Origin of the sequence: Pseudomonas anatoliensis (genome assembly GCF_017976235.1) — a bacterium.
In the GTDB taxonomy this organism is placed as follows: Bacteria; Pseudomonadota; Gammaproteobacteria; order Pseudomonadales; family Pseudomonadaceae; genus Aquipseudomonas; species Aquipseudomonas anatoliensis.
On the sequence record NZ_JACVHC010000002.1, the window covers coordinates 112,966 to 170,636 of the forward strand.

General features: G+C 58.7%; 39 protein-coding genes and 1 pseudogene (1 of these 40 running past the window's edge). 20 read left to right on the top strand and 20 right to left on the bottom strand.

What is annotated here, in order from left to right; genetic code table 11:
• From ICA16_RS06050 to ICA16_RS06060, 3 genes are all read right to left on the bottom strand, one after another.
• Nucleotides 1–55, bottom strand: the beginning of a protein-coding gene (locus ICA16_RS06050) for a M23 family metallopeptidase (protein ID WP_150601796.1). Its footprint begins 767 nt before the window's first position; only the first 55 of its 822 coding nucleotides appear in the window; the start codon lies at nt 53–55; its stop codon lies off the left edge, out of view.
• Between the two features lie 3 nt (nt 56–58).
• Nucleotides 59–1,438, bottom strand: coding sequence for an exodeoxyribonuclease VII large subunit (gene xseA, locus ICA16_RS06055; protein ID WP_047302997.1), 1,380 nt, complete (start codon nt 1,436–1,438; stop codon nt 59–61).
• 141 nt (nt 1,439–1,579) lie between these two features.
• A complete protein-coding gene (locus tag ICA16_RS06060; RefSeq protein WP_210700218.1) occupies nt 1,580–2,476 on the bottom strand; it encodes a LysR family transcriptional regulator in 897 nt (298 codons plus the stop codon).
• A 100-nt stretch (nt 2,477–2,576) separates the two neighbouring features.
• Here ICA16_RS06060 and ICA16_RS06065 point away from each other — a divergent pair, with 100 nt between their 5' ends.
• The 4 genes from ICA16_RS06065 (at nt 2,577) to guaA (ending at nt 7,432) form a co-directional block, all read left to right on the top strand.
• Nucleotides 2,577–3,344, top strand: coding sequence for a sulfite exporter TauE/SafE family protein (locus ICA16_RS06065; protein WP_210700219.1), 768 nt, complete (start codon nt 2,577–2,579; stop codon nt 3,342–3,344).
• 184 nt (nt 3,345–3,528) lie between these two features.
• Nucleotides 3,529–4,077, top strand: a complete 549-nt coding sequence (locus tag ICA16_RS06070) for a sugar ABC transporter ATPase (protein ID WP_210700220.1) — start codon at nt 3,529–3,531, stop codon at nt 4,075–4,077.
• 208 nt (nt 4,078–4,285) lie between these two features.
• Nucleotides 4,286–5,755, top strand: coding sequence for an IMP dehydrogenase (gene guaB / locus ICA16_RS06075; protein ID WP_115147749.1), 1,470 nt, complete (start codon nt 4,286–4,288; stop codon nt 5,753–5,755).
• Between the two features lie 99 nt (nt 5,756–5,854).
• Complete coding sequence (gene guaA, locus ICA16_RS06080; RefSeq protein WP_042560909.1) at nt 5,855–7,432, top strand: glutamine-hydrolyzing GMP synthase; 1,578 nt, start codon at nt 5,855–5,857, stop codon at nt 7,430–7,432.
• A gap of 86 nt (nt 7,433–7,518) precedes the next feature.
• Here the strand turns inward: guaA and ICA16_RS06085 are convergent, their stop codons facing one another.
• The 3 genes from ICA16_RS06085 to treR all read right to left on the bottom strand — a co-directional run bounded on the left by ICA16_RS06085 (nt 7,519) and on the right by treR (nt 14,642).
• Nucleotides 7,519–10,641, bottom strand: a complete 3,123-nt coding sequence (locus ICA16_RS06085) for a membrane-targeted effector domain-containing toxin (protein ID WP_210700221.1) — start codon at nt 10,639–10,641, stop codon at nt 7,519–7,521.
• 78 nt (nt 10,642–10,719) lie between these two features.
• Nucleotides 10,720–13,836: a membrane-targeted effector domain-containing toxin gene (locus tag ICA16_RS06090; protein ID WP_210700222.1), complete on the bottom strand. Its 3,117-nt coding sequence runs from the start codon at nt 13,834–13,836 to the stop codon at nt 10,720–10,722.
• A 101-nt stretch (nt 13,837–13,937) separates the two neighbouring features.
• Nucleotides 13,938–14,642, bottom strand: a complete 705-nt coding sequence (gene treR / locus ICA16_RS06095) for a trehalose operon repressor (RefSeq protein ID WP_210700223.1) — start codon at nt 14,640–14,642, stop codon at nt 13,938–13,940.
• Nucleotides 14,643–14,877: 235 nt separating this feature from the next.
• On the opposite strand from treR, the pseudogene treP reads away from it, so the two are divergent.
• The 7 genes and pseudogenes from treP (at nt 14,878) to tadA (ending at nt 24,318) form a co-directional block, all read left to right on the top strand.
• Nucleotides 14,878–16,320: pseudogene (gene treP / locus ICA16_RS06100) on the top strand (PTS system trehalose-specific EIIBC component).
• Between the two features lie 142 nt (nt 16,321–16,462).
• Nucleotides 16,463–18,109 (top strand): alpha,alpha-phosphotrehalase, encoded by a 1,647-nt coding sequence (treC, locus tag ICA16_RS06105; protein ID WP_210700224.1) that lies wholly within the window; start codon nt 16,463–16,465, stop codon nt 18,107–18,109.
• A gap of 105 nt (nt 18,110–18,214) precedes the next feature.
• Complete coding sequence (locus tag ICA16_RS06110) at nt 18,215–19,438, top strand: maltoporin (protein WP_210700225.1); 1,224 nt, start codon at nt 18,215–18,217, stop codon at nt 19,436–19,438.
• A 62-nt stretch (nt 19,439–19,500) separates the two neighbouring features.
• Nucleotides 19,501–22,038, top strand: a complete 2,538-nt coding sequence (gene ptsP / locus ICA16_RS06115; protein ID WP_210700226.1) for a phosphoenolpyruvate--protein phosphotransferase — start codon at nt 19,501–19,503, stop codon at nt 22,036–22,038.
• Between the two features lies 1 nt (nt 22,039).
• Nucleotides 22,040–22,330 carry a PTS sugar transporter subunit IIB gene (locus ICA16_RS06120; protein ID WP_210700227.1) on the top strand — a complete coding sequence of 97 codons (291 nt, stop codon included), beginning with the start codon at nt 22,040–22,042 and terminating at the stop codon, nt 22,328–22,330.
• 117 nt (nt 22,331–22,447) lie between these two features.
• The gene (locus tag ICA16_RS06125; protein ID WP_150601784.1) at nt 22,448–23,824 is read left to right on the top strand and encodes a multicopper oxidase family protein; all 1,377 of its coding nucleotides are present in this window, start codon (nt 22,448–22,450) and stop codon (nt 23,822–23,824) included.
• Nucleotides 23,824–24,318: a tRNA adenosine(34) deaminase TadA gene (tadA, locus tag ICA16_RS06130; protein ID WP_210700228.1), complete on the top strand. Its 495-nt coding sequence runs from the start codon at nt 23,824–23,826 to the stop codon at nt 24,316–24,318. The genes ICA16_RS06125 and tadA overlap by 1 nt, the downstream gene beginning before the upstream one ends.
• 80 nt (nt 24,319–24,398) lie before the next feature.
• Here tadA and cmoB read toward each other — a convergent pair whose 3' ends face one another.
• From cmoB to ICA16_RS06175, 9 genes are all read right to left on the bottom strand, one after another.
• The gene (gene cmoB / locus ICA16_RS06135) at nt 24,399–25,355 is read right to left on the bottom strand and encodes a tRNA 5-methoxyuridine(34)/uridine 5-oxyacetic acid(34) synthase CmoB (RefSeq protein WP_210700229.1); all 957 of its coding nucleotides are present in this window, start codon (nt 25,353–25,355) and stop codon (nt 24,399–24,401) included.
• Complete coding sequence (cmoA, locus tag ICA16_RS06140) at nt 25,352–26,095, bottom strand: carboxy-S-adenosyl-L-methionine synthase CmoA (protein WP_150601781.1); 744 nt, start codon at nt 26,093–26,095, stop codon at nt 25,352–25,354. The genes cmoB and cmoA overlap by 4 nt, the downstream gene beginning before the upstream one ends.
• A gap of 191 nt (nt 26,096–26,286) precedes the next feature.
• A complete protein-coding gene (locus ICA16_RS06145; RefSeq protein ID WP_210700230.1) occupies nt 26,287–26,763 on the bottom strand; it encodes a hypothetical protein in 477 nt (158 codons plus the stop codon).
• 135 nt (nt 26,764–26,898) lie between these two features.
• A complete protein-coding gene (locus ICA16_RS06150) occupies nt 26,899–27,546 on the bottom strand; it encodes a lysoplasmalogenase (protein ID WP_191627664.1) in 648 nt (215 codons plus the stop codon).
• Between the two features lie 2 nt (nt 27,547–27,548).
• Nucleotides 27,549–27,941 (bottom strand): protease inhibitor I42 family protein, encoded by a 393-nt coding sequence (locus ICA16_RS06155; protein ID WP_150601779.1) that lies wholly within the window; start codon nt 27,939–27,941, stop codon nt 27,549–27,551.
• 215 nt (nt 27,942–28,156) lie between these two features.
• Nucleotides 28,157–30,580 (bottom strand): endopeptidase La, encoded by a 2,424-nt coding sequence (gene lon / locus ICA16_RS06160; protein WP_150616259.1) that lies wholly within the window; start codon nt 30,578–30,580, stop codon nt 28,157–28,159.
• Between the two features lie 674 nt (nt 30,581–31,254).
• The gene (locus tag ICA16_RS06165) at nt 31,255–31,629 is read right to left on the bottom strand and encodes a DUF6124 family protein (RefSeq protein ID WP_150616258.1); all 375 of its coding nucleotides are present in this window, start codon (nt 31,627–31,629) and stop codon (nt 31,255–31,257) included.
• 501 nt (nt 31,630–32,130) lie between these two features.
• Nucleotides 32,131–34,539: a glucose/quinate/shikimate family membrane-bound PQQ-dependent dehydrogenase gene (locus ICA16_RS06170; protein WP_150601774.1), complete on the bottom strand. Its 2,409-nt coding sequence runs from the start codon at nt 34,537–34,539 to the stop codon at nt 32,131–32,133.
• 216 nt (nt 34,540–34,755) lie between these two features.
• Nucleotides 34,756–36,117 carry a carbohydrate porin gene (locus ICA16_RS06175; RefSeq protein WP_210700231.1) on the bottom strand — a complete coding sequence of 454 codons (1,362 nt, stop codon included), beginning with the start codon at nt 36,115–36,117 and terminating at the stop codon, nt 34,756–34,758.
• A gap of 301 nt (nt 36,118–36,418) precedes the next feature.
• On the opposite strand from ICA16_RS06175, the gene ICA16_RS06180 reads away from it, so the two are divergent.
• Nucleotides 36,419–36,649, top strand: coding sequence for a VF530 family protein (locus ICA16_RS06180; RefSeq protein WP_042560787.1), 231 nt, complete (start codon nt 36,419–36,421; stop codon nt 36,647–36,649).
• A gap of 1 nt (nt 36,650) precedes the next feature.
• Nucleotides 36,651–37,301: a Pr6Pr family membrane protein gene (locus tag ICA16_RS06185; protein WP_210700232.1), complete on the top strand. Its 651-nt coding sequence runs from the start codon at nt 36,651–36,653 to the stop codon at nt 37,299–37,301.
• Between the two features lie 87 nt (nt 37,302–37,388).
• Here ICA16_RS06185 and ICA16_RS06190 read toward each other — a convergent pair whose 3' ends face one another.
• Both ICA16_RS06190 and ICA16_RS06195 read right to left on the bottom strand, forming a co-directional pair.
• On the bottom strand, nt 37,389–38,171 hold the full coding sequence (locus tag ICA16_RS06190) for a siderophore-interacting protein (RefSeq protein ID WP_210700233.1): 783 nt from the start codon (nt 38,169–38,171) through the stop codon (nt 37,389–37,391).
• Nucleotides 38,168–38,743: a PadR family transcriptional regulator gene (locus ICA16_RS06195; RefSeq protein WP_210700234.1), complete on the bottom strand. Its 576-nt coding sequence runs from the start codon at nt 38,741–38,743 to the stop codon at nt 38,168–38,170. Before ICA16_RS06195 ends, ICA16_RS06190 begins: the two co-directional genes overlap by 4 nt.
• A 472-nt stretch (nt 38,744–39,215) precedes the next feature.
• On the opposite strand from ICA16_RS06195, the gene ICA16_RS06200 reads away from it, so the two are divergent.
• The 6 genes from ICA16_RS06200 (at nt 39,216) to ICA16_RS06225 (ending at nt 46,272) form a co-directional block, all read left to right on the top strand.
• A complete protein-coding gene (locus tag ICA16_RS06200) occupies nt 39,216–39,701 on the top strand; it encodes a CS1 type fimbrial major subunit (protein ID WP_210700235.1) in 486 nt (161 codons plus the stop codon).
• Between the two features lie 106 nt (nt 39,702–39,807).
• Nucleotides 39,808–42,330, top strand: a complete 2,523-nt coding sequence (locus tag ICA16_RS06205) for a TcfC E-set like domain-containing protein (RefSeq protein ID WP_210555002.1) — start codon at nt 39,808–39,810, stop codon at nt 42,328–42,330.
• Nucleotides 42,331–42,348: 18 nt separating this feature from the next.
• Nucleotides 42,349–43,605 carry a hypothetical protein gene (locus ICA16_RS06210; RefSeq protein WP_228734149.1) on the top strand — a complete coding sequence of 419 codons (1,257 nt, stop codon included), beginning with the start codon at nt 42,349–42,351 and terminating at the stop codon, nt 43,603–43,605.
• 51 nt (nt 43,606–43,656) lie between these two features.
• Complete coding sequence (locus tag ICA16_RS06215; RefSeq protein ID WP_210555003.1) at nt 43,657–44,397, top strand: molecular chaperone; 741 nt, start codon at nt 43,657–43,659, stop codon at nt 44,395–44,397.
• A 25-nt stretch (nt 44,398–44,422) separates the two neighbouring features.
• The gene (locus ICA16_RS06220) at nt 44,423–44,911 is read left to right on the top strand and encodes a CS1 type fimbrial major subunit (RefSeq protein WP_210700236.1); all 489 of its coding nucleotides are present in this window, start codon (nt 44,423–44,425) and stop codon (nt 44,909–44,911) included.
• A 113-nt stretch (nt 44,912–45,024) separates the two neighbouring features.
• Nucleotides 45,025–46,272 carry a hypothetical protein gene (locus ICA16_RS06225; RefSeq protein WP_210700237.1) on the top strand — a complete coding sequence of 416 codons (1,248 nt, stop codon included), beginning with the start codon at nt 45,025–45,027 and terminating at the stop codon, nt 46,270–46,272.
• 92 nt (nt 46,273–46,364) lie between these two features.
• Here ICA16_RS06225 and ICA16_RS06230 read toward each other — a convergent pair whose 3' ends face one another.
• From ICA16_RS06230 to ICA16_RS06240, 3 genes are all read right to left on the bottom strand, one after another.
• Entirely contained in the window at nt 46,365–51,425 is a 5,061-nt protein-coding gene (locus ICA16_RS06230) for an NEL-type E3 ubiquitin ligase domain-containing protein (RefSeq protein ID WP_210700238.1), read from the bottom strand.
• A gap of 154 nt (nt 51,426–51,579) precedes the next feature.
• Complete coding sequence (locus tag ICA16_RS06235) at nt 51,580–54,711, bottom strand: transglycosylase domain-containing protein (protein ID WP_210700239.1); 3,132 nt, start codon at nt 54,709–54,711, stop codon at nt 51,580–51,582.
• Between the two features lie 312 nt (nt 54,712–55,023).
• On the bottom strand, nt 55,024–55,482 hold the full coding sequence (locus tag ICA16_RS06240) for an REP-associated tyrosine transposase (protein ID WP_210700240.1): 459 nt from the start codon (nt 55,480–55,482) through the stop codon (nt 55,024–55,026).
• 679 nt (nt 55,483–56,161) lie between these two features.
• Here ICA16_RS06240 and ICA16_RS06245 point away from each other — a divergent pair.
• Nucleotides 56,162–57,583 carry an amino acid permease gene (locus ICA16_RS06245; RefSeq protein WP_150601760.1) on the top strand — a complete coding sequence of 474 codons (1,422 nt, stop codon included), beginning with the start codon at nt 56,162–56,164 and terminating at the stop codon, nt 57,581–57,583.
• The last annotated feature ends 88 nt before the right edge of the window (nt 57,584–57,671 follow it).

The following is a 57,671-nucleotide window of genomic DNA, read 5'->3' on the forward strand; positions in this document are numbered from 1 at the left end:
CGTGGGCATTGAAGGTCAGGCACAGCAAAAACAATGGAGCCAGAAAACGCGGCATGGATCAGTCCAGTAAAGAAAGGGTGACGGGCGTCAGGTGATTGTCCTCGACGCGCACTTGCAGTTCGCCTTCGCCGAGTTTGGCTTTCAGGCGCTGGCCGGTGTGGGTCTGCGCGGCATTGCGAATCGCGTTGCCGCGTTCGTCGAGCAAAATGCTGTAACCACGGCCGAGGGTCGCCAGCGGGCTGACCACATGCAGCGTCTGCATCTGACTTTGCAATTGCAGTCGACGGTTTTTCAGACCTTCGCGCATGGCCCGGGGCAGCCGTTCGGCGAGGCTGTCGAGGCGCTGGCGCAACATCGCCAGTTGGCGTCCCGGATGTTGTCCGGCGAGGCGGGTTTCCAGACGGATCAGACGTTCGCGGCGGGTATTGAGCTGGCGCTCGAAAGCCCGGCGCATGCGCATATCCAGATCATCCAGGCGCTGAGCCTGCTGGCGCAGACGCTCGCCGGGATGACGCAAACGACGAGCCATGCCTTCCAGGCGCAAGCGATCGCGCATCAAGCGGTCACGCATACGCATCACCAAACGACGATGCAGGCTTTCGACCTGACGGATCAGATGACTGGAGTCGGGGGCGAGCAACTCGGCGGCAGCGGAAGGTGTTGGTGCGCGCACGTCGGCGACAAAGTCGCTGATCGACACATCGGTTTCATGGCCGACGGCGCTGACGATTGGCGTCACACAGGCATCGACCGCACGCGCCACGGCTTCTTCGTTGAAGCACCAGAGGTCTTCGAGCGAGCCGCCACCACGGGCAAGGATCAGCGCATCGAAGCCGCGCGCGTCCGCCAGTTTCAAGGCGCGGACGATTTGCGCGGTGGCTTCGCGGCCCTGTACGGCGGTGGGGATCAAGGTCAACTGCACCTGCGGCGCACGGCGGCGGAACACGCTGATGATGTCGCGGATCACCGCACCGGTTGGCGAGCTGATGATGCCGATGCGCTGCGGATGCGCCGGCAGCGGCACTTTGCGTTCGGCACTGAACAGGCCTTCGGCGCTGAGCTTTTCCTTCAGCGCGTCGAAGGCCAGGCGCAACGCACCGTCACCGGCCGGTTCCACGGTGTCGAGTATCAATTGATAGTCGCCACGGCCCTCGAACAGCGAGACCTTGCCACGCACCTTGACCGCCAAGCCATCCTTCAGCGCCTGACGCACTCGAGCAGCGTTCTGCCGGAACAGTGCGCAGCGCACCTGAGCGCCGCTGTCCTTGAGGGTGAAATAGATGTGGCCGGACGCCGGACGGGCGAGGTTGGAGATTTCGCCCTCGACCCAGATGTTGCTGAACACGTCTTCAAGCAACACCCGCGCGCGGCCGTTGAGCTGGCTGACGGTCAGGACTTCACGGTCCAGGCCAAGTCTTGCAAAGGGATCTTTAATCATGGGGCGCAGTTTAAAGGCATTCCCCCAATCAATGCACGATCCCTGTAGGAGCTGCCGAAGGCTGCGATCTTTTGATTTTAAAAGCAGGATCAAAAGATCGCAGCCTGCGGCAGCTCCTACAGGGATTTGAGTAAGTCGGGATTAGGGGAGGGTTTGGGGATTTGTGAAAGTCTGGATGAACTGGTGAATCAGCGGTGTGGGATTCTGGCGGTAGGCGAGGGCGACGGTGCTTTGGCAATCGGGATCGGCCAGCGGCAAAAATCGTACACCGGTGGGGGCGATGTCCTGCATAGACTCCGGAAGCAGGGCGATACCGAATCCTGCCTGAATCAACTGCAACTGCGTGGTTTTGCGCGACATCACCCGCGCAGGTTGTGGGAAGAAACCCTGGCGCATGCACAGATCGGCGCATAAATAGCTCAGACCGCCGCGTTGCGGATGCGGGATCGAAATGAACGCTTCGTCCTTTAGTTGTGCCAGTTCCACAACATTGCAGGCTGCCAATCGATGATCTGCCGGCACGGCCAGCAACAATTTTTCAGTAAACAGCGGCACCGCCTGAATGCCTTCACGCTGACGCAGAACCGGCAGGCGTAACAGACCAATATCGAGCCTTCCCTCAGCGAGCTCTTCAAGCTGCGCTTCGGAGGACAGCTTGCCAATGTCCAGAGAAACGCCGGGTTGCTGATCGAGGTACGCACTGATGTCGCGCAGCAGTCGTCCACTGATTGGCACAGTGCTGGAATGACTTAAACGCAACGTGCCGAGTTGACCCTTGCCGACTTCGGTGGCCATGGCGCTGGCCTTGTTCAGCTCGGTGAGCAGATTGCGCGCTCGCGGCAAAAACGCTTCGCCCGCAGCGGTGAGGCGCGGCTGCCGTGCGGTGCGTTCGAACAGTGGGGTTTGCAGGCGGTTTTCCATGTCCTTGATCTGCCGGCTCAGGGCTGATTGCGCGACAAACAAACGTTCAGCCGCCGCGCTGAAGCTGCCGCATTCGGTGATTTCTACGAAGTAACGCAGTTGACGGGTGGAAAGCACGAGTCATGCCTTTTCGAGATGAGTAGTGGGCTTTGAAGATATTAGTCGCAACACACTGCAATGGCTAAAGTCATCACAGGCTTAAAAAGGAAGCAGGTCGATGAGCGTGGCTGGATTGTTGAGTGAGTGGTCGTGGGGGCTGCAAGGCTGGGTGGTCATCGGGCTGAGTATTGTGCTGGCCTATATCGTGTTCGGCATCGCCGGATTCGGGACGGCACTGGTGGCGGGGCCGATTCTGATTCTGTTCATGCCGCTGTCGAAGATCTTGCCGTTGCTGGTCCTGCTGGATTTTGTTGCAGCGTTTGGCAATCTGCTGCCGTCGCGCCGGGATGTGGCAAAAACCGAGTTGCTGCGGCTGCTGCCGTGCATGGCGGTGGGCTGTACGCTGGGGGTGATATTTCTGCTCAACCTCAAATCGGATCTGTTGTTGCTGTTGATGGGGCTGTTTATCACGGCCTATGCCGTTTACAGCTTGTGGGTCAGAACGCGGCCCACGCAGTTGTCCGCCGCGTGGGCGCTGCCGATGGGCACGGTGGGTGGATTGTTCGGGGCGCTGTTTGGCAGTGGCGGCTTTCTATATGCGATCTATCTCAATAGTCGTCTGCCGAAAGAGGCCGCGCGGGCGACGCAAAGTGCACTCATCAGTTGCAGCACGGTGGTGCGTTTGAGCCTGTTCGCCATCGCAGGTGTGTATGCCGAGCTACCCTTGTTGATGCTGGCGCTGTGTTTGTTGCCGGCCATGGCATTGGGCTTGTGGGCTGGTCGGCGGTTGACGATGCGGTTGTCCCGCGAGGCGTTTGTGCGACTGGTGATGTGGCTGGTGCTGGCGAGCGGGATTGCGTTGATCGTGCGCTACTTCAGCACTTGACCGGATTTCGTCAGGGATTAAGCTGCCGGCCGCACTGACGCCATCGCGGGCAAGCCCGCTCCCACAGTAATTTGAGTCGATCACAATGTTTGTATTCGCCTCAGACCCTGTGGGAGCGGGCTTGCCCGCGATGACGGCAGAGTGAGCACCGCAGAACTTCCATTTGACGTCGCAGGCTGCACCCATGAATTCGCAAAGCATCATCGTCCCGAAAATCTCCACCCTGCCGGTGCACGAGCCCCGGGCGCGGGCGATTGTGCGCTGGCTGGTGCGCAAGAATATCGTCAAGGAAGAGCTGAGCACCTGCGGGCGCACCGGCAACCGCATGGCCTACGCGATCGCTGATGGCGCCCGCGCGGTGGTGCTGCACCCCGAGGCGCTGCCATTCGGCGAGCCGGTCAATGGCCTGGAAATCGTCACCAAGCGTTGCATCTTCACCCCGGCCAAGGGCTTCCTCGAAGAAGCCGGGTGCGCCGAATGTCGCCGGGAAATCGGCGAGGCGCTGTTCGAAAGCCTCGAAGAATGGATGCCGGGGCGCACCGATAACTTCACCTGCCCGGAATGCGGGCATGAAGACGACATCAACGGCTTTCTGTTCTTGCAGGAATGCGCGTTCTCCAACCTTGGGTTCATCTTCAACAACTGGCTGGAGGCGGGCTTCAAACAGAGCTTTATCGACGAATTTGCCGATTGGCTCGATCAACCTGTGAGCTGGGTAAAAGTCGAACTCTGAGGCACACCTGCGCCCATGTAGGAGCTGCCGAAGGCTGCGATCTTTTGACGTTGTTCCTCAAAAGCAAAATCAAAAGATCGCAGCCTTCGGCAACTCCTACAAAGAGCAGGGTTTTCCGTATATCAATTAGGCTGAGTTTTACATTGAACAGCAGGGGGTGTCTGACTATAATGGCGCGCTTCCATTTTCCCGCTCGGGAGCCCCCGCGATGCTGCGTATCAGCCAAGAAGCTCTGACCTTCGACGACATTCTTTTAGTGCCTGGTTATTCCGAGGTGCTACCTAACGAAGTCAGTCTCAAGACCCGTCTTACCCGTGGCATCGAACTGAACATTCCTCTGGTTTCTGCCGCCATGGACACCGTTACTGAAGCCCGTCTGGCAATTGCCATGGCTCAGGAAGGTGGCATCGGCATTATCCACAAGAACATGACCATCGAGCAGCAAGCTGCCGAAGTGCGCAAGGTCAAGAAGTTCGAAGCCGGTGTGGTCAAGGATCCGATTACCATCGAGGCTGACGCCACGGTACGTGATCTGTTCGAACTGACCCGCATGCACAATATTTCCGGCGTTCCGGTGCTGCACGATGGCGACCTGGTCGGCATCGTCACCTCCCGCGACGTGCGTTTCGAAAGCCGTCTGGAAGCGACTGTCCGTGAAGTGATGACGCCCAAAGAGCGTCTGGTCACGATCAAGGAAGGCGCCAGCAAGGACGAAGCACGCGAACTGCTGCACAAGCACCGCATCGAGCGCGTGCTGATCGTCGACGACAAATTCGCCCTCAAAGGCATGATGACCGTCAACGACATCGAAAAAGCCAAAGCCTACCCGCTGGCCAGCAAGGACGACCAAGGTCGTCTGCGCGTGGGTGCTGCGGTCGGTACCGGTAAAGACACAGGTGACCGCGTCGCGGCTCTGGTCAATGCCGGCGTAGACGTGGTGGTGGTCGACACCGCTCACGGTCACTCCAAAGGCGTGATCGACCGCGTTCGCTGGGTCAAACAGAACTTCCCTGACGTGCAGGTGATCGGCGGCAACATCGCCACCGGCGCTGCCGCCAAGGCCCTGGCCGAAGCTGGCGCCGATGCGGTCAAGGTCGGTATCGGCCCTGGCTCGATCTGCACTACCCGCATCGTCGCCGGTGTCGGCGTTCCGCAAATCAGTGCCATCGCCAACGTCGCCGCTGCCCTTGAAGGCACAGGCGTGCCGTTGATCGCCGACGGCGGCATCCGTTTCTCCGGTGACCTGTCCAAGGCCATCGTTGCCGGTGCTTCCTGCGTGATGATGGGCTCGATGTTCGCCGGTACTGAAGAAGCACCGGGCGAGATCGAACTGTTCCAGGGCCGTTCGTACAAGGCTTATCGCGGCATGGGTTCGCTGGGCGCCATGTCCCAGGCTCAAGGTTCCTCCGACCGTTACTTCCAGGACTCCTCGGCAGGCGCCGAGAAACTCGTTCCGGAAGGCATCGAAGGCCGTGTGCCGTACAAAGGCACCCTGAGCGCGATCATTCACCAGTTGATGGGCGGTCTGCGTTCCTCGATGGGTTACACCGGCAGCGCCGACATCGAAGAAATGCGCACCAAGCCTGAGTTCGTGCGGATCACCGGCGCCGGCATGGCCGAATCCCACGTCCACGACGTGCAGATCACCAAAGAAGCGCCAAACTACCGCGTAGGTTGAGCCTTCAAGCAAATCGTTAAGCAACCGGGGCTGTGTTATTCAGCCCCGAGTTGTTTCTGAATCACGACTGTTTCTGAATTACTTAGACGAGACTGAATCATGGCCCTCGACATTCACGCTCACCGCATCCTGATCCTCGACTTCGGTTCGCAATACACCCAGCTGATCGCCCGCCGCGTGCGCGAGATCGGCGTGTACTGCGAACTGCACCCGTTCGACATGGACGAAGATGCGATCCGCGAATTCGCACCTAAAGGCGTCATCCTCGCCGGCGGCCCAGAGTCCGTGCACGAAGCCAACAGCCCGCGCTGCCCGCAAGCCGTGTTTGACCTGGGCGTACCGGTCTTCGGTATCTGCTACGGCATGCAGACCATGGCCGAGCAACTGGGCGGCAAGGTTGAAGGTTCCGAGCTGCGTGAGTTCGGTTACGCCCGCGTTGACGTGGTCGGCAAGAGCCGTCTGCTCGACGGCATCGAAGACCACATCGACGCCGACGGCCTGTTCGGCCTCGACGTGTGGATGAGCCACGGTGACAAGGTCACCAAGATGCCGGAAGACTTCCACATCCTGGCCAGCACCCCAAGCTGCCCGATCGCCGGCATGTTCAACGACGACCGTGGCTACTACGGCGTGCAGTTCCACCCGGAAGTGACCCACACCAAACAGGGCGGCCGCATCCTGTCGCGCTTCATTCTCGACATCTGTGGCTGCGAAGCCCTGTGGACACCGTCGAAGATCGCTGAAGACGCCATTGCCAACATCCGCGCACAGGTCGGTACCGACAACGTGTTGCTGGGTCTGTCCGGCGGCGTTGACTCCTCGGTGGTTGCCGCGCTGCTGCACAAAGCCATCGGCGACCAGCTGACCTGCGTCTTCGTCGACAACGGTCTGCTGCGTCTGCACGAAGGCGAGCAAGTGATGGCCATGTTCGCCGAGAACATGGGCGTCAAGGTGATCCGCGCCAACGCTGAAGAGCAGTTCCTGAACAATCTGGCCGGCGAAGCCGACCCAGAGAAGAAGCGCAAGATCATCGGTCGCACCTTCATCGACGTCTTTGATGCCCAGTCGAACAAACTGGACAACATCAAGTACCTCGCTCAGGGCACCATCTACCCGGACGTGATCGAGTCGGCTGGCGCCAAAAGCGGCAAGGCTCACGTGATCAAGTCGCACCACAACGTGGGCGGCCTGCCGGAAGAGATGAACCTGAAACTGGTCGAGCCACTGCGCGAGCTGTTCAAGGACGAAGTCCGTCGTCTGGGCCTGGAACTGGGCCTGCCGTACGACATGGTTTACCGTCACCCGTTCCCGGGCCCGGGCCTTGGCGTGCGCATCCTCGGTGAAGTGAAAAAGGAATACGCCGACCTGCTGCGTCGTGCCGACCACATCTTCATCGAAGAACTGCGCAAGGCCGACTGGTACCACAAAGTCAGCCAGGCGTTCGTAGTGTTCCAGCCAGTGAAATCGGTTGGCGTTGTAGGCGATGGCCGTCGTTACGCCTGGGTCGTTGCCCTGCGTGCCGTGGAAACCATCGACTTCATGACCGCACGTTGGGCGCACCTGCCTTACGAACTGCTGGAAACTGTCAGCGGCCGCATCATCAATGAAATCGAAGGCATTTCGCGCGTTACTTACGACGTGTCGAGCAAGCCGCCGGCGACCATTGAGTGGGAATGATCCCGCTGCGCTTCACTGCCCGCATTGAGTGACTGAAAACCCCTGGCCCAGGCGAGGGGTTTTTTGTTTCTTGTGCCTGAAAACTGTCAGACGGGCAGTCGGCTCTGCAGTTTCATTCCTATTTCTGTCAGGCGCTGGGATAACGCTGCGATATCAGGAAACAATACGCCAGTGATCCGAGGCAGGGTGTGGCTCCAGACATACACCTGGCCGTCCGCTGTCTGATTCACCGGTGTTCGGACGATGTTGCCTGAACTGTTGCGGCGTATGAGTGTGTAATTGTTGTGCGACTTATCAAGCACGTACATGCCGTTGCGGTGCAGCAGCCGATCCAGTGTTTGCTCCGTCCAGGTGACTGGCGGTGCTTCGATTTGCAGGCGCAGGTCAGCTAGCAGGTAGTCGAATGAGTCGCGGGTGCTCGCGCCATTGTCAAAGGGGCCGCGAGCGATCTCGACGCCCGGGTCGATGCCCACGCCAGCCCCTTCTGAGGGGAAGGTTTCTTCTATCCGTAAACCGATGCCGCCTGTGAGCTCGCTGATGCCTGGCAGGTTTCTGAAGTTATTGGTGTTCTGGGCATCGATCAGCGCGATCCATTTACCCGGCCCGTTAGCAGCATTGTCACCCCCAATGATCAGCGACATCAGGTTCGTGTGCATCATTTGCTCCTCAATCGAGGTCAGCGATACCTTCGCTTTGTAAGTTGCCGCGCAATCGAGGCTTTGAATCCGGATGCCATTGGCCTGGGCAGCCTTGACCAGTTCCAGCATGTTGAACGCCTCGTTCGGGTCGGTTCCAAGGCTGGTCAGGTAAATGCGTAAATCTGCGGACATTTGTCCGGTGGTGTGAAATTTGTTCAGATCAACCTGCGCGAAATCATTGAGCAGGCCACGCACGTAGAGGGTCTTGGCATGGCGTGCGAACGTGGGCATGTTTTCGATCATGAAGCGCATGCTGGTGATGCGATCAAGCGTTTCGCCGACTGCCAGACCGTCGGTTTGTTCAAAGATGCGATCAATGAGTACGTCGGTCTGCATTGAGGGGGTGACCTCGGACACGGTCGAACGTACAGGCAGGTTGCTCCAGTCCAGCTCCGCGTATAACGACCGGGCCTCATTCAGAAGTAGTGTGCGTCTGTGGGCGAATTGGGTCTCATACACGTTGTCGACCGTTCCACTGCTTCCAGCCTCGGCAGCTACGCCGGCGGCATCGTCAGGCAAGTTCATCGCCCACTTTCTAAGGTTGGTCACGTCCGCACCGTACGCGTCGTAGTTCGTAAGCACACGGCGCAGAGGGCGGGGAGACGGCGCGGGCGGCGGCGGCAACAACGCGTCTGGCGATGGTTCTGGCGCGGGGGCCGATGAGGGCGCATGCGGCTTACAGGTGCCGACGCATTGACCGCCTCCTTTGAGTCGCAGCGCAGGCATGCGCTCCCACTTGCCGCTGGCACTGAAGCGAACCGGCAAGGAGAATGCGAACTGGCTGGGCCGCTCTGGATCGACGATTGCCCAATTGCCACTGTCCTCGGAGGCATTGAAATAGCGCACGTAGTACGGGTTGCCATCGAGATTGATGGCATAGCCTGGCTCCGTATTGAGGCGGTAAATGCCCTGGAACTTCCCCGGTGCGGTCTCGGCACGAAGGTTTTCGAGCACCGCGTCGCATTGATATCTGGCAGGAACCTTCAGTGCAGAGGGCTGTGGCGTGGCGGGGGCGGGGAGCACTTCGAGATTGGGGGAAACGGGTGTGGCCTCAGCAGATGTTCCGCTTGCCGTCTCGCCGGCCCCGGTTTCAGTCACCAACACCTGCGGCTTATCAAGCGGTGGCAGGAAGGGCTCGTTCGCCGCGGTAAGCTCGATCAACCCGGCCATCTCTTCAGCCTCCAAAAACTCTACCTGCGGGCCCACTTCAAGTAGCTCGCCGGAGCCGATCAGGAACGGCACATTGAACACCGCCTCGATGCCGTTGAGCACCGCCCCGAGGGTGCCGACCCTGCGCTCGGCGGCAGTCCTGCCGTTGACTGCCAGATCGATGTTCAGGCCCATATTGACGATCCCGGCGCCAATCACTGGCAATGCCAGCGGCCAGCCCACGGTCGCCATCGGCCCGAATACCTTGAGGCCGGCGCTCAAGTAGCCCATCCAGAGTTTTTTGCGCAGGTCACTGTTGGAGATGAGCGCCAGATTGGCTTCGGCAAACATGGCGTTGCGGGTCGAATTGCATAGCCAGGTGAGCGCGTCACCGCTGATCGCGACGTTGCTATGGTTGATTATCCGATGATCACTGTGTCCCCAGCCGCTCACCAGACGATTCATCAGGTCGGTCAATTTTTCGGTCATGCTGTTGCGGTCGGCCAGCGGGAAACGGCTCAGGAAAATCTTGCGCTTGCCCTCGGAGTTCATCTGATCAAGCACCCACCAGTGCAGATCCGCTTCATTCGCCATCACCCGAAAAGCCTGGGCTTCGCCCGGTAAATAGAGGATTTGCCGGCCACTGTCCTCAACCAGACGCAGCACATGGATGGCTACATGACCATCGAGATTCAATGCGCGGACGTTGCTGCTGGCCGGGTGCGTCGCTTGCAGCGTTTGCAGGGTGACCGGCCAGGTGATGGTGCCTATCACCGAGTCGACGACGCGTTGAAAATCATTGCTGTTCAGGTGCCCCTGTTTCAGTGCTTGCACCGCCAGTTCGAGAAAACTGCACCGCGCCAGCGTGCGGAAATTATCCGCCGAAGATTGCCAGAACGTTGTCAGTTGACGGGTGTAGCGCGTGCTGAAATCGATGCTCCAGAACTCATTCAGAACATCACTGCCCCGCAGGCGTACTTCGTTGCGCTGATCGAAGCTTTCGGCGTCCGGGCCATCCGAGTAGAAACCGCAGTAGAGCGCCAGCAGATCCGCATTGTCCTGATCTGTTGCGCGAAAACGATGGATCACCAGTTGAGTGAGGGTCAACGATTCGTAGGGCTTTTCCTTCTGGTGTTCCCAGCCGGTAAAGGTTAAAGCGCTGCTTTGCGCTGTCCTGAAGCGGTGGAAATAAACCCGGTCCGGATCGGTGCCCGAGAGTCCTTTATCGGTCAGCAGTTGACTGGCAGTCTCTCGGGCCGCCTCCTGCAGGCCGGGACAAACCAGAACGAGTGTTGTAGCGATTGCCTTGAGGCTGGCCTTGTCTGCTGCGTTTGGCAGCAGGCGGCGTTCGGGGGCGTTCATGTACTTCTCCATCCATGGGGAAAACAGTGACGCAAACCCCGGGCTCAAGCCTGGGGTTTGCGGTGTCTGGCATCGGTGTCAGTCGGGTAGGCGGCTCTGCAGCGTCAGACCCATTGCGGTCAGGCGTTGCGACAGTTCCTTGATGTTGGCGAATCGGACGTCGTTGACCTTTGGCCATCCAGGGCGATGCAGGGAAACGCCATCATCAGCCAGTTGCGTCACGCGTGTGCGCACGAGCACCCCTTGCTTGCTGCGGTGCAGCAAAGTGCAGGTGTCCTCGATCTTTATGAACATGAACATGCCACGTCGGTGTAGCAGATTCTCCAGCGTGTCGTTATTCCAGATCACGGGCTCTGCCGGCATTCGCAGGCGCAGATCGGCGCGAAGTACGTCGTTATTGACAGGTGCTGCAGCGTCATCGGAAAACGCCCCCTGACGCACTTCCACGCCCGGATCGACATCGACCACCATGGGCGTTCCCGTCCCCGTTTCCTCGATGCGCAAACCGATGCCGCCCTTGATTTCGCTGAGACCGTCCAGCCCCCTGAACGTGTTGGTATTCTGCGCGCCGGTCAGCACTATCCATTTTCCAGGGCTGTTGATGTAGGCGTCACTCCTCATGACGTTATTGGCCAGAAACGTACCAATCATTTGCTCGTCGTAGGGCGAAGAAGGCGACTTCATCTTGTAGCTCGCCGCGCAATCGATGCCCTGTACCCGCACGCCGTTTTCCCTGGCCACCCTGACCAGTTCCAGAGCGTTGAAACGTCCCGTCGAATCAGTGCCCAGACTTGTCAGGTAGGTTCGCAGATCCGCCGACAGGGTCCCGCTGTTGAAGTAACGGTTCAGGTCCACTTGCGCGAAGTCACTGAGTACGCCGCGCATATAAAGGGTGTTGGCATGGCGGGCAAGTGCCGGCATGTTTTCGATCATGAAACGCATGCTGGTGATACGGTCGAGGGTTTCGCCCACCACCAGGCCGTGTGCCGATTCAAAGATACGGTCGACCAGTTCGGCGATCGACATTTGTGCATTTAAGGTGATTGCCGGGCGCGCAGGCGAGGTGATCCACGGAAGTTCGTTGAAGAATTGTCTGGCAGCGACCTGCAGCGATTCAAGCCTGCCTGCTGCATATCGCTCGAAAGGATCCTCCATGCCAAAAGCACCGTCGGCGGTGGGTGTCAGTTCTGCGTGGGTTTCATTCAGGTTCAGTGCCCAGGCTTTTATCGAGCGGCGCACTGTCGGGTCGATATCGTAGGCAGAGGGCACAATCTGCAACCGGCGTGCTCGCGGACTTTGTGCTTCGACTTGTGGTTGCGGCGCGGCGGTTTCGGTGGCTTCGGTGGTCACGGTGGTTTCGGTGGTCTCGACGCTTTCGAGCTCGATATCGGGGGCGCATGGTTTGCCCATGCATTGGCCACCGCCCCTCAGGCGCAGCGCTGGCATGCGCTCCCACGCGCCTTCGGCGTTCAAGCGAACCGGTAGGGAATGGACAAACTGGTTGGGCCGCTCCGGGTCAACGATAGCCCAGTAACCTCCCTCGTTCGGATCGCCGAAATAGCGCACGTAGTAGGGGTTGTCATTCATCAGGATGGCGAAAGGCGGATCGCTGTCGAGTCGAAAAATATTCTTGAATTGTCCCGCCGAATTGTCTGCGTCCAGTCCGTCGAGCAGCTCATTGCACATGTATTTGTCAGGAATCGGCGGCGGTGCTGCATGCTCTGCAGGCGTCAATCTTGGGGTTTCCAGCGCTGGCTCGATGACGTCTGGCTCTTCGACAACGCTACTCTGCGTCGGCTCGATGAGCGGGTCCGACGGCTCAAGTGCCAAATCGTCGCCGCCAAGCTCGGCCATTTCCGCGGCCTCGGAGGACTCCACCTGAACGCCAACTTCCAGCATCGAGCCAGAGCCCTTCAGAAAGGGGATATTCAACAGCGCGTCGATGCCGCTCATTACCGCACCGAGTACCCCGGCCTTGCGATCACTGGCGGTTTTGCCATTGACCGCCTGATCGATATTCAGACCCATGCTGGCGATGCTGGCGCCAATCACGGGCAGAGCAACCGGCCAGCCTACAGCGGCCATCGGGCCAAATACCTTGAGGCCGGCGCTCAGGTAGCCGATCCAGAGTTTTTTGCGCAAGTCACGGTTGGACGTCAGGGACAGGCTGGCTTCGGCAAACATTGCGGTGCGAGTCGACTCGCCTAGCCAGCGAAATGCATCACCGCTGATCTCGCGGTCCTGCTGATTGATCAGGTGATGATCGGCGCGGCCCCAGGTGCCGACCAGTTGGTTCATCAAGTGGGTAAGACCCTCGGTCATCTGCTGACGATCTGCCAGTGCGAAGTGGCTGAGCAGCGCTTCTCGCCGGGTTGCCTCGTTCATCTGCTCGAGCACCCACCAGTGCATGACAGCCGGGGTTTGCATAACGACAAACGCTGGCGCCGCGCCCGGCAGATAAATGATCTGCCGCCCGTCAGAAGCGACGATGCGCAGGAGATTGCTGGCGACATGCCCGGCGATATCGAAAGCGCGCACATCACTGCTCGCGTCGTGGGGCGATTGCAGCATGGCCAGTGTCACCGGCCAGGTGACAGGTCCGATGACCGCGCCGACGATCCACTGAAAATCGCTTCCGCTCAGCTGCTTGAGCTCAAGTGCCTGCACCGCAAGGCTGAGAAAGTTGCACTTGGCCAACGTGCGAAAATCATCCGCGTGTGTGCTCCAGAAGGCGGTCAGCTTATTGTCGTAGTGCGAGCTGAAATCAATATCCCAGAAGTCTTTGAGCACCTCGTTGCCATGCAGGCGCACTTCATTGCGGTGGTCGAAATATTCCGCCTCGGGCCCGCCGGTATAGAAACCGTCATAGAGGTCTAGAAGGTCGGCATTGTCCTGATCAGTTGCGCGAAAGCGATGAATCACCAATTGGGTCAGCGTCAGCGATTCGTAGGGCTTTTCGCCGGCATGCTCCCAGCCAGTAAACGACTGGCTACTGCTCTGCGCAGTTTTGAAGCGGTGAAAATAAACCCGATCCGGGTCGACGCCTGGAATGCCCTTGCGCACCAGCAATTCGCTGGCGACTTGATGCGCCGTGTCGTACAGGCCCGGACACGTTTGCACGACGGCCGCGGCAATGATTTTGAGAGTGGCTTTGTCTGCCGCGTTCGGCAGTGGACGTGGTTCAACAGCGTTCATGCGTTCACCTTCCTTGAGAAACGAACGCCGAGCATGGGCGATTCGCTCAAGAGGGGTGCACTACCTGTATACCGCACATCGCTGTGCGTAACGTGTGCCGGTCAGCGCCGTGCCACGTCGGAGAAGTAAAACTTGTCCAGGGTGTGCCGTGATTCGGTGTACTCGAACTGACGGCCGTCCTGAAGGAAAGTCTGGTTGCTGACGACGATCACATGGCTCTGGCCGTCGAGGTCCAGGTGCAATTGGTCATCCTTGCTGCGCGGTACCGCTTCGATGGTGCGTTGGGCGTAGGCGATCTGGAGCTGCAGGGTCTGTTCGATGTAGGCGTAGATCGACTGCTCGGCGATGTCCAGGGACAGGCCGGGAATGACCGCGCTGACGAAATGGTTGATGTCGAGAATCACCCGTTTACCGTCGATTCGCCGCACGCGCATGACTCGCGTGATGGACGTGCCGGGTTCGGCATTGATGTGCTCGAGCAGCGCACCTTCGAGCGGTATTTGCGTCAGTTCGACCACCTCGGTGCTGACGTCGTTGCCCAGTCGCGGGTAGGTTTCCTGGAAACTGACGATGCCCCCCAGTTGAAACTCGATCGGATTGGTCGACAGTACGAACGTGCCTTTGCCATGGATTTTCTGCGCAAAACCGCGCTCCTGAAGCTGTTCGATGGCCTTGCGCACAGTGCCGCGGCTGGCCTGATAGCTGTCCATCAGCTCAGTCTCTGAAGGCAGACGGGCGCCGCGTTCGAGGCGTTCGGTCGTGATGCTGGCCAGCAGATCGCTATAGATCTGGTTGTATTTGCTCATGGTTAGGCTCTGTGCCGGCTCTGCTCAAAGCTTCGAACCTTAAGGGCAGGGTAGGGCTTTGTCCATGTAGGGAATGGAAATCGCCCAAGGATAAGGTAGGAAAATTCTTCAACGGTCTGGCGGGACTATACAAAAACAAACTCGTCTGTACGAGTTGTTGCAATAACTCGTACAGACGAGTACTTTTCGCTTCGACGTGCTGCCAATAACAAAAATCCACAGCGGAAGACTTAGCATGAGCCACGATTACCCGAAGATCGCCAGCGAGCTACTGAAATGCCTTGGCGGTAACGACAATCTCGAGCAGGCCGCACATTGCGTCACGCGTTTGCGCCTGGCCTTGAAGAATCCCGGCCTGGTCGACAATGCCGCGCTGAACCAGATCGATCTGGTCAAAGGCTCGTTCTTCACCGGCGGTCTTTATCAGGTGGTGATCGGTCCGGGCGAAGTGGAAAAGGTCTACGCCCAATTGCGCCGCCAGACCGGCCTCGCCGCATCGACCATCGCCGACGTCAAACAGAAAAGCGCCGAGAAGATCAACGCCATGCAGCGTCTGGTGCGGGTGTTTTCCGACGTGTTCATGCCGATTCTGCCGGCGCTGATCGTTGCCGGTTTGCTGATGGGTATCAACAACCTGATCGGCGCCAAAGGCATGTTTATCGAAGGTCAGACTCTGCTGGATGCCTATCCCAAACTCGAGGGGCTGTGGAGCCTGATCAACCTGATGGCCAACACCGCGTTCGTGTTCTTGCCGGCGTTGGTGGGATGGTCGGCGGCCAAGCGTTTTGGCGGCAGTGAGATTCTCGGCATCGTACTCGGCCTGATGCTGGTTCACCCGGATCTGCTCAACGCCTAGAACTATGGCAAGGCCGTGGCCGGTCTGGACGGTCAGCAGATGCCGTACTTCGACATCCTCGGACTGTTCCAGGTAGAGAAAGTCGGTTATCAGGGACAGATCCTGCCGATATTACTGGCCGCTTACGTGATGAGCGTCATCGAAAAATGGTTGCGGGCGCGCGTGCCCAACGCAGTGCAATTGCTGGTGGTGCCGATCACCACGATTGTCGTCACGGGCGTTCTGGCGCTGGCGGTAATCGGACCTGTAACCCGCCATATCGGCATCTACATCACCGAGGGCGTGGTCATGCTGTTCGATCTGGCACCGATGGTCGGCGGGGCGATTTTCGGACTGCTGTATGCGCCACTGGTGATCACTGGAATGCACCACATGTTTCTCGCAGTCGATCTGCAACTGATCTCGACTCAGGGCGGCACCTTCATCTGGCCGATGATCGTCATGTCCAACCTCGCTCAAGGCAGCGCTGCGTTGGCGGTGTTCTATATGACGCGCAATGCGCGCGACAAAAGCATGGCTTCGACCTCAGCGATTTCCGCGTATTTCGGTATCACCGAACCCGCCATGTTCGGGGTCAATCTGCGTTACAAATTTCCGTTCTACGCCGCGCTGACCGGTTCGGCGCTGGGCTGCATCTTCCTGTCGCTGAACAAGATTCAGGCTTCGGCCATTGGCGTCGGCGGCTTGCCCGGGTTTATCTCGATCATTCCGCAGTTCATTCCGATGTTCGTGATCGGGATGATCATCGCCATGGTGGTGCCGTTTGTTCTGACCTGTGCGCTGAGCATGAAAATTGTCCGCCCCGGCTATCGGGTCGCCTGATATCGACCTGTAGGCGCTGCCGCAGGCTGCGATCTTTTGATGTTGTTTTTTTGAAAGCCAAAGTCAACAGATCGCAGCCTTCGGCAGCTCCTACAGGGGGCGCAGGGTTTGGCGGTTTATAAAATCAAGAGGGAAATGCGCCATGCAAGACTGGCAACGTTCGGTGATCTACCAGATCTACCCGAAGAGTTTTCACAGCCACGCCGGTAACCCGACAGGTGATTTGCTCGGCGTCGTGGCCAAGCTCGATTACCTGCAATGGCTGGGTGTTGATTGCTTGTGGATCACGCCTTTCCTGCGCTCGCCGCAACGTGACAACGGCTATGACATCAGCGACTACTACGCGGTTGATCCCAGCTACGGCAGCATGGCCGACTGCGAGTTGCTGATCGCCGAGGCGGGCAAGCGCGGGATCAAGCTGATGCTCGACATCGTGGTCAATCACACCTCGATCGAACACGTCTGGTTTCAGCAGGCGCGCAGCAGCCTTGATAACCCCTACCGCGACTTCTATATCTGGCGCGACCAGCCGAACAACTGGCAGTCCAAGTTCGGCGGTTCGGCCTGGGAGTACGAGGCCCAGACCGGTCAGTACTACCTGCATCTGTTCGACCATACCCAGGCTGACCTGAATTGGGACAACCCCAAGGTACGCGCCGAAGTCTTCAAAATGATGCGCTTCTGGCGGGACAAGGGCGTGGGTGGTTTCAGGCTGGACGTGATCAATCTGATTTCCAAGCCTGCGGACTTTGCCGAGGACGACAGCGACGGCCGACGCTTTTACACCGACGGGCCGAACGTCCATGAGTACTTGCAGCAGATGCACCGTGAGGTTTTCGCAGGACACGACCTGATCAACGTCGGCGAGATGTCATCCACCAGCCTCGAACACTGCATTCGTTACTCCAATCCGCAGTCGCAAGAACTGTCGATGACCTTCAACTTTCATCACCTGAAAGTCGATTATCCAAACCTGGAAAAGTGGGTTCGCGCCGATTTCGATTTCCTCCAGCTCAAGCAGATTCTGTCCGACTGGCAGACCGGCATGCAGGCCGGTGGTGGCTGGAATGCGCTGTTCTGGTGTAACCACGATCAACCTCGGGTGGTCTCGCGGTTCGGCCATGACGGTGAGTATCGGGAGCTCTCGGCGAAAATGCTCGGTACCGCGCTGCACTTTCTGCAGGGCACGCCGTTCGTGTATCAGGGCGAAGAGCTGGGCATGACCAATCCGGGTTTCGAGCGTATCGATCAGTACCGCGATGTCGAAACGCTGAACATCTTTCGGCTCAAACGTGAAGCAGGCACCAGCGACATCGACAACATGGCAGCGATCATGCAGAAGTCCCGTGACAACGGTCGTACGCCGATGCATTGGGACGCGGAACAGCATGCTGGTTTCAGCCGCGTCGAACCGTGGATCGGGGTGCCGGCCAATGCCGCCCGGATCAACGTCGCCCACCAGCTCGATGACCCGGAGTCCGTGCTGCATCACTACCGTCGACTGATCGCGTTGCGGCGCACAGAGGCATTGATTACGGACGGCGTCTATCGACAGCTGTTGCCCGAGCACCAACAAGTCTGGGTTTACCTGCGTGAAGGCGTGGGCGAACGTCTGCTGATCGTGAACAACTTCTACGCGACACCGTGTGAAATCGAACTGCCGATAGAGATCGATGAGACGCAGAACCAGCGACTACTGATCAGTAATTACCCGGACTGTCCGCCACGCAATCGACAGGTGAGTTTGCGACCTTATGAATCGTTCGTTCTGCACCTGATCGATCCCTGATCCCTAACTAAAAAACCGACGTTTGAAAAAACACGCAGAGCACTGCGCGGGGAGTTTTGCGCGCCGAATTCATGGAAACACACAATAAAAATAATGGGGTGGCTTATGAAAATAACAATAAATCGCAGCCTGGCAGTCGCAGGTTTATGCCTTGCGTTACCACAGACATCACAGGCGCTGGAGTTCGGCGGTTACTTGCGCAGTGGCATTGGCAACGCGACCAAGGGCGGTAGCCAATCGTGTTTCCAGTTGCCGGGGGCGCAGACCAAATACCGCTTGGGCAACGAATGCGAGCAGTACGGCGAGCTTGAGTTGCGCCAGGATTTGTACACCCTCGACGATGGCTCGGTATTCAGCGTCGATGGCATGGTCTCGCTGTACAACCGCTACAACCACAGCCTCACGTTCAATGAAGACAACGGCTCGGTGCGTCTGCCGCAGGCCTATGCACAGTGGTCGAACATGCCCGCGCTCAATGGCGGTTCGCTCTGGGCCGGTCGCCGTTACTACAAACGTAATGACATCCACATTTCCGATTTCTACTACTGGAACCAGAGCGCTACCGGTGGCGGGATCGAGGACGTGCTGATTGGTGATCTGAAATACAGCTACGCCTTCGCGCGCAAAGACAACCTTTATCAAAAGGACTACATCAACCGGCACGACTTCAACGTCGCCGGTTTCGCTACCAATCCCGGCGGCGAGCTTGAGTTTGGCTTGAGCTACATCGACAAACCCGACAGCCGTGATGCGCACCGGGGCTGGGCGATCACCACGCAGCATGTGCAGAAGGACTTTCTCGGTGGAAAAAACAAACTGGCCTTCCAGTACGGCGAAGGGCCCGGCACCGGACTGGGCTACACCGGTAACGTCAAACTGGACGACAGCAATAAAAGTTATCGGATCGTCGAGTTTTTCGACTGGCAACTGACGCCGCGTTTTGGCGGGCAAATAGAGGCGGTGTATCAAAAAGACATTCGTCCGGACGGCGCTGACCAGAACTGGATGTCGCTGGGCATGCGTCCGACCTATGCGCTTACCGAACAATTCAAACTGGTCACCGAACTGGGTCATGATCAAGTCGATGCACCGGGTGGCACGCGCAAGCTGAGCAAATTCACCATTGCGCCGACATGGTCACCTAAAGGCCCGGAATTCTGGGCGCGCCCCGAGGTGCGTCTGTATTACACCTATGCCAGCTGGAACGAGGCAGCCAAACGGGCGGCCAATGAATTGGCCCAAGGGTCGGCGCTGTCCGATACCGGCGCTTTCGGTACCGCACGTCACGGTGCGAACGTTGGATTGCAGGTCGAATACTGGTGGAAATAAGCGATGCTGGTGGGGCGTTGCGCTCCACGGGCACTTCAAAGAACAAAACCGCAGGTGACGTCATGGCCACACCCCAACAATTGCAACTGCTGGCGCCTTTGTCCGGCGTGCTTATGCCTCTGGATCAAGTGCCCGATTCTGTTTTCGCCAATCGCGTGATCGGCGACGGCCTGTGCATCGACCCGACTTCATCAACGTTATGCGCACCGCTGGCCGGAGTGGTCAGCAACGTGCAGGCCAGCGGGCATGCCGTGAGCATCACCGATGACCATGGCGTTCAGGTGTTGCTGCACATCGGTCTGGATACGGTGAATCTGGGTGGTCAGGGCTTCACCCGCCTGGTTGAAGAAGGTCAGCGGGTGGCGGCTGGCGAAACGCTGATCGAATTCGATGCCGATTACATCGCCCTGCACGCCCGCAGTCTGTTGACCCTGATGCTGGTGGTCAGCGGTGAGCCATTCACCTGGACGGCCGCGCAGACCGGTCTGGTCGAAACCGGCCAGCCACTGCTGAACCTCGCCAGTGCGCAGGCCACCCGCGAAGAACAGGCCGCGCCAGAAGGCGAAGTGTTTTACTCAAACTGGCTCAAACTGCCCAACCCCAACGGTCTACACGCGCGCCCCGCAGCGGTGTTCGCGCAAGCGGCGAAGGTTTTTTCAGCAAAGATTTATCTGCACAAACAGCAGGCCGAAGCCAACGCCAAATCACTGGTGGCAATCATGGCGTTGCAGACGGCTTTTGCTGACAGCGTGCAAGTGAGCGCGGTGGGCGAAGACGCCGAAGCCGCGATCAACGCGCTCTCGCGATTACTCGCCGAGGGGTGTGGAGAATCGGTCACAGTGTTGCCTGCGTCGGAGCCTTTGGAGAGCATCGACCCTGAAGTGCTGACGGTTCTGCGTGGAGTCTGTGCATCGCCCGGTTCGGCATTGGGCCAGGTGATGCAGATCACCGAGCCGAGGCTCGACATAAAAGAGTCCGGTGCCGGGGCAAAAACGGAGCAGGAGGCGCTGACGAACGCCTTGATCGAGGCGGGAATGGCCTTGCAGCACTTGCGCGACACGGCGGGAGGCAGCGCTCAGGAGGAAATCTTCAAGGCTCATCAGGAACTGCTCGATGACCCGAGCCTGCTCGATCAGGCGCAAGCGTTGATTGCCGAGGGCAAAAGCGCGGCGTTTGCCTGGCATGCTGCTACCGCGTCCACCGCGACGCTGTTTCGGCAGTCGGCCAGTCCGTTGCTGGTTGAACGTGCGGCAGACCTGACGGACGTGAGCTTGCGAGTCCTCAAGTTGATTCTCGGCGTGCCGGACCCGGTCCTGACGTTACCGCACGGGACGATCCTGATCGCCGATCAACTGACGCCGTCGCAGACTGCGGGGCTCGATGTCACAAAGGTGCTTGGCATTGCCACGGTCGGGGGCGGCGCCACCAGTCATGTCGCAATTCTTGCGCGGGCCTTTGCCCTGCCGGCGATTTGCGGGGTGCCGGCGCAGATGCTGGCATTGGCGAACGGCAGCACGGTGCTGCTCGATGCCGACAAGGGTGAACTGCACCTCAATCCCGATCCGCTCGCCATCGAACAATTGCAGGCCAGACTCGAGCTACAACGCCTGCGTCATCAACATGATCACGCGCAGGCGACACTGGCCGCTTGCACCCGCGACGGGCACCATATCGAGGTGACGGCCAACGTCTCCTCGCTGAGTGAAACCGAACAGGCGATGGGCCTGGGCGGTGCCGGCGTCGGGCTTTTGCGCTCGGAGTTTCTTTATCTGGATCGCAACCACGCGCCCATTTTCGACGAACAAATCTCGACCTACAGCGCCATCGCCCAAGCCGTGGGGCCGTCGCACAATCTGGTGGTGCGCACGCTGGATGTCGGCGGCGACAAACCATTGGCCTACGTGCCGATGGACAGCGAAACCAATCCGTTCCTCGGACTGCGCGGGATTCGGCTGTGTCTGGAGCGCCCGCAACTGTTGCGTGAGCAGTTCCGGGCGATCCTTGGCAGTGTCGGTCTGACGCGCCTGCACATCATGTTGCCGATGGTCACGCAAATCTCGGAGCTGCATCTGGCCCGGCGAATGCTGGAGGAGGAAGCGCAGGCACTGAACCTTGTCGAACTGCCGAAGCTGGGGATCATGATTGAGGTGCCGGCGGCGGCGCTGATGGCCGATTTGTTTGCTCCGTATGTGGATTTCTTCTCGATTGGCACCAACGATCTGACTCAATACACCCTGGCGATGGATCGCGACCATCCACGTCTGGCCAGTCAGGCCGACAGTTTCCACCCCTCGGTATTACGCCTGATCGCCATGACCGTGAAAGGTGCGCACGCCCATGGCAAATGGGTCGGCGTCTGTGGCGCGATGGCCTCGGAACGTCTGGCCGTGCCGCTGTTGCTGGGGCTCGGCGTGGATGAGTTGTCGGTCAGTGTGCCGCAGATTCCGGCGATCAAAGCGGCAGTGCGTGAGGTGGACCTGCTCGACTGCAAGGCCATCGCCGAACAGGTACAGGGGCTGGAGAGCGCTGAGGAAGTGCGCGAAGCACTGCGGCTGTATCACGAGGCAACGGTCGATACTTCACCGGTTCTGGAGAACTGACATGTTCAATAAATTGCAGCAGGCGTTCTGGAAGGCCCTGACCCCGGATCTGGTGCCGGACGAGCCGAAAATGCCGGTCGAACCTGCCGAGGGGTTAAGCGCAGACATCGTTGCAGCGTTGGGTGGAGGGGATAACCTCAAATCGCAGCAACCGGTGGCGCTGACCCGGGCGCGGGTGGTGTTGCGTGACGTGTCGCGCATGGATCGTCAGGCATTGAGCGATGCCGGTGTCGCGGGCGTCATGCCCCTGGAGGATGGGGTGGTGCACTTGATTACCGGCTTGCGGCCTTAAGTCCGAAGGGATGTGCGGCCTCAGGTCACCCTTACTGTTTCTCAACCGCAGGTGTATCGTATTCGCCTTTTACGGGCCTTCAGGGGTCTGTCGCTGATACGTGAGGTAGTTGAGTTCATGTCCTTTACCCGTCGCCAAATCCTCGGTGGCCTGGCCGGTCTTGTTGTCGTAGGCGTGGGAGCGGGGGGCGCGTCGCGTTACTGGCTGGGCAAGATGGCTGACGCCGAGGCGGGCCACGACTACGAGCTGATCGCCGCGCCCCTGGACGTGGAACTGGTGCCGGGGCACAAGACCGAGGCTTGGGCGTTCGGCCCGTCGGCGCCGGGCACCGAGTTGCGCGTGCGTCAGGGCGAATGGCTGCGGGTGCGCTTCATCAACCATCTGCCGGTGGCGACCACCATTCACTGGCACGGCATTCGCCTGCCGCTGGAAATGGACGGCGTACCGTACGTGTCGCAATTGCCGGTGCTGCCGGGCGAATACTTTGACTACAAATTCCGCGTGCCGGACGCCGGCAGCTACTGGTATCACCCACATGTCAGCAGCAGCGAAGAACTGGGGCGCGGATTGGTCGGGCCGCTGATCATCGAAGAGCGCGAGCCGACCGGTTTCAAATACGAAAAGACCCTGAGCCTGAAGAACTGGCACATCGACGATGAAGGCAATTTCGTCGAATTCAGCATCCCTCGTGAAGCAGCGCGCGGTGGTACGGCGGGGCGTTTGTCGACCATCAACGGCGTGCCGTTGCCGGTGATCGACCTGCCGGCCGGGCAGATTACTCGGGTGCGTTTGCTCAATCTGGATAACACCCTGACTTACCGCATCAACATTCCTGGTGTTGAGGCAAAAATCTACGCGCTGGACGGTAATCCGGTGGAACCGCGCCCGCTGGGCAAGGAATACTGGCTCGGCCCCGGCATGCGTATCTGTCTGGCGATCAAGGCACCGGCAGCAGGCGAAGAATTGTCGCTGCGCAACGGCCCGGTGCGTCTGGGCACTCTGCGCTCGGTGGCCAACACGGACGCGCCGACCGAATGGCCGCCCGCGCTGCCCGCCAACCCGGTGGCCGAGCCGGACCTGGCCAATGCCGAGAAACTCAACTTCAATTTCGAATGGGTCGGTTCGGTGTCGGTCAACGTCGACAACGGCAAGCCGCCAAGTCTCTGGCAGATCAACGGCAAGGCGTGGGACATCACCGACAAGACTTGCGCTGACCGGCCGATTGCCAGTCTCGAATTGGGCAAGAGCTATATTTTCGAATTGAAGAACATGACCCAGTATCAGCACCCGATTCACCTGCACGGCATGAGCTTCAAGGTGATTGCGTCGAACCGCCACAAGGTCATCCCGTACTTTACCGACACCTATCTGCTGGGCAAAAACGAGCGTGCGCAAGTGGCGCTGGTGGCAGATAACCCGGGGGTATGGATGTTCCATTGCCACGTGATCGACCACATGGAAACCGGCCTGATGGCCGCCATCGAGGTGAAGTGATGCGCCAGATTCGCCCCGCAGCGATCATCGACCGCAGCCGTGACCGCGACTTCATGCGTGAAGCTCTGATCCTTGCAGCGCAGGGAGCAGCCCTCGGCGAAGTGCCTGTGGGCGCGGTGCTGGTACAGGATGGCGAGATCATCGGTCGCGGCTTCAATTGCCCGATCAGCGCCAGTGACCCGAGTGCTCACGCCGAAATGGTCGCGATCCGCGCCGCGGCGCAGGCGGTGGATAACTATCGACTGCCCGGCAGCACGCTGTACGTGACGCTGGAGCCGTGCAGCATGTGCGCCGGTTTGATCGTGCATTCACGGGTGGCGCGTGTGGTGTATGGCGCGCTGGAGCCAAAAGCCGGGATCGTGCAAAGCCAGGGGCAGTTTTTCACCCAGGGCTTTTTGAATCACCGGGTGTTGTATGAGGGCGGGGTGTTGGCGGAGGAGTGTGGGGCGGTGTTGACCGAGTTCTTCAGAGCCCGTCGCGCACGCCGGGATTAAAATCAAAAGATCGCAGCCTTCGGCAGCTCCTACAGGGATCGGTGTAGGAGCTGCCGAAGGCTGCGATCTTTTGATCTGCTCTATTTTTTCGCCACAATCACCGCCCGCATCGGCGCCGGCAGCCCTTCGATCGTCTTGCTGTGATCATCCGGATCAAGGAAATCACTCAGCGACTGATACTTCATCCACTCGGTGCCGCGTTGTTCCTCAATCGTCGTCGTACTGACATCCACGCAACGAATATCGGTAAACCCGGCACGCCGTAACCACAACTCCAGCGCCGGCACCGACGGCAGGAACCACACGTTGCGCATCTGCGCGTAACGGTCTTCCGGCACCAGCACTTGGTGCTTGTCGCCTTCAACCACCAGCGTTTCCAGCACCAGTTCACCGCCCTTGACCAAGCAATCCTTCAGCGCCAGCAAATGCTCGATCGGCGAGCGGCGGTGGTAGAACACGCCCATGGAAAACACGGTGTCGAAACCTTCCAGATTCGGCGGCAAATCCTCGAACGGGAAGGGCAAGTGCCACGCGTTTGGCTCAGACAAATAACGCTGCACCGCCTGAAACTGGCAGAAGAACAGCCAGTTCGGGTCAACGCCGATCACGCTGTTCGCACCGGCGCCAAGCATGCGCCACATGTAGTAGCCGTTGCCGCAACCGACATCGAGGATGCGTTTGCCTTTCAGATCCAGATGCGGGGCGACCCGCGACCACTTCCAGTCCGAGCGCCATTCGGTATCGACGTGCACACCAAACAGATCGAACGGCCCTTTGCGCCACGGCGACAGGCCCATCAGGGCGGTACGCATTTGCGCGCGGGTTTCGTCGTCGCAATCGGTGTCGAGTTTCAAGCCGTTGAGCAGGTCGACTTCGCTCGGCTGGATCTTTGGCAAGGCGTCCAGCGCACTTTGCCAGCGCTCCAGATCGCCGTGGCCCTTCTCCATTTTCTTGTCGAGTTGACGCTGCAGGGTGTTGGCCCATTCGGCCAGCGGTGTACCGGCCAGACGGCGGGCGAGGGGGGACAGATCAATCATGGCAAGGCAATCAACGAGGCAAAGTTAAGACACTGGAACCACGGCACGACTTTCGAGAACCCGGCGGCCAGCAGGCGTTCGCGGTGTTCTTCGAGGCTGTCGGGCTTCATGACGTTTTCGATGGCGCTGCGCTTCTGGGCAATTTCCAGTTCGCTGTAGCCGTTGGCGCGTTTGAACGCGACATGCAGATCAGTGAGCAATGCGTGTTCTTCGGCATCGTTGAAGCGCAGTTTTTCCGACAGAATCAGTGCGCCGCCGGGCAGCAATGATTGGCGGATGCGCGAGAGCAACGCAGTGCGCTGATCCGGGGCGATGAATTGCAGGGTGAAGTTCAGTGCCACCACCGAGGCGGGTTGAAAGTCGAGGGCGAGGATGTCGCCCTCGATCACCTCGACCGGCAGCAACTCCTGAAACATCGAGTCCTGACCGTTGAGGTATTCGCGGCAACGTTCAACCATGGCGGCCGAGTTATCCACAGCGATGACGCGGCAACCGTCGGTACGCACGTGACGGCGCAGGGCCTGGGTCACCGCGCCGAGGGAGGCGCCGAGGTCGTAGAGCACGCTGTTCGGCTGGGCGAACTGCGCGGCAAGCACACCGAGGTTTTCGACGATGGTCGGGTAACCCGGCACCGAGCGCTTGATCATGTCCGGGAACACGCGCACCACGTCTTCGTTGAAGGCGAAGTCAGGCACCTGTGCCAAGGGCTGGGCGAAAATGCGATCGGGTTCTTTGCTCACGGCGGTTTCCGGCGGTGTCGGTGGAAAAGGCCGGCATTTTAGCCAAAGTGGCGCGGGGATGCTTGGGTTGTCTGATAAAGCGTGGGGATCGGCATGTCGTGTACAAAGGGAGGGGGATGAAGGGAGTTCGGGAAAAGCAGTGAATGACCAAGTCAAAATCAAGACTTGGTCATTCAATGTTTAAAGCGAAATCAAGTAGCGCGTATGAAACCGGTTAATTCGGCTTTGCCAGTGATGTGCAGTTCTTCTGTTCTGTGGTCTTTGCCTTTGAAGTCAAAGCTGATGAGGTAGCGCATTTCCCGAGGGTCGTTTGAAATGACTTCGACCTCGACAGTGCCGCTTGTCGCAGCGTAACTGTAAATAGTTAAGAAGTCGCTGTAAGCGCCGGTTTCAAAATAGGAGAGGATCTCGAACGGAAAGACTGGATCTGTTGTTTCGTAACTTCCAGTCTTAATGTCGCTGGGAAACTTAAACGTAATCCCCTTTGCTGATTCCTTATAACCCTCGTAGGAGCGGGCGCGGAATTCGACTTTACCGTCAGAGTGTTGCCCGAACTGGATATTTTGCGTATTGAAATTCACTCGGTTCGAAATCGAGGCTTGAACATCGCAGCTGGCGGAGAACAGGGTTAGCGCTGCACTCTGCGAATCTTTGTCTCTGAGGCTCATGATTTTCTTCCTTGCTCTTACATTCGTGGTTTGGGATACGACACGGGGATAGTAAGTAGGGGAAGAAATTCGAGGTACTGTCAGATCTGACAGGTTTTTATATCGATTCGAGATAGGAAAAGATTTTTATGGTTATTACATATGACCAGGTTGTTCGTCTTTACTAAACGCCGAGGCAGCGATACCCCATTGGCCAAGCCAGTAACTGAGGATGATGACGTAAGGCGCAGCATGGAACGGCGCAACAAACCGATCGATGCCGATCACACTGTCAGAGAACACAAACGCCAGCGCACCACCCGCTGCCAGTAACGCCGAACGCTTGGGCACGTCGCTGCCGAGGCGAGCGAGAGCACGCCAGAGCATGGCGCTGATCGCAGTGCCGTAGACGATCACAGGTACCAGCAGCGGGCCGAGACCACTGGCAATCAGCATCCCCAACAGCACGGCACCCACGCCAAGCGCGAGCACCAGTGGCATCAACGCAAGACGTTTGCAGTCGCTGAGATAGGCCTTGAGATACGCCAGATGCGCAACGAGAAATGCGCCGAGACCAAACACGAACAAATCCCCTGGCCACGCCAACAACACATCGCCCAGCAGAGAAAAAATCAGACCGAGACTGATCCAGCGGCGATAGTCGCTGGGCGGTGCGTCGTGCAGCCAGCCGAGCAATGCCAGTACCGGCAACGGTTTGACCAACAGGCAGAGCAGCGCCGCGTGGGTGCTCAGGCCATAGAGAAAGGTCACCGCGCCCATCAGCGCCAGAATCAGCCAGCCCACGATCAATTCACCGAAATGGCACAGTCAAAGGTTTCCACCGGCAGCACTTCCGGCGCCCATGGCTGTTGCGAGGTCAGGCGCAGACGCCCGGTGCCCGCGGCAAACGCTTGAAAACGCCAGGTGGAAAGCCCGGCAGCACCGACCACGCCAGCATCTTCCGGGTTGCTATAGACCTCAGGGCTGAGGGCGCGCAAGACGCCGCCGGCGGAATCCTGAATCGCCCAGCGATAACCCGTGGTCGGGTTGCTCGGCAGCATCACGATCAGATTTTGCCCGCTGGTCAGTCGCACGGGGCATTCGCTTTGTTTTTCCACGGTCACGTTGTGTTTCGGCTGCGTGGCGCAAGCGGCCAGCAAGGAAAAGGCGATGGGGACAAACAGGCGAATGGGGGACATAAGGTCAGCGGCTCCGGCGTTGGCGACGAACGGCGAGCATAACCGAAGATGAGACAAAGTGTGACCGTCGGGGAGCGTTGGTGTCTGGGCTGGCGCCATCGCGAGCAGGCTCACTCCTACAGGGTTTTGTGGTGAACACCAGGTTTGTGAACGCCATATCCCACTGTAGGAGTGAGCCTGCTCGCGATAGCGGTGCTCATGTCACCGCAGAACTATCAGAAAAGCACCTTCGCCACATCGGCAAACCGCTTGGCGAAGTGCACGGTAATGCCTTCTTTCAGATAGTCCGGAAGTTCCTCGAAGTTGCCGCGGTTCGGCTCTGGCAGAATCAGCTCGAAAATCTTCTGCCTTCTCGCTGCGATCACTTTCTCGCGTACCCCGCCAATCGGCAGCACATGCCCGGTCAGCGTCAGTTCACCGGTCATCGCCACGCCTTTTTTCGGCGCTTGATTGCGCGCCAGAGAAAGCAAAGCGCTGGCCATGGTGACGCCGGCGCTCGGGCCATCCTTCGGTGTGGCGCCTTCCGGTACGTGCAGGTGGACGAAGGCTTCGTCGAAGAATTTCGCATCGCCGCCGAACTGTTTCAGGTTCGAGCTGACGTAGCTGTAGGCGATCTCCGCCGATTCCTTCATCACGTCGCCCAGTTGCCCGGTGAGTTTGAAACCGCGATTGAGTGTGTGGATCCGCGTCGCTTCGATCGGCAGCGTGGCGCCGCCCATGCTGGTCCACGCCAGTCCCGTGATAACGCCCGTGCCGGACAGCACTTGTTCGTTGCGGAACACTGGATGGCCCAGCGAGGCTTCCAGATCTTTCGGGCCGAGTTTGATCACCGCTTTCGGCTCGTCGATCAGTTTCATGACCGCTTTGCGTACCAGTTTGCCCATCTGCTTTTCGAGCTGGCGCACCCCGGCCTCACGGGCGTAACCGTCGATCAAGGCTTTAAGGGCGCTGTCGCTGATGCTCAGGCTGCCCTTGGACACACCGGCCTTTTCCAACAGTTTCGGCCACAGGTGACGCTTGGCGATGGCGACTTTTTCTTCGGTGATGTAGCCCGACAGACGAATCACTTCCATGCGGTCGAGTAACGGACCGGGAATCGAATCCAGAGTGTTGGCGGTGCAGACAAACAGGACTTTCGACAAGTCCATTCGCAGGTCGAGGTAATGGTCGAGGAATTCGACGTTCTGTTCCGGGTCGAGGGTTTCCAGCAGCGCCGAGGCCGGGTCGCCCTGGTAGCTCTGGCCCATCTTGTCGATCTCGTCGAGCATGATCACCGGGTTCATCACCTCGACGTCTTTCAGCGCCTGTACCAGTTTGCCTGGCTGTGCGCCGATGTAGGTGCGGCGGTGGCCCTTGATTTCGGCTTCGTCGCGCATGCCGCCGACGCTGAAGCGGTAGAACGGTCGGCCAAGGGATTCGGCGATGGATTTGCCGACACTGGTTTTACCCACACCCGGCGGGCCGACCAGCAGCACGATAGAGCCGCTGATCTCGCCTTTATAAGCACCGACGGCGAGGAATTCGAGGATGCGGTCCTTGATGTCGTCGAGGCCGGCGTGGTGTTTGTCGAGCACCTTGCGTGCGTGCTTGAGGTCGAGTTTGTCCGCGCCATAAACGCCCCACGGCACCGATGTTGCCCAGTCGAGGTAGTTGCGGGTGACCGCGTACTCCGGCGAACCGGTCTCGAGGATCGACAGTTTGTGCGTTTCTTCGTCGAGGCGTTTCTGCACCTGCGCCGGCAGGACTTTACCTTCCAGACGCTGCTGGAACTGTTCGAGATCAGCGCTGCGGTCGTCCTTGGTCAGGCCGAGTTCCTGCTGGATGACTTTGAGTTGTTCCTTGAGGAAAAACTCGCGCTGATGCTCGCCGATCTTGCGGTTGACCTCAGCGGAGATTTCTTTTTGCAGACGCGCGACTTCGACTTCCTTGCGCAGCATCGGCAAGACTTTTTCCATGCGTTTGAGCATGGGCACGCAGTCGAGCACTTCCTGCAATTCCGGGCCGGTGGCCGAGGTCAGGGCGGCGGCGAAGTCGGTCAGCGGTGACGGATCGTTGGGGCTGAAGCGGTTGAGGTAGTTCTTGAGTTCTTCGCTGTACAGCGGGTTGAGCGGCAGCAGTTCCTTGATCGCATTGATCAGCGCCATGCCGTAGGCCTTGACCTCGTCGGTCGGCTCGGTGGGCTGATGCGGGTATTCGACTTCCACCAGATACGGCGGGCGGTGGTGCTTGAGCCAGGTCTTGATGCGTACACGGCTCAGGCCCTGGGCGACGAACTGCAGTTTGCCGTTTTCGCGGCTGGCGTGATGGACTTTGACCAGGGTGCCGTATTGCGGCAGGGCGTCGGTGTTGAAGTGGCGCGGGTCTTCCTGGGGCGTGTCCATGAAGAACAGGGCCAGGGAGTGGTGGTCGGATTTGCTGACCAGTTCGAGGGTTTCGGCCCACGGTTCTTCGTTGACGATGACCGGCAGGACTTGCGCCGGGAAGAACGGGCGGTTGTGGATCGGGATGATGTAGACCTTGTCCGGCAGGTTCTGGCCGGGCAGGGCGAGGCCTTTGCCGGAGGTGGTGTGTTCGATGTGGTCTTCGCTGGCTTCGGTGTAGTCGTCGGGGTTATCGGGGAATTCTTGCTGGTCGCTCATGGGGCACCTGCGCAATTGGGTATGGGTGTTAGATGGGGCAGGGCTTGAGTGGTTTCAATGGTGGGGGTGTGTTTCTGTTTGTGTTCAGGGTTTTGACAGGGGTCACGCTTTGGACTTGGCGGCCTTTGGGCCGACCATGTTCTTGGGGTTTTGGGGGTATATCCGTTGCTGCGGGTGCTGCTGCTGGCGGTTTCGCTTTTACAGCGAGTCACTTTTGCAGACGCCCAAAAGTAACCAAAACGCTGGGCCCCGGCGTTCGGCCCGCTCGCTGGGGCTCGGGGTTCCTTCGCTCCGGAATTGATCCGGGGGCATCGCTTCCGGTTTGCTTCGCTGCACCTCCTTTCGATGTATTCGACTTCGTCGAACGGCGCTACGCGCCTGCCCCCCGGATCAATCCCTCCTCTCAGCCTGCCGAAGGGGCCGGTACGGCAAGATCAAGAGCTGCAGCCGAGCTAACGCTCATCCTGTTGAGTGGGGCGGCTTTGCCGCGTGGGGCGCGCGCAAATCAAAACTGTGTGGCTTGCCAGCGATGGCGGCCTGGCAGCCGACCGGTTTCTGGCTAGAGGCATACGATTCAATTGTAGGAGTGAGCCTGCTCGCGATGGCGGTGGGTCTGTCGACAACTGTGTTGAATGTCGGACTGCAATCGCGAGCAGGCTCACTCCTACAGGGGGTCAGCTGTGTGGCGCCGGTTGTGGGATTTCGAGGTTATCCAGCACCCGATTCACCGCCAGTTCCGCGAGCATGATGATTTGCTGGATCGCCAGGATCGTCCGCCGCTGGGGCAGGTCGATGTAGGCGGCGATGTCGCTGCTCATGAGGCTGGCTTGCGCCAGGGATTCGCAGGCGTGGACCAGCAGGCTTTCGCTGTCTTGATCGGGCGCGACCTGGAACATGGTGCTGGGTTTGTGGAAGCGCAAGGTGAGTGCGTTGGGTTTGAGGTAGTGGTCGAGGGCGCGTTCGGCGGCTTCGTGGAATTTCTTTGAATCGGGGGATTGGTAGGGCGAGGTGTCGTTGGTTTCTGGTGGGTTGGGTGTGGGCTTTTTCATAGTGGAACTCCGAATGATAAGTGGGGCTGTCACTCTCAATCACCGCGACGCGACAGAGGGTGGCAGCTGTACGCGGGTTCGCGGACCGAGCCATTCGGCAATCTCGGCATACCCGAAGGTATCCCGCGCACAGCCACCATCAAACCAAACGAAAAGCGCTGGGCGCTCCAGTTTGGGCTGGCGATTATGCATCAAATCGAATGAACTGCTCGGGCCGCGACGCCCGGTCGCTGAATTTGCAGCGACCCCTTGAGCCTATCCACCCCATTTCCGACGCACAACCGACGCGACTTGTCGGAAATATCTCGGCCAATTTCCGTTCTGTAGGACTCCACCCAATCCCCTGTAGGAGCTGCCGAAGGCTGCGATCTTTTGACTTTGATCTGCAAAAAACACGATCAAAAGATCGCAGCCTTCGGCAGCTCCTACAGGGAGTCGGTGGCAACAAAAAAGGCGATGCCCCTCGCGGGACATCGCCTTTTCCTTAACTGCCGTTAACGCTTATTCAGACAGTTTGTACGCAATCACATAGTCACCTTGCTTGGTGCCCAGCGAACCGTGACCGCCGGCAACGACGAGCACGTATTGCTTGCCGTCCTTGCCGGTGTAGGTCATCGGTGTGGTTTGCGCGCCTGCTGGCAGGCGGCCTTCCCACAGTTGCTTGCCGTTTTTCACGTCGTAGGCGCGCAGGTACTGGTCGAGGGTACCGCTCAGGAATGCAACGCCACCGGCAGTGGTGAACGTGCCGCCCAGGCTAGGTACGCCCATGCTCAGCGGGATCGGAACCGGCGAGCTGTCGCGCACGGTGCCGTTTTTGTGCATCCAGATGGTTTTGTTGTTGGTCAGGTCGACCGCGGCAACATAACCCCACGCTGGCGCCTGGCACGGCAGGCCCATTGGCGACAGCAGCGCTTCGAGGATCACACCGTATGGCGCGCCTTTGTTTGGCTGCACGCCTTCGGTTTCGCTGACGCGTGGACCTTGCTTGGCGATATCAGCGGCCGGGATCAGTTTCGAGCGGAACGCCATGTAGCTCGGGTTCACAAACGCGATCTGGCGAACCGGATCGACCGAGATGCCGCCCCAGTCGAACACGCCGAAGTTGCCTGGGTAAACGATCGAGCCTTGCAGCGACGGCGGGGTGAACGGGCCGTCATAACGCAGGGATTTGAAGTCGATCCGGCACAGCATCTGGTCGAACGGCGTAACGCCCCACATGTCGCGTTCTTTCAACGGCGGCGGCATGAAGTTCAGGTCGGATTTCGGTTGGGTTGGCGAAGTGTGGTCGCCTTCCACCGCGCCTTGCGGTACCGGGATCTCGTTGATCGGCACAATGGCTTTGCCAGTGTTGCGATCCAGCACGTAGATGCTGCCCTGCTTGGTCGACGCCAGCACCGCAGGCTTCACGCCGTCTGCAGTTTTGATGTCCATCACGGTTGGCTGGCCGCCAACGTCCATGTCCCACAGGTCATGGTGGGTGAACTGGAAGTTCCAGCGCACTTTACCGGTGGCAATGTCCAGCGCGGTCAGGCCGGCTGCGTGCAGTTCCGATTCCGGGGTACGCGCGCCGCCGAACTGGTCCGGGGTCTGGTTGCCCATCGGCAGGTAGAGCATGCCGAGTTTTTCGTCGACCGCGAACATCGACCACATGTTGGGCGAGTTGCGGGTGTAGGTCTTGCCTTCGGCAATCGGCGCAGTGTCGTCCGGGTTGCCGCTGTCCCAGTTCCACACCAGTTTGCCGGTGTGCACGTCGAACGCGCGGATCACGCCGCTTGGCTCGTCGATGGAAACGTTGTCGGTAACGTGGCCGCCAATCACCACCAGGTCTTTGGTGACCGCTGGAGGCGAGGTGGAGTAGTAACCACCGGCATTGAAACCGCCGATGTTGGCAGACAGGTCAACCTGGCCTTTGTCGCCGAAGTCTTCGCACATTTTGCCGGTGTCGGCGTTCAGGGCGATCAGACGGGTGTCGGCGGTCGGCAGGAAGATGCGGCGTGGGCAAGCGCTGGCCGGGGCCGGGCTGGCCGAACCGGTCGGGCTCTGCTCGGACGCGTAGACCGCGTCGTCGTGGTAAGTCACGCCACGGCAGGTCATGTGCGCCCAGCCTTTGAAGTTGGCCGCGTTCTGCGTGCTCAGCTTCGGATCGAAACGCCAGATTTCCTTGCCCGAATCCGGATCAAGGGCAATCACCTGGCTGTGCGGCGTGCACACGTAGAGCATGCCGTTGACTTTCAGCGGGGTGTTTTCGGCAGTGGTTTCGCCCGGATCGTTCGGCCCCGGGATGTCGCCAGTGCGGTAGGTCCACGCCGGGACCAGTTTGCTCACGTTGGCCGGAGTGATCTGCGCCAATGGCGAGTAACGGTCACCGTGGGCGCTGCGGCCGTAGGAGTTCCAGTCACCGTCGGGCATGGCCGGGGCGGTGTTGGTCATGCCTTCAACGCTGTCGCGATCCAGTTGGCCTTTGATTTCACCCGGGTTGGTGAATTGGCTGGCCAGTGCCGTCAGGCCGGCCAGTACCACGGCCACGCTCAAGGCGCCGGTGCCCATTGGGGCAGGGCCGTTGAGCAGCAGCGGACGGCGGAACCATGGCAGCAACATGACCAGGCCCAGCGCGAACAGCATCGCCAGACGTGGTACCAGTTGCCACCAGTCCAGACCGACTTCCCACAGCGCCCAGACGGTGCTGGCAAACAGCACGATGGCGTACAGGCCCAGCGCGGCGCGGCGGCGCAGCAGCAACAGAATGCCGGTCAGCGCGATGCCGATACCGGCCAGCAGGTAATACAGCGAGCCGCCGAGCATGCTCAGCTTGACCCCTCCGGCCAGCATGGCCAGGCCCATCAGTAGAAGCAGAATGCCGAGCAGGCTCGGTAGCAGACGGCCCCGACTCGAAGCACTTTCGGTGCTCATAGTGTGATTCTCCGTGACGTTTATGTAGTCCCGCGCTGTAGTCACTGTAGATGACGATTTGGCGTGGGCATGGTTCAGATAAAACTTGTCTAGCTAACGAATTTCTCCTGTAGGAGTGAGCCTGCTCGCGAAAGCGGTGTGTCAGGCGACATCTCCAGTGACTGAAACACCGTTATCGCGAGCAGGCTCACTCCTACAATGGATTTGCGTAGTTTTTTAGAACGAAGACTGGATCTTGATCCCGCCGATCAGTGCGTCATCAACCTTGTCTACGCCGCCCGGATGGCGGATGTATTGCAGGTTCGGGCGTACGGTCAGCCAGTTCGTCACATGCACGCCGTAATACAGTTCGGCGCTGTATTCGGTGTCTTGCGGCGGCAGGAACGATGGGTCGTCGTAGTCATAAACGGCGCGCGCCTGGTTGGTCTTCTCGGCGTTTTTGCGATAGGCCGGGTTGACGTGGACGCGGGCCATGGCGAAGCCGATGTCGTCTTTGGCGCGGCTGGCGAGCAGGCCTTTGTAGACGAGGCCGGCCTGCACGTAGTTGTCGATGGCGTTGGTTTTCTTGTCGTGCATGGTGCCGTTGGCGAACACGCTCAGGCCACGCGAGTTATCGCTGGCCATGCTGGTGATCTGCTGCTGCACGCCGAGCCACACACCGTGTTTGCTGGAGGCGCTGCGGTAGGCTTCGCCGCTGAGGGCGGCGGGTTGGCCGTTGTTGTCTTTATAGACATCGCTGGCCTTGGCGTTGCTGTAGTAATAACCGGCACGGTACTCGCCCGGCAGGCCGTTGAATTTCGGCGACCACACCAGTTCAACCGGCAGGATCGCGCCTTGAGTGCCGCTACCGCTCAACTTGAAGCCGTTGCCGCGATCGAGGTTCGACGGGTTTTGCTCGTAAGCGCCGACCTGTGCGTACAGCTCGGGGGTCAGGTGATATTTGACGCGCATCGCCCACTGGCTGACCGGCCAGTTGTACCAGATGCCGCCGACCCAGTTGCCGACCTGCGAGCCGCAGAACGCCAGGTTCTGGAAGTCGCACGGGAAGCTGTTGAAGTCTTCGCCTTCGCCGAAACGGCCGACCTTGATGTCGAGTTTCTGATCGAAGAATTTTTGCTGGTACCACATCTGCGTCAGGCGCGTGGTCTGGCCACGGCCCCAGACTTCCTGGGCCGACGTGAAGCCACCGACGCGCGGATCGTTGATGCGGTCGTTGCTGATGTTGTTGCCGCTGCGCTTGGTGATGGTCAGTTGAAACTCGGCGTCGTCCCAGCCGAGGATCTTTTGCAGGTCCAGGTGCGTACCGAGGCCGAACTGGTCGCTGTAGCGCGCCGTGCGATCGTGGTCGTAGCCGCCGTGCAGGTTGCTGCCCATTTCGCCGGTGTAATCGAGCTTGAAGTCGTAGCCTTTTTCCGAGAGTTCTGTGCGCTTGCCGTTCCAGTCACCGAGCATATACGGCGATTCACTGTCGAACGCGGGGGCGGCTTGAGCGCAGGTGGCGAGGCCGAGGGCGGTGCAGCCGCCAATCAGGCGCAGGGTGGAGATAGCGCTATCTCGAAACAACGGAAAATCAGGCATAAAAGGGGTCTTTCTTGGTCTTTTTTTGGGGATAAGCTGGCCGCTACGATTTGACGCAGGCAGTGAAGCGATTCAGCGGAAGGGCGGCAGGATAATGATCTGTAACAAAAAGACAAAGAGCTTTTGTAGACATGCAGCATTTCGTATTCGGTAACAGTGCGGCAAACGGGCGCATTGTCTCCTCGTTCGCAGGCTGCGATCTTCGCGGGTTGGCCTACATTTGAAGTCAGGCCTTCCACCCGCTCAGCCCCTCGGCTAAGGTGCGCGGCTTCTGTATTTTCACTTCGCCCAAAGGCCTGGCATGAACGAACAAACCCCCGATCCGCTGCACGGCGTAACCCTCGAACAGATCCTCACCGCGCTGGTGGCCCACTACGAATGGTCGGGGCTCGCCGAGCGTATCGACATTCGTTGCTTCAAGAGCGATCCGAGCATCAAGTCGAGCCTGACGTTTTTGCGTAAAACCCCGTGGGCGCGGGAGAAAGTCGAACGTCTGTACGTGAAATTGATGCGCACCAAGCGACCGCTCTGAGATGGAGCCCGTGTGGCGCCATCGCTTGATCACCCTCGCAGCCACCCTTGGCTGGGCAGGGTTGGGCATTCAGCTGTACCTGATTTTTATCGCGCGTTTGAGTGTCGATGCCAGTCTGCTGGGCGGGCTGGTGAGTTTCTTCAGTTACTTCACGGTGTTGACCAACACCTTGGTGGCGACGGTGCTGACCTGCGCGGTGACCCAGCGCGAATCCGCGGCACGGCGCTGGTTTCTGCAACCGTGGGTCAGCAGCGGCGTGGCGGTGAGCATCGCAGTGGTCGGCCTCGCTTACAGCCTTTTGCTGCGCCATTTATGGCACCCCGAGGGTTGGCAATTCATCGCCGACGAATTGCTCCACGACGTGATGCCGCTGTTATTTCTGGGCTATTGGTGGTTTTGCGTACCGAAAGGCACGTTGCGCCTGTGGCATCTGCCGTTGTGGCTGATTTATCCGCTGATCTACTTCATTTACGCGTTGCTTCGCGGGCATTTTCTCGGGGCGTATGCATACCCGTTCATTGATGTGGCGACGTTGGGTTATCCACAGGTGTTCATCAACGCCGGGGGGATATTGGTGGGGTTTGTGGGGATTGGCGTGGCGGTGATTGGCCTGGACCATTGGCGCTCCCGCACGAAGTTAAAGTACCTGTAGGAGTTGCCGCAGCCTGCGATATTTTGACTTTGTTTTATAAAGGCAAGATCAAAAGATCGCAGCCTGCGGCAGCTCCTACAGGGGGTATCACTCTTCTTCAGAGCCCTCGGCGCGCCAGTAGCCGACGGCTTTCAGCAGTTTCTCGTCGAGCCCATGCTCATCGAGCAGCACGCGGCGGATCTGCCGCGAGACTTTGGTCTCCGTCGCCACCCACGCATAGAGATTGCCCTTGGGCACCTGCAGTTGCTTGACGGTGGTCAGCAGGTTATCCGTACCGCCATCGCGCAGTACCCAGATGACATTGACCTGCGCGGCGCTTTCCAGCGTTTGCTGCTCGGCACCGTTTGCCACTTCGATCACCACCAGCGCCTTGCGATTGGCCGCGAGGCCTTCGAGGCGGCGGGCGATGGCGGGCAGGGCGGTTTCGTCGCCGATCAGCAGGTAGCTGTCGAAAATGTCCGGCACGATCATCGAGCCGCGCGGCCCGCCGATGTGCAGGAACTGGCCCGGTGTGGCCTGTTCGGCCCAGGTCGAGGCAGGCCCGTCGCCGTGCAGGACGAAATCGATGTCCAGCTCAAGCTTGTCGAGGTCGTAGCGGCGCGGGGTGTAGTCGCGCATCTCGGGCATCGGGCCTTCGTTCTTGCCGCCGAGCACCATCGTCTCCAGTGCATCGCTTTGTTCGGTATTCTGCGGGAACAGCAGTTTGACGTGATCGTCCGTGCCCAGGCTGATGAAGCCGGCCAGTTCCGGCCCGCCGAGGGTGATGCGGCGCATGCGCGGGGTCAGGTCGACCACACGCAGCACTTCGAGGCGACGGCGTTTGATTTCGTGCATCACGCGGTGAATGGTTTGGCTATCGACTGCAGTCATTCGGCTTTCTCCGGGGCAGGTTGAACGGCGGGGCCGTCGACGATGGCTTTGGCGGTGTTGTTGAGCAGATCACGCACACGCAGGATTTCTTCCGCGCTCCAGCGCCCGTGATGCAACTGCAAGGCGTGGCGCAGGTTGTGCACCGCTTCGTGGATTTCCGGCGGCCGGCCATGGCCGCGCAGCGAACGTTTGCTGACGTCGATGCGCATGCGCACACCGTCCAGCGCCACGGCTTGCTCGCTCAGCGAAAGGCGTCCGCTGTCAGTCACGCTGTAGCGTTTCTTGCCGCCCTCGGCGTCGCCGGTGATCAATTCGCTTTCTTCCAGAAAGGTCAGGGTCGGATAGATCACGCCGGGACTCGGGCTATAGGCGCCGTCGAACATGGCTTCGATCTGGCGGATCAGGTCGTAGCCGTGGCACGGCTGTTCGGCGACCAACGCCAGCAGCAGCAGTTTCAGGTCGCCCGGGGCAAATACTCGCGGGCCGCGACCACCGCGTTCGCGGCCGGGGCGCTTCTCGAAGCCGTCACGGCCATCGCCATGTTCGCGGTGGGGGGAATGATGGTCTCTCATTTCTGTCTTCTCTCGTCGTGTTTAGATACAACTTAAGATATATCTTATGGCGAATGCAAGAGGTTCGGATCAGCGGTCGCTGCGGCGCTTCAACGAAAATGGCGCCGTCGTCGATGCGGGATGAGGTTTGTATTTTTCTAGAGTAATTGTGCTAATTACAACAGTGTGAAATCGAATATCAGTTTCTTTATTGGCGCATAAGCCTGTAATAACAAGCGCTATGGAAGGTTTTAAATCTGTATGTTTTTTTGCTGAAAACTGTATGTAGTATAGTTCTGAGAGTCACTGTTCTCTTAAGGGCTTAAAACAGTTTTTTTCCTCTTTTACATGGGTATCAATAACTACGGGTAGTGGTGAAATTTCCTACTTACTTTGTTGTTGAATTACTTGATCATGCCTCCGCGTCGAAAGTTGAGTCGGCAAATGACAAAACTTTCCACGCATCAATCCTTATCAAAAGCAGGTACTGATCATGTTCAAGAAGTTTGCAATTTCCGCCCCGATGGCCATCCTGGCACTGAGTTCTTCCGTGGCGTTTGCCGCAGACCCGATTAGCCAGACGATCAACATCAAGGCCTTCGTGCCTACTTCGCTGTTCAATGTCGCTCCTCAGACGCCAGGCTTCGGTGTCGATGAAACCATGACCCAGTTGGGCAGCGGCGAACTGAGCACTATTACTGAAATCTTCAACATGAAGCATACCGACAACAAGGGTGCGATCAATGCCGTGCTCGACGGCACTGCCGCGTTGTACAACGGCCGTGACAGCATCCCGCTGAGCGTCAAGATCGGTGGCGTGGAAGTCACTAGCGTCACCACCGAAATCGTCAACGAAACTGACTCTGTGCCTGGCGTGCAGCGGGAAATGGTCATCAGGGCTGCCGCGCCAACTGCGGGGCAATCGGGCAACTACTCGGGTAGTTTCGCTGTGGTATTCGAGCCTGTGTTGAAGCCGTAAACAACTTTTTGAATAACACAATGCTTATTCAATAGTCTTGGCCCACTGATCATCTATCGATGATCAGTGGACGCCAGCTCATCAAGTAATTCGAGTATTAAAGACCATGTTCCCGATGACGCCCATCGCGGCAGCGCTCGCACTTTTTTTATGTGCCAGTGCCTTGGCCGCGCCCACTAATAACGCTAACACACCGCGCAGTCTGCTTGCTCAGGCCAAAGGGTTGCCGGCGGAATTCGAAGAACACTTCTTCGATGTGCCATTAGCTGTTCGGGTTGAGCGTGATCAACAATTTCTCGGTGAGGCGATGGTCGTATTAAGCAAGGATGATCGCGTCACTCTGCTGGAATTTACCGATACCAGCGACAGCCAGATCCCGGCCAGTGAACGGGAGATATTGGGTGTTTTTCTGAAGCAGGGTGTGAGCCTGGGCGCCTGTCAGGGCAGTTGCCCCGAGCAAGTATTGGCAGTGCATTACAACCTGCAGAATTCGCTGGTGTCGATTGCTACCGAAAATGCCGAGCGCGACATCGACGCCCTGCGCTATTACACGCTCCCGGAACAGGGCAGTACCGGGTTGATCCTGCGTAATCAACTGAACCTCAACGGTGGGCAGGAGCAAGACCTCGGCGGACGTTATGGCCTTGAGGCGAGTAGCAGCCTCGGCAACTGGACGCAACGTGTCAACCTGCAACTGGCGCGCTTGGGCGGACCTGACGACAAGCTCTATCACGCGGTGCACGAACTGTACGGCCAGCGTGAATTGCAGGGCAATTTTCTGCGCCTGGGTTATTTCACCCCCAGCTCCGAAGGCCTGACGCGGCAGTTGCGTTCATTTGGCGCCAGCCCCGATACGGCGGCGGGCGTGATGTTTGGCAGCTCCGACAGCCTGGCAATCAACAATCCTACGCCCAGCGTTTACCCGATTTACGTGACGGCCAACCGCCAGGCATCGGTAGAAATCTATCGCAACGGTCTGTTGATCAACACCCAAGCGGTCAGTGCCGGCCTGCAAACCCTCGACACCCGGACGCTGCCCGGGGGCATCTACGAAGTTGAAGTGCGGCTGATCGAAGACGGCCAGATCACCTCAACCACGCAGGATCTGGTGTACAAACCCAGCAACTGGCGCAATCACGATGAGCGTTGGCGCTACAGCGTGTTCGCCGGCCAGGAAAGCAAATTGTTGAGTAACTGGGACGAACAGTCTCGTGGGGATATGACGGCCGGTGCAGCGCTGAATTATCTGCTGCACCCGCGGGTGATCGTCGGCCTCTCGGCGCGGCAACTGCAAGGCAAGCAGCAAGTGGCTTCGTCGATTGACTGGACGTTGGCCAATAACACCAGCCTGTACGCAAATGTTTACCAGACCGAAGACCACGGCACCGGGATGGATCTGCAAGGCATCTACAACTATGGCTCGGGCAACCTGTTCGCCACGCATAACCGCAGCTGGCTGGACACCACCAATATTTATGAGACCTTGCCGGACGGTACGCGGGTACGCCAACGCAACGTGTATATCGGCCAGACCGCCAACACATCGCTGGCGATCAACCATCGACTTAACAGCAAGCAATCGCTCAATGGCCGGGTTTCCCATAGCGAGGGCAATGTCGAGGGCGTCGGTATCGACCTGGGCTGGACGCAACGCAGCCTGCTGCTTGGCAGCGATGCCAGTTGGCGTTTTTCGGTGTTCGATCGCCCCGCCAGTTTCAGCAGCGGGCAGGCACGCAATCGCGGAGTCGATTTGAGTGTCAGCCTGGCCCTCGGCGCAAAGGGCGAACAGTGGTCGGGCAGCATTGGTACGCGCACGGCCCGGGAGGGTGGCCGCGACAACAACGCGTCGCTGACCTACAACAAGACTCTGGAAAACCACGTACTGCAAAACGTCTCGGTGACGGCGCTCGCTGACACCTATGGCGTCGGCGTATCAGGCCTTGGCAGTTTCCGCACCGATGCATTCAATGGCGATGCGTTCATTCAGCGCTCGTCCTACAACGGCAATTACACCGGCGGCCTCAACCTCGACAGCACCGTGGCGGTTGGCGCAGACAAGATCGTCATGACCAGCCAGCACGCCAGCGGCGGTGCCGGGATGATCATCGACGTTGAAAGCGACCTCGACGACATCGCTCTGCGCGCCGACGACCTCAGTGGCGGCAGCACAACCCTGCGCCCGGGGCGCAATTACGTGTCACTGACCGCCTATAAAAACAGCTCGGTGAGCTTCGATTTCGAAGGCAACCACGTGCCGTCCGCCAGCATTCAACCGCAGCGCGCCCGCTACCACATGAACAAGGGCGGAGTGGGGTACCGCAAGATCACCGTGAGCAGAACCCTGACCGTGCTCGGGCGTTTGCTCGATCCGCAAGGCAAGCCGCTCAAGGGCCACCACATCATCAACCACGCCAGTCGCGGTGTCAGCGAGGTGGACGGCTTCTTCTCGATGGAAATGAACGCCGGTTCACCGACCCTGGAAGTGCGCTCCGGTGAACAGTTGCTGTGCCAGTTCCGCCTCGACACGGCCAATGCGCGCAGTGAAAACGATGTGCTGATGATCGGGGATCTGCGTTGCACGCCGGACACGTTGGCAGACACCACTCCACGTCAACGAACGGCAGGTTAACCAATGACTGGACAAATATTGAAATTACCCAGCTCGCTGAAGAGTCGCTTCGGCCGATTCACCGCGGCCGTGGTGTTTGCGGCATCACCGCTGTGGGCGCAAGCAGGCAATGTTGAAGTGACGGCTTTGTTTCGGCCGGATCCGACCAATCCCATGGTCAATAAATTCACCAACACCACACCCAGTTCCGGTTACTGCGAACATTTCTGGGCGCATTGTCAGGCCAACAATTTGTTCAGTCTGACCTTGCCATTGGGCGGGTACCCGGTCACTTCGGGCAAACCGGTGCAGGCCAATCATCCCGACCCGCGCCAAGGGGCCTACCTGAAAACCCCCTCGCAATGGCGACGATTGTCTGTCACGAACGAGAGCGGTGATGAGGCCAGTCTGGAAATTCGCATTTCCGGTATCGGTGGCCGCGCCGACCATCATGCCGATGTGGTGGAGTTGACCGGCGGCGGTGGCTATAACCAGTTGTGGAGCACCGGCCGCTGGCACGCAGCCCCCGCTCCCTGTGTGTCCGGTGGCGGATTGAACGGTACCAGCTATTACGTCATTTTCATGTGGATGGTGCCGGAAAATGCAGGCGCGTGTGCCACGACAGCGCTGTTTGACCTGCCCAACTTCAATTACCGCTATATCTTCTTCGGATACGAGCTGCGTACGCCCAATCCGCTGAAAATGCCGACCGGTACCTACCGAGGCAGCATCACCTATACGGTCGGGCCGGGTCTGGATTTCGATTTTGGTGACGCCGTCCTCCCCAACGATTCGCTGGCCACCATCGATTTTGTCTTGAGCGTTGAGCACACCCTCAAAGTCGAAATACCCCCCGGCGGTCATCGTATCGAGCTGTTGCCGCAGGGCGGCTGGCAGGCCTGGCTGCAGCGCAATCGCCGCCCTGAACGCCTGTTCCGCGACCAGACATTCAGTATTTCGAGTTCCAGCCGTTTCAAGATGCAGCTCGAATGCCAGTACGGCGACGGGAGCAATACGTGCCTGATCCGCGATCCGGTTTCCGGAGATGCCGTGCCGCTGAACATTGCCGTCACTCTGCCGGCCGGAATGATCGATGCCGGCGGGCAGCCAGTCAATCGACGTCCGTTATTGCGCGACGGTACAGGCACCGAGCTTTTTGAGCCGGCCTATTACGTTGATCGCAAACCGGCAACGCTGCATTTCGAAGTCGGCCGTGAAGCGGTCGAGCAAATGCTTACCGGTGAGGGGAAAACCTACACCGGCGATGTCACCGTGATCTGGGATTCGCAAGTCTGAGCACCCTGTGTGCGTGTTTCGTTCATCGTTCTACATCCAGAGGCTGAAACCATGAATTATCGACTGGCATTGCTGCTCGCAGGCTGGCTACCGCTTATCTCTCACGCTGGACCCGCGATCAACGTCGGCGTGGTCTACGACTATCTCGACGGTGATAAGAGCACTTACCTGAAACGGGTTTTCAACGGTGGCGACGCCACCGCGTTCGTCAAGATCAACATCCTCGAAATTGTGTACGACGCCGACGGCACCGCGCGGGAAATTGCGCTGGTCAACCAGACCGAAGCCAATGCCCGTGATGGCTTGATGGCCAGCCCCGCGCGACTGATCGTCCCGGCCAATGGCATGCAGGGCAGTCGTCTGGTGTTCATGGGCGAACGGGAAAAGGAGCGTTATTTCCGCGTGCGATTCGTCCCGGTGGTGCCGGAAAAAGAAGATGAATTTGCAGTGGCCGAAGAGGAGCGCGATGAATACAAAAAAGGCCTGTCGGCAGGCGTCAACGTGCTGGCCGGATACGGCACGGTGTTCTTCGTGCGCCCCAAGGAGACTCGTTTCAACAGCGTGATCAGCAACGACGCGACCCGCTATGAAGTGCGCAACAGTGGCAACAGTACGGTGGTGGTCGACGAGTTCAGAAACTGTTCGGCGAAAGATGAAAGCGACTGCCAGCCGACCACCAAGCATCACGTACTGCCAGGCCGTGCCTTCACGTTCGATAAACAGAGCGGTCGTGAATACAACTTCATGTTGATCGAGGGCAAGTCGAGCAAACCGATCGAGGTCAAGGGTTGATACCCGGACGTAAAAGGTGATGAAGATGTCAAACACCACACGTGCAGCCATTTCACTGGCGCTGCTGTTACCCGTGAGCGGCATTGTGAATGCGACCGTCGAGCGTGAAAAGTTCGAGGTCTCGGTGAGTATCCCCACCGCGGAGTTTTATGTAATCCCCTCCGAGCCTGACTGGATTCATCAGGAACAGGCGTTGCCGTTCAATCCGGTATCGGGGACGTTTACCCCGCTGCGAAAGAACTTCGATGTGAAAAACGTCAATGGCGGCATTACGGCGCGCATGAGTACCGAGCCCTATCTGAGTAATGGCAGGGACACGGACAACATCCCGTTGATCGTAACGTTCAACCGCAAACGCCTGAGCCTCGTTGCCGAGCCCGTAATCACTGAACTCGATGGCCAGGCAGGCCAGCGGGTGGGCCTGGAAATAGCCGCGGCTTTACCGGTGGACGCTTATCAGCCAGGCAGTTACTACGGCAGTGTGCACATGATTTTTGAAGCGCTGGCGCCTTGATCATTCACGCGCCAGGACATCGCTGCGCTTACCGGCTTTGCGGCCGCTGGTTGAGTAATTTTCAGCTGTGCGGGCGTCGCTCGGCGCTGATCTCGCCACAAGGATCTTTCAGAATGAACAGCAGTCGATTCAACAATGTTTTAAAGCGTCTGGTTGCGGGCATTGTGCTGTCTGCATCTCTGAGCCTGACGGCGCAAGCGCTCACAAAAAATATTGACGCGTCGTTTCGACCCGATGCGGCAAACCCGCAAATGAACAAGTTTCGTAACGACACACCGGTAACAGGAGTATGTGCGGGGCACATGCCGGCTCGATGTGAGGCGATGAATATTTTCTCGATCAGGGACGATATGTTCAAAGCGAATTCCAATGGTCCGTTATTGGCCGACGTCGCTGATCCCAGGCAGGGCGCGATGTTCAAGATGCCGTCCGACTGGCGTCGTTTTCAAGTGACCCACACAGAGACGGGGGAAGTCGAAACCGTTGAAATGCGAATTGCCGGGGTGGGTGTCAGGTCTGATCTGCCTACTGATATGTCGCATCACAAGGTGTGGGTCGGTGGGCAAGGGTCCTGGTCACACCCCAAACCACCCAATCCTTGCCAGAGTACGGGTTACGTGATCGGTACACCTTGGTACATTCTTTGGCACTGGATCGTTCCGGAACGGGCGGGAGTCTGTGCCGTAGCTGCACAGGTAGAAATTCCTGAATTGACGTATCAACTACTCGAATACTCCTATGAGCTCAGAACCCCCAATCCTCTAACCATGTCCACCGGCAACTACACCGGTTCCATCACCTACACCATGGGGCCGGGGCAAGATTTCGACTTCGGCGACATCATGATCCCCAATGACACCCTGTACACCTTCAACTTCAATTTGTCGGTGCAACACACCCTTAAAGTTGAAGTCCCGCCAGGCGGGCACCGGGTCGAGTTGCTGCCTCAGGGTGGCTGGCAAGCCTGGCTGAATCAGGGGCGCAGACCGACGCGATTATTCCGCGATCAAACCTTCAACCTGTCGGCTTCTTCGCGCTTCAAGATGAACCTGGAATGCCAATATGTCAGCGGTAACAACTGCGCACTCCTGGAGCCGAATGCCGGTCACGTTGTACCGCTTGAAGTCAGTGTCACGTTGCCGAGCGGCTTGACTGATGCCTCGAACGAGCCGGTGAATCGTCGTCCATTGCGTCGCGATGGTGTCGGTACCGAGCTGTTTCAGCCCGGTATTTACGTGGACCGCAAACCGGGCACGCTGCATTTCGAAGTGCCGCGTGATGACGTTGAGGAGATGATCAACCAAGGGACCGCCCGCCACTACTCAGGCAACGTCACCGTGATCTGGGATTCGCAAGTCTGAGCCTGGCCTGAACAACCGCCAGTTGCAGTGGACCGACCTGCGGACATGACGACAATCATCGTCATACCCGCAGGGTTGCCACGGGGGCTGTTTCAGATTCCAGCGTTTGTCAGTGCTGTGCGGGTCAGTCGTCTGCCCAGCGCCTTCTCCTCATCGCCGATGTCGGTGTACAGCCGTTCGTACACTGCGTCGGTCATGGCGTCACCGGTGAAAACCGTAGCGTCTGGAACCGATAGCTGTCGGGCAAGATTTTGCAGCGCCTGGCGACGCAACGCTTTTTGCTCTTCAGGCAAATCCTTGCCATCCGCCCAGGCTTTTTGCGCTACACGCAACTCGTCCAGTTGCCTGGCTTTGCCTTCATGGATACTTGCGTTGTTTTTGAATTGGCCTGGGTAAGTGTCGTGTAAGTACTCCGTCCAGAAAACCTGCTCGAGCATCTTGTTTACCAGGCCGTCGCCCTCTTCCAGCGCAATCACCCTGTCATACGCTTTATCGATGGCTTCCTGATCGACGCCGGCGAGCTCTGACCAACGTCTGTCCCGGGACTGCCATGGCAGCTCCAGGCGCTCGGCCAGTCCGGTTTCATAGGCTAAATGCACCTCCACTTCATCAGGTCGGCCTGCCCGGGTGGCAACAACTTCACGGGCGATGTCGTTGACTTGCTCAAGGCGCGCCGCGCCTTTTGCCAGCGTCACCAGTTTGCCTTCCAGTTCTGCCTGTGACGTCGAATACGAATAGGCTTCCGAGGCAAGTACCTTGATTCCCATGTTGTTGAACATCTGCGCGCCGGCATTGGCGCAGGTCGTCGGTGCCGTGGATTCGGCGAACAGTTCATTGCGCACTTTCGGATCGAGATAAGCGGCGTCGATCATGCGCCAGACGCGATCGGTGAGTTGCTTGCGAGCGTCACCACCGTTTCGGTAGTCGGCGGATATCAGCAGTTTGTCGATGACCTGAAAGAACCCCTGTGAATCGGGTTCTGTCGCCAGGTCGTGCCATGCCTCGAGCCTGAACGCCCCGCGCCCGGACTCGCTGGTGCCCCAGAATGTCAGGTCAGACATCCGCCAGGACGACACATCCCGCGCAGCCGGTTCACTGTAGTAATGCTCGGGATCGATGCCGACCGATCTTCGATACTCGTGATAGGCCAGGCGATTGGCTTCAGACAGACTCTCGGCATCAAGGCGTGTACGGGCAACAAGCAGCGCCTGATCGGAACCTGCGGTCACCTGCGGGATTCGACTGATGGGGTTTGCCTGCATGTCCAGAAAGAAACCTCTGGGTCGACGCTTTTTGAAAATCCCCTCCGGCCAGCCATCAATGCCGGTTTTGTTCAGGCTCAGTACTTTCAAGCGTGGCATGCGCTCGACATTTACCGCACGACCCAAAGGGTTACCGTCGAGCCGCAAGCTTTCCAGACGCGTCAGGTTGCCCAGACGCTCGACGTCGGCGGCGCTCAGTTCAATCAGGTTGTCGCTCAGACGCAGCGTCTCGAGCATATGCATATTGCCGATGCCTTCGGGAAGTTGCTTCAACTGACAATGTCTGGCGCTTAACTGACGCAGTTGCCGGAAGTCTTTCAGCAGGCCTTTGGAGTCGATGGCAAAGCGCGAGTTATCCACATTCAGTGCGGTGATCTGGTCGAGGTACTTGCTCATTTCCGGCAGTTTTTTCCACCACCGTACGAGATCGCTCGGAGCCAGATCGCTCGACAGGTCAAGCGTATATCCCTCATCCACATGGGCGCTGCGTTTGTCGAGGAACCTGGCTTTTCTTTTGAAACAGTCGATAAGTTGCTCAGCGATGTGTCGTCCGCCACCGCTGACGAAATTGCGTGGGTCTGATACCGGGTAATCCGGTTGTTCCCACTGCCACTTGTGGAGTAACACGCGCAGGTCGTCGAGCTCTGTTTCCAGGCGTTTCAGTGTGGCCATCGCGTCGTCCTGGGTACCCAGCGACTGGACAAACTGCCTGACCTCTCGCTCATTGAAATGAGGGTACAAATCCTCTACGCGTGAGGCGAGGTTCGCCTCATGCCGGGACTGCCTGGGCCCTCGCAGCAACAGTAAATCTTCTTTTGGGCACTCAGGCACACGCCCTCGATCATCAAGGGCGACCCGCCGTTCGGCCGGCGTTGCAGTCCGCGCGATGACCCATTGTTTGAACCGGGGGCCTTCATTGCGGCGCAACCCCAGCGCTTTCAATTGTTCGTCAGGCAACACCTGCAAAACACCTTGATACAGATCAGTCGGCTCATGCAACTTTGTGCCTTGGGCGTCTTGAACTTCATAACGGCCGTCGCTGCCCTTGACCAGAATTCGTACGGTGGCGGCGTCCTCCGGGCCCACATGGCAAGTCAGCTCACCATCGAAACGGCCGACGCGAAGCTCGATGCGCACATCTGCCAGTGAGTCGCTGTAAAGGCGCAGCGCATTGAGCGTCAAGCGTTCGGTATCGGCGTTCGTTAAAGATTTTCGGTAAAAACCTTCATGCGCCCGCGCGGTTCGCGTTTCCAGTTGCAGCTCCCGGGCGATGCGTTTGAGGCGCAAGGGGAGGCGATTCTCGGCGACCATGATCGCCCGTTCGGCGCGGGTGGCTGTGGCCAGAAGATTGTCGATGCCTTGCGCCGGGATGTCGGGAAACGCCGCGCGGATCAGGGGCGCCAGGCCTTTATTCTCGAATACTTCACGGCTGGCGTAATCTTCGTTGAACAATTTGCCGCGGCCGTTCTCAGTCACGGCAACGATGCGTTTGCGCAACGCGCGAACGCGCGCATCCAGCGATGCCGGAAGGGCATCTGCCGGGACATCGAGAATGATCGCCGTACCGTTTTCATCCAGCGTCTGCATCACGATCTTCAACAGTTCACCGTTGAACAATTGGCGATCCTGGAGTTGAACAACCAGCTTTTTACCTGCCGAAGCGTCTTTGCCTGTGTGCTCCCAGATGGTTTTGTGCGTAGCGTCAATAATCCGCATCGAGGCTTTTTCGGGCCACATGCCATGAGCCGTGAGTATCTGCAGCTGTGTCACGGGGTCCGCTTTTCCATAGACCAGCGGGTCGTCGCTGCTCAGGGAGTCGATGAACGAACGGATGTCCGAGTCAATATCAAGGCGCTCTATCGTGTCGGTCAGCAGAGTGGGAGGGCGCAGGTTCTCGACATACATGCCACGCAATTCTGCGGGGTCGGTGCCGCTGATCTTGCGCGCTGTTTCGAGCTGGGCATCGCTCAGATCCGCAACGGCAGGGCCAATGCGACGCAATAAAGTGGCGTCGTCCCAGGTCCGCGGTTGCTCGCCTTCGAGCACGTAGGCACCCGCGCCATTGAGCGTGACTTGCGGTTGATAGGCTTCAGTGCGTTCAGGGTGTTTCAAGCGAGTCGTGCCGGTTTTCGCATCGCGTGTGAGTTCATAGTGTTTGTCCTGCGCACGCAGAATCTCCTTGCCTTCGTACGCGTGCACGCCTGTTGCGTCGGGCTTGGCGTCCTTCGGCAGATCGATTGTTCGCTGTTCATAGGGGGCGTGGTCCGGGTGCCAGAGTGTGTCACGGCCATCGGGCAGCTTCACGGGCTTCATGCCCTCGACCAGTGGCGATAACTTGAACTTGAACGCGCCCGCAATCTCGGCCCCGGTTGCAAATAACGCCAGTTGAATGACATCCGTCACCACGCTGACTACGTGCTCGGCCGCCTCAAGGCCCAGGCCTTCAGCAAGATCGACAATGCCTTCGATCACGTCATAGGTCAGTTGATAAACCGTGTAAGCCATCATCAATTCGCCCAGGCCCGGCACGAATGGCGTCGCTATCAGCAACGCCACGTTGAAAATGTCCGATACGATTTTCTTGAAATTTTCCCACCAGGCCCAGCGCGCCCTGGTATCCGTGTCGGCGGTAGACACGGCAATTACCTTGGCGTCGTTGAGAATCTTGTTGAGTTTTTGCTGATAGGCATGTGTCCAGTAATCGCTGGGCAGTGGCAGGTGCTCGAACTTCAGGTGCGCATTGAGCTTGTCTTCTGTACGCCATGGCGGACGCGAGTCCGTCGGATCAGCCTTTTCGTGCCAGACCACGTGGCTGAGACGTTGTTCGAGGTCGGCGAAGAAGTGCCCGCGCTGCTGATGATCGACAAACTGGCTGAAGAACTGGCGGTAACTGAGTTGCGATGCAGCGCCGGTTTTGTTTTCGCGCAGTTGCCGCGTCAGCTCAGTCATGAAGGCATCGGGTGATGTGTATTCCTTCAGCGGATGCTCCGGATCATGGGGGACATAGGCAATGAGCTGGCGAATGCCTTGGCTGTCTCTCACGGCAGGAACCAACAGCAGCACACCGGTCAGACGTGTCTCCATCATGGAAAGATCACAGCACTGCATGCGTAGGCCATTGAGCAGCGGCAGAGGGGCGCCATTGGCCAGCGCGGTGATCAACTTGTAGGCGTCGAGCTGAATGTCGCCGGTGGTCAATGCCAACTCGGCGGCGGCGCTTAATGCATCCTTCAGACTTTGCGTCACTTTGTGCTGCATGACGGCGACGGCCACCGGTTCGCCGGGCAGCAAATAGCTTTGCAGGTGCTGGTTGTACAGTTTGCCGATGTCCAGTTCCCTGCACAGCGTCTGGAACTGGCTGATGGTCATCTTTGCCTTGATCGGCAATATATCGAAGTGCCCGAGCTTGTCGGGTTGGCTGATGTATTGCGAATCGGCAAGTACCGTTTCGCTGGCAGCGAAGTTGTGCAGCGCGGCGTCCAGCAGCGATACGGTTCGAGTCGTGACACCGCCCAAGGTATCGATCGTGTACCAAGGTCCTGTCTTGGGGATGTACAAGTGCAGGAAGGTTGTCTTGACGTCATGGGTGACGGCGTATTTTTCCTTGAGCTTCGCCTGGAGCAAAGGCGCCGCGAATGTACGCACGTCCTGGAGTTTTTCGAACAGCTTGTCGACCTGATTCTGAGAGCCCCAGGCCTTCAGGTTGGCGTTTTTCAGTTGAGTGTGTTGGCCGGCCGGCGCGGTGTTGTACCAAGGCTCGATCTTCAGTGCCGCGCTCGCCAGTGCCTTGCCCCGGTCGAGGCTCGCGGTTTTGAAGTTTTCGTGCAGGGTGGAGCTTATGAAATCGTAGTGCCGACCTTTGTTCTGGTCAGGCGTGGAAGCATCAGACATGGCAATCATCCTTGATTGTTTGAGGATGACCAGCCTATCTGTTGGAGGGCAAAACAAAAGTCTAAAAATTGCCGCCCCAGCGGCTGTTTTACCCGTATATCCGCTGAGTATTTGAATCTGAAAAATAACTGACTACCACCTGCCAGGGCGCCAATCAGTGTTGCTCCAGGCGTGCAACGCTTGAACCTTCAACCGGGCGACATTGTGAGTCGCTGCCCGGTTGCAGATACGCCGTGAGAATTGGCGCCATGCCCTTGAGTACCTGCGTCGGCAAGGCCGAGGTGAATTTGAAGTTCTCCGCCGAGCGCCCCGGAACGAACGCGGTGAGGGTGCCGAAATGGTGATCACCGATGTAGAACACGAAGGTCGCGGTACGGTTGATCGACTTCGAACTGAGGATGCGTCCGCCCGAGCCGATGGCTTCGATGCGGTTGTCGCCGGTACCGGTCTTGCCACCCATGGCCAGTGGGGTGCCATCCGCGAGTTTGAAACTGCCGGAAACACGTTTTGCCGTACCGGCGTCCACCACTTGCGAAAGTGCTTCGCGCATCGCCGTGGCGACTTCCGATGGCATCACCCGTTTGCCAACGTGCGGGTCGTTGACCAGCCGGGTTTCATAGGGGGTGTCGGCGGCAAAATGCAGACTGTCGATCCGCAGGGTCGGCATGCGCACGCCGTCATTGAGGATGGTACCGATCAGTTCGGCCAGCGCTGCCGGGCGGTCGCCGGAGCTGCCGATGGCGGTGGCCAGCGATGGCACCAGGTGATCGAACGGGTAGCCGACTTGTTGCCAGCGTTGATGAATTTCAAGAAACGCTTCGATCTCGAGCATGGTGCGGATGCGGCTGTCGCGCGCGCCCTTGTGCTTGCTCTTGAACAGCCAGCTGTAGACTTCCTGACGTTCGAAGTGACTGGCCTTGACGATCTGGCTGAAGGTCGCGTCCGGGTGATTCAGCAGATAGCCGATCAGCCACAGATCGAGCGGGTGGACCTTGGCGATGAAGCCTTGATCGGGCAAGTCGTAGCTGCCCGGGCCGTAGGAATCGTAGAGGCGGATGAGGCGGTCGTCGGTCAATTTCTCGTTGAGCTTGGCGCCTTTGAGGTGCGAGCGCACGAAAGTGTTGAAGTCTTCCTGACTGGCGTTCGGCAACAGATAACGGTGCACGGCGGCCATGCGGATCGGGGTCGGGCGCATGCTGTCGAGGAACGTTTCGAGACGCGCCTTCGTGTCCTTGTTCTTGTACTTTTTCCAGAACTTGAGCAGGAACGAAGTGCCTTCGCGATCGGCGAAACTCGCCAGGTATTCCTGGCGCCTTGGGTCACGATCATCCTTGAGCAACTCCGCGCTGCTGTTGGGACCGGAGTAGGTGGTGTAACGCACGATATCGCGCATCAGCCGAATGAACGGCAGGTTGATCGACTCGCGCAGGGAATCGCGCAGGGTCGGCAGGCGACCGTTGTCCTCTTTGCGAAAGTTGTTAAACGTGTGCAGCCCGCCGCCGGTGAAAAACGCTTCACCGGGGCTGGCCGAGTATTTGCGATCCAGCGCTGCACTGAGCAGCTTCGACAGGTCGTGATCCTTGTTCTGGATCAGGTAATCGACAACCCAGCGGCTGAGGCGATCCTGCTCCGGCACCTCGACTTTTTTGAGTTCCGGCACGCCCATGGCGCCGTACTTGTCGTGCAGTTCGGCGATGATTTGCAGGTAGGTGGTGAGCACGCGCATCTTCGCTGTCGAGCCCAATTCGAGTTTGCTGCCTTCATTGATGTCGAACGGCTGGTCGGTGCTGTCGGTCTGCACACGCACGCGCGAACCATCCGGGGTCAGTTCGAACAGCGTGAAGCTGTAGCGCACTTGAGTGGTGCTGGTCGGCGTCAGCAAGCGCTCGCCGAGCAAACCGACTTCGGCAGCGTAGGTCGGGTCGGCGAGTTTCTTCAGGTAGGCGGTGGCCTGGGTTTGCAGCTCGCCTTGCAGGGTGCTGGTGGCCGAGAGATCGAGCCGATCGAGGTCGTACAGCGGCCGGTTGAGCATGCTTGCCAGACGGCTGCGGGCAGCGCTGATGCCTTTGTTGGTCTCGATTGGCTGGATGGTCGGCTGGGTCTGCCAGTCGCGATAACTGACGGTGCTGGCCAGTGCGGCATCGGCCAACGCGCTGTCGATCACGCCGCTCTGCTTGAGCAGGCGCAAATGGCTGTCGGTGAGGTTGGCGAGTTCTTCGCGGCCCCTGGTCAGGTAATACGAAGGGCGGCGCTGGGCGATCATCAACGAGAGCATTTCGCGCAGGGCCAGGCCTTTGTCGGCCATGGTTTTCGGGTCGGTCTGCGGGCTGTTGAGCTGCTCGTTGGCCTTGACGAAATCAGTGCCGTACCAGACCCGTAAACCCTCGGCCATTCCGTGCACCTCACCGTGGCCCGGTACGGCAGACAACGGCACGCTGTTGAGGTAATCGCGAATGATATTTTGCCGTGCCCCCAAGGTTTGCGGACCGTCCTGATAAGCACGCACGCTGGCGGAAATCATCTGGCGGATCTTCTCGGCGCCGGAAGCCGTCAGGCCTTCAGGGGAGTGCCGATATTTTTCCAGTTGCGTCGCCAGCGTACTGCCGCCAGCCGATTGCCCGGGCAGATGCAGCACCTTCGCCACTTGCGACCAGGCGGCCATGCCGAACCGTGGCCAATCCACCGCCGGGTTGGCCAGCGGTTGTTTGGGGTCGAGCAGAAAGCGGTTTTCGATAAACAGCAGGCTGCTGACCACCACCGGCGGAATCGCCGCGAAGTTCGAATACAGTTGCTGCGGATAGTTGTACTTGTACAGCGGCGCGGCGCGGCAATCGGTGATCGACAACCCGGCCTGGATCTTCTCGGAATAAGGCACAAACAGGCCTTTGTCGGTGTAGCTGAGCAGGGCGGGGGAGAAGCGTGTCTGCTCGGTGACGACGTAATTGCGTTTGATCAGGCGCGGCAGGAATTCATCGAGCGAGCTGTAACCCAGACGCAAATCGAAGGGCCCGTTGCCCGGATAACGGATGGCCTCACTGGGACCAGGTTCCAGTTTGTAGGTCAGCGAGGCGGCGTATTGGCTGAGTTCACGGGATTGAAAGCGCGAGGTGCGCATTTCTTTGGACGCACCAAGCCCTACCACCACCGCGATAATCAGCAGCAATAGCCAGAAAGCCTTCCACCCATGCCGGCTGCGGCGGGGTTTTTCAGGGACAGGCGCTTGATCATCCACACGTTCAGTCGGAACCACGGCTTTACTCGAATCGGTTTGCCACAAAGCGCCCATAGTCGATTGATCCATTCACGCAGATTGATCGGACTTGTCTGAAGCTTAGACGGTGGTTGGCGCTGGTGAGGAAATTGTGTGGGGCTGGGGGCTGAACAAATCTGGAATCAAGACACCCTGTAGTGCGGGGATGTCTGTGGTTTGGAGATCTCTGGGATGATGGAATTTACTGTGGCGAGGGGATTTATCCCCGATGGGCTGCGAAGCAGCCCCAGATTTATTCAGACATACCGCATGCTCAGGCTTTGAGCCTGCTGCGCAGGCTATCGGGGATAAATCCCCTCACCACAGATAATCCAGGTGAATTCGGTTTTATAGCCAGCAGGCATCCCAGAGCGGGTAGTCGCCGATTTTATCTACCAAACCTGCACGTAGTGGGTTGGCAATGATGTACCGAGCGAACGGCTTCACGTCTTCGCCATCACGGATAGCGCGGTCGTGGTAGCCGGTTTGCCACAATGGGCCGCGGCTCCCGGTTTTTCTGTTTACTGCTTGAGTGCAACGCGCCTTGATACCACCGATGACTTGGCCGAGATTGCCGCTCTTCAATTGCATTAACCAGTGAAAATGGTCAGGCATAACAACCCAGGCGATTGACTCAACATACCCTTGTTCGTGTGCGCGGCGAAGTTCTGCGACCAAGAGGCGCCCGGTCTGAAAATCTGAAAATACAGGCTGGCGATTGTGAACCACGGCGGTGATGAAGTAGGCGCGGCCTATTTCTGATCTTCGGCCGAAGCGCAGGTGGTGGGAGTTGGGTTGTACTGGCACGTTTGCTTCCTTGCACTCATTAATCATGATTCAAGGCTAGTGCCTGGTTACTCAAGCTGGATCTGCAAAGGCTGAACGAAATTTCTGATACTTATGAAGTCTCTGTGGTGAACAGATTTTCTGTGGCGAGGGGATTTATCCCCGTTCGGCTGCGCAGCAGTCGCAGACCAGCAAGACGCGGAGTGTCAGGAGAAACCGGTTGTCAGGTTTTGGGGCCGCTTCGCAGCCCAACGGGGATAAATCCCCTCGCCACAAATCCCTTCAGCACAGATAAGTCTTCTCAGCACAGGTTAAACCCTGCCTCAAGTAGTCCGGTGTCTTGCAAGTTGCCGGGGTAGAGCCTTCCAGCAATAAACGCTGCCAAAGCAGGGGCATGACGATGCACCAATGCTGTGCAATACTCGGCGCCTTTTTCGATAGCGAATATTCCTACTTAAGCAGTTGATGCCTCTCCGAATACCGGGCTTTTACCGAGAGTTCTCGCTAAATGTTGTGGTTTATAGAGTGAAATAACCTGTCGGAAGCTTTTTATACTGCACGCCCCACTGATCTTGCAGGTTTTGTCCTACAAGACGCGTTTGCCCATGAAGCAGGTGCGGTTTCAGGTGAGCCAAGGTCTATCGGCCGACGCTTCGACACTCGGTGGTCATATCCAATAACAAGACGAGGTTGTACCCCTATGCCAGTTGGCAATCACCTGCCTCACGGCGAAACCGCTCAGGGCGGTCCGCTCAAACGTGAACTCGGCGAACGGCATATTCGCCTGATGGCGCTCGGTGCCTGTATCGGCGTCGGTCTGTTTCTGGGTTCGGCCAAAGCCATTGAAATGGCCGGCCCGGCGATCATGATTTCCTACATTCTGGGCGGTCTGGCGATCCTGGTGATCATGCGCGCCCTCGGCGAGATGGCCGTGCACAACCCGGTAGCCGGGTCGTTCAGTCGCTATGCGCAAGATTATCTCGGCCCGTTGGCAGGTTTTCTCACTGGCTGGAACTACTGGTTTCTGTGGCTGGTGACCTGCGTCGCGGAAATCACCGCCGTCGCCGTCTACATGGGCATCTGGTTCCCCGATGTCCCGCGCTGGATCTGGGCCCTCGCGGCGTTGATCAGCATGGGCTCGATCAACCTGATCGCGGTGAAGGCCTTCGGTGAGTTCGAGTTCTGGTTCGCCCTGATCAAGATCGTCACCATCATTGCCATGGTGATCGGCGGCATCGGCATCATCGCTTTCGGTTTCGGCAATGACGGCGTGGCACTGGGGATTTCCAACCTGTGGGCCCACGGCGGCTTCATGCCCAACGGCGTGACCGGTGTGCTGATGTCCCTGCAAATGGTCATGTTCGCCTACCTCGGGGTCGAGATGATCGGCCTGACCGCCGGTGAAGCGAAGAACCCGCAGAAGACCATCCCCAACGCCATCGGCTCGGTGTTCTGGCGGATTCTGCTGTTCTACGTCGGCGCCTTGTTCGTGATTCTGTCGATCTATCCGTGGAACGAGATCGGCACTCAGGGCAGTCCGTTCGTGATGACCTTCGAGCGTCTTGGCATCAAGACTGCCGCCGGCATCATCAACTTCGTGGTGATCACCGCCGCACTGTCGTCCTGCAACGGCGGCATTTTCAGCACCGGGCGCATGCTCTATAGCCTGGCGCAGAATGGCCAGGCGCCGGCCGGTTTCGCCAAGACCTCGAGCAATGGCGTGCCGCGTCGTGCACTGTTGCTGTCGATCGCTGCGCTGCTGCTGGGCGTACTGCTCAACTATCTGGTGCCGGAAAAAGTCTTCGTCTGGGTAACCTCGATTGCGACATTCGGCGCGATCTGGACCTGGGTGATGATCCTGCTGGCGCAATTGAAGTTCCGCAAAGGTTTGAGCGCCAGCGAACGTGCCGCACTCAAATACAAAATGTGGCTATACCCGATCAGTTCGTACTTTGCGCTGGCGTTCCTGGTGCTGGTGGTCGGCCTGATGGCGTACTTCCCGGACACCCGCGTCGCCTTGTACGTGGGCCCGGCGTTCCTGGTGTTGCTGACTGTGTTGTTCTACGTGTTCAAGTTGCAACCGACCGGTGACTCACAAGGAGCAGTTCGCGCTGCCTCATAACTGACGAGCGTGCGGTAAAACAAAAAGTCGCAACGTGCGGCAGTGCCTGTAGTGGTGAATATATTTCTCCTGCAGGAACTGTTGCAGG

Coding starts and splice junctions, on each gene's coding strand:
- tadA (WP_210700228.1), top strand. CDS start 23,824: ATGCGCCAGATTCGCCCCGCAGCGATCATCGACCGCAGCCGTGACCGC.
- ICA16_RS06180 (WP_042560787.1), top strand. CDS start 36,419: ATGAACGAACAAACCCCCGATCCGCTGCACGGCGTAACCCTCGAACAG.
- ICA16_RS06155 (WP_150601779.1), bottom strand. CDS start 27,941: ATGTCCCCCATTCGCCTGTTTGTCCCCATCGCCTTTTCCTTGCTGGCC.
- ICA16_RS06195 (WP_210700234.1), bottom strand. CDS start 38,743: ATGAGAGACCATCATTCCCCCCACCGCGAACATGGCGATGGCCGTGAC.
- treR (WP_210700223.1), bottom strand. CDS start 14,642: ATGAGCAAATACAACCAGATCTATAGCGATCTGCTGGCCAGCATCACG.
- ICA16_RS06235 (WP_210700239.1), bottom strand. CDS start 54,711: ATGGGCGCTTTGTGGCAAACCGATTCGAGTAAAGCCGTGGTTCCGACT.
- ICA16_RS06225 (WP_210700237.1), top strand. CDS start 45,025: ATGAACAGCAGTCGATTCAACAATGTTTTAAAGCGTCTGGTTGCGGGC.
- ICA16_RS06190 (WP_210700233.1), bottom strand. CDS start 38,171: ATGACTGCAGTCGATAGCCAAACCATTCACCGCGTGATGCACGAAATC.
- ICA16_RS06200 (WP_210700235.1), top strand. CDS start 39,216: ATGTTCAAGAAGTTTGCAATTTCCGCCCCGATGGCCATCCTGGCACTG.
- guaA (WP_042560909.1), top strand. CDS start 5,855: ATGGCCCTCGACATTCACGCTCACCGCATCCTGATCCTCGACTTCGGT.
- ICA16_RS06245 (WP_150601760.1), top strand. CDS start 56,162: ATGCCAGTTGGCAATCACCTGCCTCACGGCGAAACCGCTCAGGGCGGT.
- ICA16_RS06070 (WP_210700220.1), top strand. CDS start 3,529: ATGAATTCGCAAAGCATCATCGTCCCGAAAATCTCCACCCTGCCGGTG.
- ICA16_RS06175 (WP_210700231.1), bottom strand. CDS start 36,117: ATGCCTGATTTTCCGTTGTTTCGAGATAGCGCTATCTCCACCCTGCGC.
- ICA16_RS06085 (WP_210700221.1), bottom strand. CDS start 10,641: ATGAACGCCCCCGAACGCCGCCTGCTGCCAAACGCAGCAGACAAGGCC.
- ICA16_RS06120 (WP_210700227.1), top strand. CDS start 22,040: ATGTTCAATAAATTGCAGCAGGCGTTCTGGAAGGCCCTGACCCCGGAT.
- ICA16_RS06165 (WP_150616258.1), bottom strand. CDS start 31,629: ATGAAAAAGCCCACACCCAACCCACCAGAAACCAACGACACCTCGCCC.
- ICA16_RS06185 (WP_210700232.1), top strand. CDS start 36,651: ATGGAGCCCGTGTGGCGCCATCGCTTGATCACCCTCGCAGCCACCCTT.
- cmoB (WP_210700229.1), bottom strand. CDS start 25,355: ATGATTGATCTGTCCCCCCTCGCCCGCCGTCTGGCCGGTACACCGCTG.
- ICA16_RS06090 (WP_210700222.1), bottom strand. CDS start 13,836: ATGAACGCTGTTGAACCACGTCCACTGCCGAACGCGGCAGACAAAGCC.
- treC (WP_210700224.1), top strand. CDS start 16,463: ATGCAAGACTGGCAACGTTCGGTGATCTACCAGATCTACCCGAAGAGT.
- ICA16_RS06145 (WP_210700230.1), bottom strand. CDS start 26,763: ATGAGCCTCAGAGACAAAGATTCGCAGAGTGCAGCGCTAACCCTGTTC.
- guaB (WP_115147749.1), top strand. CDS start 4,286: ATGCTGCGTATCAGCCAAGAAGCTCTGACCTTCGACGACATTCTTTTA.
- ICA16_RS06215 (WP_210555003.1), top strand. CDS start 43,657: ATGAATTATCGACTGGCATTGCTGCTCGCAGGCTGGCTACCGCTTATC.
- lon (WP_150616259.1), bottom strand. CDS start 30,580: ATGAGCGACCAGCAAGAATTCCCCGATAACCCCGACGACTACACCGAA.
- ICA16_RS06205 (WP_210555002.1), top strand. CDS start 39,808: ATGTTCCCGATGACGCCCATCGCGGCAGCGCTCGCACTTTTTTTATGT.
- ICA16_RS06065 (WP_210700219.1), top strand. CDS start 2,577: ATGAGCGTGGCTGGATTGTTGAGTGAGTGGTCGTGGGGGCTGCAAGGC.
- ICA16_RS06170 (WP_150601774.1), bottom strand. CDS start 34,539: ATGAGCACCGAAAGTGCTTCGAGTCGGGGCCGTCTGCTACCGAGCCTG.
- xseA (WP_047302997.1), bottom strand. CDS start 1,438: ATGATTAAAGATCCCTTTGCAAGACTTGGCCTGGACCGTGAAGTCCTG.
- ICA16_RS06110 (WP_210700225.1), top strand. CDS start 18,215: ATGAAAATAACAATAAATCGCAGCCTGGCAGTCGCAGGTTTATGCCTT.
- ICA16_RS06220 (WP_210700236.1), top strand. CDS start 44,423: ATGTCAAACACCACACGTGCAGCCATTTCACTGGCGCTGCTGTTACCC.
- ptsP (WP_210700226.1), top strand. CDS start 19,501: ATGGCCACACCCCAACAATTGCAACTGCTGGCGCCTTTGTCCGGCGTG.
- ICA16_RS06125 (WP_150601784.1), top strand. CDS start 22,448: ATGTCCTTTACCCGTCGCCAAATCCTCGGTGGCCTGGCCGGTCTTGTT.
- ICA16_RS06230 (WP_210700238.1), bottom strand. CDS start 51,425: ATGTCTGATGCTTCCACGCCTGACCAGAACAAAGGTCGGCACTACGAT.